At 70.9% G+C, this 43,794-nt stretch carries 42 protein-coding genes; 20 read left to right on the top strand and 22 right to left on the bottom strand.

The genetic code is table 11. The annotated features are described in order from the left end of the window. The first annotated feature begins 432 nt into the window (after positions 1-432). Both carB and VFE05_02325 read left to right on the top strand, forming a co-directional pair. Positions 433-3,684 carry a carbamoyl-phosphate synthase large subunit gene (gene carB / locus VFE05_02330; GenBank protein ID HET6228884.1) on the top strand — a complete coding sequence of 1,084 codons (3,252 nt, stop codon included), beginning with the start codon at positions 433-435 and terminating at the stop codon, positions 3,682-3,684. 64 nt (positions 3,685-3,748) lie between these two features. Next, a complete protein-coding gene (locus tag VFE05_02325) occupies positions 3,749-3,964 on the top strand; it encodes a type II toxin-antitoxin system HicB family antitoxin (protein ID HET6228883.1) in 216 nt (71 codons plus the stop codon). A gap of 455 nt (positions 3,965-4,419) precedes the next feature. On the opposite strand, the gene VFE05_02320 is transcribed toward VFE05_02325, so the two are convergent. From VFE05_02320 to VFE05_02310, 3 genes are all read right to left on the bottom strand, one after another. Next, positions 4,420-5,070 carry a hypothetical protein gene (locus VFE05_02320; protein HET6228882.1) on the bottom strand — a complete coding sequence of 217 codons (651 nt, stop codon included), beginning with the start codon at positions 5,068-5,070 and terminating at the stop codon, positions 4,420-4,422. 489 nt (positions 5,071-5,559) lie between these two features. Then, positions 5,560-7,191, bottom strand: a complete 1,632-nt coding sequence (gene pruA, locus VFE05_02315) for an L-glutamate gamma-semialdehyde dehydrogenase (protein ID HET6228881.1) — start codon at positions 7,189-7,191, stop codon at positions 5,560-5,562. A 138-nt stretch (positions 7,192-7,329) separates the two neighbouring features. Continuing rightward, positions 7,330-8,595, bottom strand: coding sequence for an AI-2E family transporter (locus VFE05_02310; GenBank protein ID HET6228880.1), 1,266 nt, complete (start codon positions 8,593-8,595; stop codon positions 7,330-7,332). Positions 8,596-8,999: 404 nt separating this feature from the next. On the opposite strand from VFE05_02310, the gene VFE05_02305 reads away from it, so the two are divergent. Next, on the top strand, positions 9,000-10,112 hold the full coding sequence (locus tag VFE05_02305) for an Mrp/NBP35 family ATP-binding protein (protein ID HET6228879.1): 1,113 nt from the start codon (positions 9,000-9,002) through the stop codon (positions 10,110-10,112). Between the two features lie 161 nt (positions 10,113-10,273). Here the strand turns inward: VFE05_02305 and VFE05_02300 are convergent, their stop codons facing one another. The 5 genes from VFE05_02300 to VFE05_02280 all read right to left on the bottom strand — a co-directional run bounded on the left by VFE05_02300 (position 10,274) and on the right by VFE05_02280 (position 13,931). Next, positions 10,274-10,549 carry a hypothetical protein gene (locus VFE05_02300; protein HET6228878.1) on the bottom strand — a complete coding sequence of 92 codons (276 nt, stop codon included), beginning with the start codon at positions 10,547-10,549 and terminating at the stop codon, positions 10,274-10,276. A gap of 38 nt (positions 10,550-10,587) precedes the next feature. Next, a complete protein-coding gene (locus VFE05_02295; GenBank protein HET6228877.1) occupies positions 10,588-11,445 on the bottom strand; it encodes a toast rack family protein in 858 nt (285 codons plus the stop codon). Next, entirely contained in the window at positions 11,438-12,574 is a 1,137-nt protein-coding gene (locus tag VFE05_02290) for a polymer-forming cytoskeletal protein (GenBank protein ID HET6228876.1), read from the bottom strand. Before VFE05_02290 ends, VFE05_02295 begins: the two co-directional genes overlap by 8 nt. Beyond that, entirely contained in the window at positions 12,564-13,190 is a 627-nt protein-coding gene (locus tag VFE05_02285) for a hypothetical protein (protein ID HET6228875.1), read from the bottom strand. The genes VFE05_02290 and VFE05_02285 overlap by 11 nt, the downstream gene beginning before the upstream one ends. Positions 13,191-13,337: 147 nt before the next feature. After that, positions 13,338-13,931, bottom strand: coding sequence for a sigma-70 family RNA polymerase sigma factor (locus VFE05_02280; protein HET6228874.1), 594 nt, complete (start codon positions 13,929-13,931; stop codon positions 13,338-13,340). A gap of 146 nt (positions 13,932-14,077) precedes the next feature. Between VFE05_02280 and VFE05_02275 the strand changes: the two genes are divergently transcribed. The 8 genes from VFE05_02275 (at position 14,078) to VFE05_02240 (ending at position 21,236) form a co-directional block, all read left to right on the top strand. Further along, positions 14,078-14,818, top strand: a complete 741-nt coding sequence (locus tag VFE05_02275) for a class I SAM-dependent methyltransferase (protein ID HET6228873.1) — start codon at positions 14,078-14,080, stop codon at positions 14,816-14,818. Further along, positions 14,818-15,093 carry a hypothetical protein gene (locus VFE05_02270; protein HET6228872.1) on the top strand — a complete coding sequence of 92 codons (276 nt, stop codon included), beginning with the start codon at positions 14,818-14,820 and terminating at the stop codon, positions 15,091-15,093. Before VFE05_02275 ends, VFE05_02270 begins: the two co-directional genes overlap by 1 nt. Before the next feature lie 32 nt (positions 15,094-15,125). Then, positions 15,126-16,613 (top strand): menaquinone biosynthesis decarboxylase, encoded by a 1,488-nt coding sequence (locus VFE05_02265; GenBank protein ID HET6228871.1) that lies wholly within the window; start codon positions 15,126-15,128, stop codon positions 16,611-16,613. Positions 16,614-16,798: 185 nt separating this feature from the next. Continuing rightward, complete coding sequence (locus VFE05_02260; GenBank protein HET6228870.1) at positions 16,799-17,230, top strand: hypothetical protein; 432 nt, start codon at positions 16,799-16,801, stop codon at positions 17,228-17,230. Then, positions 17,223-18,128: a UbiA-like polyprenyltransferase gene (locus VFE05_02255; GenBank protein ID HET6228869.1), complete on the top strand. Its 906-nt coding sequence runs from the start codon at positions 17,223-17,225 to the stop codon at positions 18,126-18,128. Before VFE05_02260 ends, VFE05_02255 begins: the two co-directional genes overlap by 8 nt. Beyond that, positions 18,125-18,736 carry a flavin prenyltransferase UbiX gene (locus VFE05_02250; GenBank protein HET6228868.1) on the top strand — a complete coding sequence of 204 codons (612 nt, stop codon included), beginning with the start codon at positions 18,125-18,127 and terminating at the stop codon, positions 18,734-18,736. Before VFE05_02255 ends, VFE05_02250 begins: the two co-directional genes overlap by 4 nt. Before the next feature lie 37 nt (positions 18,737-18,773). Continuing rightward, on the top strand, positions 18,774-19,253 hold the full coding sequence (locus VFE05_02245) for a metallophosphoesterase family protein (protein ID HET6228867.1): 480 nt from the start codon (positions 18,774-18,776) through the stop codon (positions 19,251-19,253). Positions 19,254-19,661: 408 nt separating this feature from the next. Beyond that, the gene (locus VFE05_02240) at positions 19,662-21,236 is read left to right on the top strand and encodes a M28 family peptidase (protein HET6228866.1); all 1,575 of its coding nucleotides are present in this window, start codon (positions 19,662-19,664) and stop codon (positions 21,234-21,236) included. 117 nt (positions 21,237-21,353) lie between these two features. On the opposite strand, the gene VFE05_02235 is transcribed toward VFE05_02240, so the two are convergent. Further along, positions 21,354-22,418 carry a metallophosphoesterase gene (locus tag VFE05_02235; protein ID HET6228865.1) on the bottom strand — a complete coding sequence of 355 codons (1,065 nt, stop codon included), beginning with the start codon at positions 22,416-22,418 and terminating at the stop codon, positions 21,354-21,356. A gap of 91 nt (positions 22,419-22,509) precedes the next feature. Further along, a complete protein-coding gene (locus tag VFE05_02230; protein HET6228864.1) occupies positions 22,510-23,721 on the bottom strand; it encodes a GIY-YIG nuclease family protein in 1,212 nt (403 codons plus the stop codon). A gap of 211 nt (positions 23,722-23,932) precedes the next feature. On the opposite strand from VFE05_02230, the gene VFE05_02225 reads away from it, so the two are divergent. Beyond that, the gene (locus VFE05_02225) at positions 23,933-24,058 is read left to right on the top strand and encodes a hypothetical protein (protein HET6228863.1); all 126 of its coding nucleotides are present in this window, start codon (positions 23,933-23,935) and stop codon (positions 24,056-24,058) included. A gap of 84 nt (positions 24,059-24,142) precedes the next feature. On the opposite strand, the gene VFE05_02220 is transcribed toward VFE05_02225, so the two are convergent. The 4 genes from VFE05_02220 to VFE05_02205 form a co-directional block, all read right to left on the bottom strand. Continuing rightward, a complete protein-coding gene (locus VFE05_02220) occupies positions 24,143-25,420 on the bottom strand; it encodes a hypothetical protein (protein ID HET6228862.1) in 1,278 nt (425 codons plus the stop codon). A 149-nt stretch (positions 25,421-25,569) separates the two neighbouring features. Beyond that, complete coding sequence (mutM, locus tag VFE05_02215) at positions 25,570-26,388, bottom strand: bifunctional DNA-formamidopyrimidine glycosylase/DNA-(apurinic or apyrimidinic site) lyase (protein ID HET6228861.1); 819 nt, start codon at positions 26,386-26,388, stop codon at positions 25,570-25,572. Beyond that, a complete protein-coding gene (gene purD, locus VFE05_02210) occupies positions 26,381-27,691 on the bottom strand; it encodes a phosphoribosylamine--glycine ligase (GenBank protein ID HET6228860.1) in 1,311 nt (436 codons plus the stop codon). Before purD ends, mutM begins: the two co-directional genes overlap by 8 nt. Before the next feature lie 11 nt (positions 27,692-27,702). Then, positions 27,703-28,476 (bottom strand): TIR domain-containing protein, encoded by a 774-nt coding sequence (locus VFE05_02205; protein ID HET6228859.1) that lies wholly within the window; start codon positions 28,474-28,476, stop codon positions 27,703-27,705. A gap of 175 nt (positions 28,477-28,651) precedes the next feature. Between VFE05_02205 and VFE05_02200 the strand changes: the two genes are divergently transcribed. Further along, positions 28,652-29,017 carry an MmcQ/YjbR family DNA-binding protein gene (locus VFE05_02200; protein HET6228858.1) on the top strand — a complete coding sequence of 122 codons (366 nt, stop codon included), beginning with the start codon at positions 28,652-28,654 and terminating at the stop codon, positions 29,015-29,017. Positions 29,018-29,269: 252 nt separating this feature from the next. Here VFE05_02200 and VFE05_02195 read toward each other — a convergent pair whose 3' ends face one another. From VFE05_02195 to VFE05_02180, 4 genes are all read right to left on the bottom strand, one after another. Further along, a complete protein-coding gene (locus VFE05_02195) occupies positions 29,270-29,896 on the bottom strand; it encodes a hypothetical protein (protein ID HET6228857.1) in 627 nt (208 codons plus the stop codon). Between the two features lie 186 nt (positions 29,897-30,082). Next, entirely contained in the window at positions 30,083-31,219 is a 1,137-nt protein-coding gene (locus VFE05_02190) for an HlyD family secretion protein (protein HET6228856.1), read from the bottom strand. Positions 31,220-31,237: 18 nt separating this feature from the next. Beyond that, positions 31,238-32,578, bottom strand: a complete 1,341-nt coding sequence (locus tag VFE05_02185; GenBank protein HET6228855.1) for a TolC family protein — start codon at positions 32,576-32,578, stop codon at positions 31,238-31,240. Beyond that, entirely contained in the window at positions 32,571-33,272 is a 702-nt protein-coding gene (locus VFE05_02180) for a TetR/AcrR family transcriptional regulator (GenBank protein ID HET6228854.1), read from the bottom strand. Before VFE05_02180 ends, VFE05_02185 begins: the two co-directional genes overlap by 8 nt. A gap of 378 nt (positions 33,273-33,650) precedes the next feature. Between VFE05_02180 and VFE05_02175 the strand changes: the two genes are divergently transcribed. Beyond that, positions 33,651-35,303 (top strand): DHA2 family efflux MFS transporter permease subunit, encoded by a 1,653-nt coding sequence (locus VFE05_02175; protein ID HET6228853.1) that lies wholly within the window; start codon positions 33,651-33,653, stop codon positions 35,301-35,303. A 111-nt stretch (positions 35,304-35,414) separates the two neighbouring features. Here VFE05_02175 and VFE05_02170 read toward each other — a convergent pair whose 3' ends face one another. The 4 genes from VFE05_02170 to VFE05_02155 form a co-directional block, all read right to left on the bottom strand. Beyond that, entirely contained in the window at positions 35,415-35,735 is a 321-nt protein-coding gene (locus tag VFE05_02170) for a hypothetical protein (protein ID HET6228852.1), read from the bottom strand. Between the two features lie 3 nt (positions 35,736-35,738). Continuing rightward, entirely contained in the window at positions 35,739-36,344 is a 606-nt protein-coding gene (locus VFE05_02165) for a GNAT family N-acetyltransferase (protein HET6228851.1), read from the bottom strand. Continuing rightward, positions 36,341-37,609: a metallophosphoesterase gene (locus VFE05_02160; GenBank protein HET6228850.1), complete on the bottom strand. Its 1,269-nt coding sequence runs from the start codon at positions 37,607-37,609 to the stop codon at positions 36,341-36,343. The genes VFE05_02165 and VFE05_02160 overlap by 4 nt, the downstream gene beginning before the upstream one ends. 101 nt (positions 37,610-37,710) lie before the next feature. After that, positions 37,711-38,256: a hypothetical protein gene (locus tag VFE05_02155; protein HET6228849.1), complete on the bottom strand. Its 546-nt coding sequence runs from the start codon at positions 38,254-38,256 to the stop codon at positions 37,711-37,713. A gap of 94 nt (positions 38,257-38,350) precedes the next feature. On the opposite strand from VFE05_02155, the gene VFE05_02150 reads away from it, so the two are divergent. From VFE05_02150 to VFE05_02125, 6 genes are all read left to right on the top strand, one after another. Next, a complete protein-coding gene (locus VFE05_02150; GenBank protein ID HET6228848.1) occupies positions 38,351-38,479 on the top strand; it encodes a hypothetical protein in 129 nt (42 codons plus the stop codon). Between the two features lie 50 nt (positions 38,480-38,529). Next, positions 38,530-39,324 carry an SDR family oxidoreductase gene (locus VFE05_02145; protein HET6228847.1) on the top strand — a complete coding sequence of 265 codons (795 nt, stop codon included), beginning with the start codon at positions 38,530-38,532 and terminating at the stop codon, positions 39,322-39,324. 396 nt (positions 39,325-39,720) lie between these two features. Next, entirely contained in the window at positions 39,721-41,421 is a 1,701-nt protein-coding gene (locus VFE05_02140; protein ID HET6228846.1) for an acyl-CoA dehydrogenase family protein, read from the top strand. A 281-nt stretch (positions 41,422-41,702) separates the two neighbouring features. Continuing rightward, the gene (lipA, locus tag VFE05_02135; GenBank protein ID HET6228845.1) at positions 41,703-42,824 is read left to right on the top strand and encodes a lipoyl synthase; all 1,122 of its coding nucleotides are present in this window, start codon (positions 41,703-41,705) and stop codon (positions 42,822-42,824) included. A gap of 36 nt (positions 42,825-42,860) precedes the next feature. Continuing rightward, positions 42,861-43,436 carry a Uma2 family endonuclease gene (locus tag VFE05_02130; protein HET6228844.1) on the top strand — a complete coding sequence of 192 codons (576 nt, stop codon included), beginning with the start codon at positions 42,861-42,863 and terminating at the stop codon, positions 43,434-43,436. Between the two features lie 59 nt (positions 43,437-43,495). Next, positions 43,496-43,794, top strand: a 299-nt coding sequence (locus VFE05_02125) for a hypothetical protein (GenBank protein HET6228843.1), incomplete at its 3' end; no start/stop codon positions are given.

The raw sequence follows: 43,794 nt of genomic DNA, 5'->3' as shown, positions 1-43,794 counted from the left end.
CCTCCATGCAACGGAATGTCGCGTTTTCCTGATCGAGACGCTCGAAGTGGAGCAAGTAAAAAGGGGCAAAACAGCCCGAAGATTGCGATGAGAAGAACGCCGAGAACTATGCCAGTCATCATTATCCTTTCGTATTGTTTGTCAGATTACGTTAGTCTAGTATTAGTAATGCCTCTTCGCCAGAGGTCGCGCCATCATTTCGGTCGATGCTCGGATCTATTCTTACGGGCGGGTCAAAGGTCGGGGCGGGTTTTCCTGCCACGCGGACCGGTGCATATCCCGGTACTTTCGATCCTGGTCCGTTTTAGGTAATTTCCCTAGCGTATTGTGTACTAGCTACGCACCCCCGCCCGTCCCTCCGCAGACGAGCGGGTGCTCGCGCACGCGCGCGCGGGACCAGAACGAAACAACTCAGAACAGGCAGGTAGATAGATGCCGAAGCGCACCGACCTCAAGAGCATCCTCATCCTCGGTAGCGGCCCGATCGTGATCGGGCAGGCGGCCGAGTTCGACTATTCGGGGACGCAGGCGGTGCGGGCGCTGCGCGAGGAGGGCTACCGGGTGATCCTGGTGAACTCCAACCCTGCCACCATCATGACCGACCCGGACCTGGCCGACGCCACCTACATCGAGCCCATCACCCCCGAGTGGGTGGAGCGGGTGATCGAGAAGGAGAAGCCGGACGCCATCCTGCCGACCATGGGTGGCCAGACGGCGCTAAACGTCGCGCTGGATCTGCACGACAGCGGGGTTCTGGCTCGCCACGGCGTGGAGCTGATCGGCGCCAACGCGCGCGCCATCCGCATGGCCGAGGACCGTAGCGAGTTCGCCAAGGCCATGCGCCGCATCGGCCTGCGGCTTCCGCACGGCGGCTTCGCGCGCTCGTTCGAGGATGCGCTGCGCATCGTGGAGGACACGGGCTATCCCGCCATCATCCGCCCGTCGTTCACGCTTGGCGGCACGGGCGGCGGCATCGCCTACAACCGCGCGGAGTTCGAGGAGATGATCCGACGCGGCCTGGACCTCTCGCCCGTGCACGAGGTGCTGATCGACCGCAGCGTCATCGGGTGGAAGGAGTTCGAGCTGGAGGTGATGCGCGACCATGCGGACAACGTGGTCATCATCTGCTCCATCGAGAACTTCGACGCGATGGGCGTCCACACCGGCGACTCGGTCACCGTCGCCCCGGCGCAGACGCTGACGGACGTGGAGTACCAGTCGATGCGCGACGCGGCCATCGCCATCATCCGCGAGATCGGGGTGGAGGCGGGCGGCTGCAACGTGCAGTTCGCGGTGAACCCCGCCAACGGCGAGCTGCTGGTGGTGGAGATGAACCCCCGCGTCTCCCGCTCCTCAGCGCTCGCGAGCAAGGCCACCGGCTACCCCATCGCCCGCATCGGCGCGAAGCTGGCCGTGGGCTATACGCTCGACGAGCTGCCCAACGCCATCACCAAGACCACGCCCGCATCGTTCGAGCCGGTGCTGGACTACGTGGTAGTGAAGTTCCCCCGCTTCGCCTTCGAGAAGTTCCCCGCGGCAGATGCCACGCTGGGCGTGCAGATGAAGGCGGTGGGCGAGTCGATGGCCATCGGCCGCACGTTCAAGCAGGCGTGGCAGAAGGCGATCCGCGCGTTGGAGATCGGCCGCATCGGCTGGGAGATCGGCACGCGCCTGGTGGACGACCGCCTGAAGGACGACGAGCCGGCGACGCTGCGCAACGCCCTCCGCCGCCCCACGCCGGAGCGCCCGTTCCAGATCAAGCGCGCCATCCAGGCCGGCTGGAGCGTCGAGGAGATCTCGGAGCTCACGCACGTGGACCCGTGGTTCGTCTCCCAGCTCGGCGAGCTGGTGACGGCCGAGAAGCGGTTCGCGGAGGCAAGCGGGATCGACTCGATGGACATCCTGCGCATGAAGCGCCTCGGCTTCAGTGACGTGCAGATGGCCGAGCTGCGCGGCGAGACGGAGGATGCGGCGCGCGAGCGGCGCTGGGGAATGGGCATCCACCCCGTCTTCAACATGGTGGACACCTGCGCGGGCGAGTTCCCGGCCGCCACGCCGTACCTCTACTCGACCTACGGCGAGGAGAACGAGTCCGTCCGCTCTGACCGGCGCAAGGTGGTGATCCTGGGCAGCGGCCCCATCCGCATCGGGCAGGGGGTGGAGTTCGACTACTGCTGCGTGCAGGCGGCGCTGGCCCTGCGCGAGGCGGGCTTCGAGACCATCATGGTCAACTCCAACCCGGAGACGAACTCCACCGACTTCGACGTCTCGGACAAGCTGTACTTCGAGCCGCTGACGCTGGAGGACGTGCTGGAGATCGTGCGCCTGGAGGACCCCATCGGCGTGGTCGTGCAGCTCGGCGGGCAGACGCCGCTCAAGTTGGCGTGGGAGCTGGACCGGCTGGGCATCCCCATCCTCGGCACGCCGGTGGACTCCATCGACCGCGCGGAGGACCGCGAGCGTTTCGAGGAGCTGGCGCGCCGCCTGGGCGTGAAGCAGCCGCCGAACGGGCTGGCGACCAGCGTGGACCAGGCGGCCGAGATCGCGGCGCGTGTGGGCTACCCGGCCCTCCTCCGTCCGTCGTACGTCCTCGGCGGGCGGGGGATGGAGATCGTGTACGACGAGGCGGGGCTGCGCGACTACTTCGAGCGCGCGGTTCGCGTCTCGCACGAGCGGCCGGTGCTGATCGACCGCTTCCTGGAAGATGCGTTCGAGGCCGACGTGGACGCGCTCTGCGACGGCGAGACGGTGGTGATCGGCGGGGTGATGCAGCACATCGAGGAGGCGGGGGTGCACTCCGGTGACTCGGCCTGCGTGCTGCCGCCGTACATGCTGGGCGACCGGCAGATACAGGAGATGCGCGAGCACACCCGCCGCTTCGCGCTTGAGCTGGGCGTCATCGGGCTCATCAACGTGCAGTACGCCATCCTGGACGGCACGGTCTACGTCCTGGAGGTGAACCCCCGCGCGTCGCGCACGGTGCCGTTCGTCTCCAAGGCGACCGGCGTGCAGCTCGCCCGCATCGCCGCCCGGCTGATGGTGGGCGAGAAGCTGGCGGACTTCCGGCTGCCGGACGAGATCCCCGTGGGCGGCGTGGCGGTGAAGGAGGCAGTCTTCCCGTTCAACAAGCTGCCCGAGGTGGACCCGATCCTCGGACCGGAGATGCGCTCCACCGGCGAGGCGATGGGTTTCGACGACTCGTTCGGGATGGCGTTCGCCAAGGCGCAGATCTCCGCCGGGATGGAGCTGCCGCTGGGCGGCAACGTCATCGTGACCGTGAACGACTCCGACAAGCCCACGGCCACGCCCATCGTGCGCCGCCTGCACGACATGGGCTTCCGCATCCTGGCCACCGAGGGCACCGCGAAGTACCTGCGCTCCCGCGGCGTGGCCTGCGAGCGCATCTTCAAGGTGGGCGAGGCGCGGCCTGACATGGCCGATGCGATCATCAGCGGCGAGGTCGCGCTGCTCATCAACACGCCGCTGGGCAAGAAGAGCCAGTTCGATGACTTCGCCACGCGCCGCGCGGCCATCACCCACGGCGTGCCGTACATCACCACCATGTCCGCCGCCTCCGCCGCCGCCGACGCGATCAGCGCCCTTCGCAGCCGCACCCGTGAGGTCAAATCCATCCAGGAACGCACCGGCCACCTGGTGGCGGAGACGCGGCTGACGGCGGTGTAGCGTGTTCGCAGGCACTTGGGACGGGTCGCCGGGTAATGGCGGGGAACCCTAGCTCGGAGGCGTGATGAAGAACGAGTTTACGGCTATCCTGGAGAGGGACGGCGAGTGGCATGTCGCCTACTGCCCTGAGATTCCGGGTGCGAACGGCCAGGGAACCACGAAGGAGGAGGCACTGGACAGCCTGTCCGCCGCCATCGAGCTGATCCTGGAGGACCGTCGGGATGATGTCCTCCGCGGGCTTCCGGCCGACGCGGTGCGGGAGACGGTGACCGTCGGGTGAAACGGGGCGCGTTGCTCCGGCATCTTCGCTTTCACGGCTGTTTTCTCAAGCGCGAGGGTGCCGCGCACTCCCTCTGGTGCAACCCTGCGACGGGTGCGGTAGAAGCGGTGCCCCGTCATGTGGAGATTTCCAACCTGCTCGCGCGGAAGATCTGCCGCACGCTCGGCGTTCCCGAGGCGAAAGGCTGATGGACCGCTGGAGTTCTGGACCGAAGGAAGGGGCTTCCGCCGATCGGGGCCTTCGTCGTTCGGTGACAACGTGCGCGTGAGGGCTTCACGACGCCGTCCGATAGCCGGCGGCTCTGTTTCGATGTGGCGCGGCCGGTACGTTCCTACGCAAGGGGTACTCGACGTGCCGGACGCCTGAGTGCGGGCCGAAGCAGAAAGGTACTGGAAAGACGAGCGGCCCGCGGGGAGACTCCCGCGGGCCGCTGCCGTGTCGTGCGCCGCCGAGCTTCAGGGCGTGTCGTGCGTGATCGTCTTGTCGAACGTCACGTTGCAGATGGTGCCCTTGGTGTGGTAAGTCTTCGCCGCCGGGTCGTAGGTGGAGGTCACGTCCACGGTGCAGTGGCCGCTCTTGCCGTTGCTGCGGCTCCAGTCGAACGCGCCCTTCTCGGTGTGCGTCCACGTGCCCGGCGTGCCGTTGGTGCGCGAGTGCGACGACGTGATGGCGACGTTCGGCGCGCCGTTCACCGTCACCGTCACGCCGGTCCGCACCGTGTGCGCGCAGGCTGCGTCGGTTCGCGTGGCCGTCTCCGTCCAGCTCCCGGTCTTCGTCGCCGCGTCGGCGGTGCCGCTGCGGGTGCCGGCCACGGTCACGGTGCCGCCGGCCGGGCACGAGCGTGTGCGCGAGAACGTCTCGGTGCGCGTGACCGTCGCGGCCGCGACCTCCACCGAGCCCGCGGCGGGGAGGCGGTCGAAGGTGCCCCAGCCGCCGAACGACTCGGCCAGCGCGTCGCCCGTGCTGGCGGCCATGCTGGAAGCCAGCGCCTGCGCCTCGTCGTTCGAGAGCGAGCTGTTCGCAGCGGCGGACGTCGCGTCGCCGTTGCAGGCGGCCAGGGCCAGGACCGCCGCCGCGGCGCCGGTGAGGAGGACGGAGCGTTTCATCGTTGAACCTCGCGTAGAGTGTTCGATGCTGGAGGAGCCTCGCGGCGGCCCGTGTGCCGTCCGCGTCGGCAAGAGGTACATGGATGCGGCGAGTTCCGTTGGGTGGATTTCGACGCGCGGTCATCCGCGGATCTGTCTGTAATCGCGCACTTCATTGCACTGCAACGGCTTACGGATTTCGGCGGATGCGTGCCTCTGCCGCCCATCCGCCGAGATGCCGCGGTGCGCAGCCCCGTCCCCAGCGTCGTATCTGCGGAAACGCTTGGGATAAATACCGTTTGGGCGACGGTCCTGCGTCGCATGTGGCAAGGAGCGGATGCGATAAATCGCACCCCTACAACGACATGTGCGACTCGGCGGGTTGAGTTCGCCGGGAGGTGGAGCGGGGTAGTGGATGCTCGTCTGATGGATCGCATCTCCCGAGAACGACGAAGCGCCCGCGGCTCACCGGCTGCGGGCGCTTCGTGCATCTTCCGAAGATGGAAGACCTTACTTCTCGTTCATGAACGGGTACTCGAACGCGCGGGGGGGAGAGAACGTCTCCTTGATGGTGCGCGGCGAGATCCAGCGGATGAGGTTGAGGATGGAGCCGGCCTTGTCGTTCGTGCCGCTCGCCCGCGCTCCGCCGAACGGCTGCTGGCCCACCACCGCGCCCGTGGGCTTGTCGTTGATGTAGAAGTTGCCGGCGGCATTGCGCAGCTCCCGGTCCGCCTCCGCGACCGCCGCGCGGTCGTTGGCGAAGACGGCGCCGGTCAGCGAGTACGGCGTGGTCTCGTCCACGATGCGCAGCGTCTCGGCCCACTTCGCCTCGGGGTACACGTGCAGCGACACGACGGGGCCGAACACCTCCTCGCACATGAGCTGGTATGCCGAGTCCTGCGCCTGCACCAGCGTGGGGTCGATGAAGTAGCCCTTGCTGTCGTCGTACTTGCCGCCGGCGATGATCTCCACGCCGTCCGCCTTCTCGGCGTGCTTGATGTAGCCCGTGATCTTGTCGTACGCCTTCCGGTCGATCACGGCGCCCATGAAGTTCCGGAAGTCTGCCGGGTCGCCCACCTTGATCTTCTCCATCATCCCCAGCGTCAGCTCCTTCACGCGCGGCCAGATGGAGTCCGGCACGTAGATGCGCGAGGCGGCGCTGCACTTCTGGCCCTGGTACTCGTAGCCGCCGCGCACGATGGCCGTCGCCAGCGCCTCCGCATCCGCGCTCGCGTGCGCGACGATGAAGTCCTTGCCGCCCGTCTCGCCCACCAGCCGCGGGTACGAGCGGTAGGTGTCGATGCGGTTGCCCACCGTCTTCCAGATCGACTGGAAGACCGCGGTGCTGCCGGTGAAGTGCACGCCCGCCAGGTCGCGGCTGTTCAGCAGCAGCTCGCTGATGCGGCCCGGGTCGCCCGGCACGAAGTTGATCACGCCCGGCGGCAGCCCCGCCTCCTCCAGCAGCTTCATGATGTGCCAGCCGCTGTACACCGCCGTGGCCGCCGGCTTCCAGATCGCCACGTTGCCCAGCAGCGCGGGCGCCGTGGGCAGGTTGCCGGCTATGGAGGTGAAGTTGAACGGCGTGACGGCGTAGACGAAGCCCTCCAGCGGCCGGTGGTCGCTGCGGTTCCACACGCCCGGCGACGAGATGGGCTGCTCGGAGTAGAGCTGCTGGGCGAAGTGCGCGTTGAAGCGGAAGAAGTCGATCATCTCGCACGCGGCGTCGATCTCGGCCTGGTGCGCGGTCTTGCTCTGGCCCAGCATGGTGGCCGCGTTCATGATCGGGCGCCAGCGGGTGGCCAGCAGCTCGGCCGCCCGCAGCAGCACGGCGGCGCGCTCCTCCCACGGCCAGCGCGCCCAGTCGCGCTGCGCGGCGAGCGAGCTGTCGATGGCGGCGCGGATCTCTGCGTCGCCCGCTTTGTGCCAGGTCGCCAGCACGTGGCCGTGGTCGTGCGGCATCACCACCGTCTCGGTGTTGCCGGTGCGGATCTCCTTGCCGCCCACGATCACGGGGATCTCGATCTGCTCGCCCGCCATGCGGGCCAGCGTAGCCTTCAGCTCGGCGCGCTCGGGGCTGCCCGGCGCGTACCCCAGCACCGGCTCGTTGTACGGCGCCGGAACCCGCGAAATGCTGCTGCTCATCGGTCCTCTCCAAGGTCCAGGTGGAAGCCGACAAGCTATCCGGCGCGGCCTCGATTCGCCACCCGCAAACGGGAGATGCGAACCGTCTCCGGTCCGCATCTCTCGAAGCGTCGTCATGTCTTCCATCCCCCTCGAAAGCTACTCGCCGAGCAGCTCGCCCAGGCCGTTGAGCGCGGGCACGTGGTCCGCCAGCACCTTCACCGCGGCTACGACGGGGACGGCGACCACGGCGCCCGCCACGCCCCACAGGAACCACCACACCATCACCGCCACGAGGATCACGGCGGGGCTCAGCTTCAGCCCGCGGCCGTAGGCGATGGGGCTCACCAGGTTGTTCTGCAGCGTGGTGATGGCGAGGTACGACGCGGGCGCGATCAGCGCGTGGCCCAGGTTGCCGAACGTGGCGAGGCCCACCAGCGTGAGCAGGGTGATGACGACCATCGCGCCGAGATAGGGGATGAATTCCACGATGAACGTCATCAGCCCCCACAGCGCCGGCGTGGGCATCCCCAGCGCCCACATCACGAGGCCGACGACCAGACCCTGCCCCAGGTTGATGAGCGCCGTCGCCACCACGTAACGCGACACCACCGCCTCGATCTCTTCCGCGACCTGCACGGCCGTCGCGCGGTCGCCCGCGCCGTGGATCGCCTTCTTCACCTTGTCGCGCAGCCGGTCGCCCGCCGCGAGCAGGAAGCAGAGCAGCAGCAGCACTTCTACCGCCGTGGAGATCAGGCTGGCCGTGGTGCCGAAGACCTTGGCGAGAATGCCCACCATCGGGCTCTTCCCCCCGTCCCCCGGTGCACCGCCCCCACCCCCGCCCCCGCCTCCGCCCGGAGCGCCCGCGCCTCCTCCTCCATTTACGCCCGCCCCACCCGCCGGCGCCTCCCCCGCGCGGTTCGTTCCGCCCGCCGCCGCCGATCCGGCGGTCCGTTGCGCCGCGGCGGGAAGTCCGCTGGACCGGGGATGCGGCTGCGCAGCGGCCGCACCGCCCGTCGACGGCTGTCCGGCCGCGCCGCCGCTCGAGCCCTGCGCGCCCGCCGACGAGCTTCCGCCGCCGAAGGTGGAGAACGGGAGCTTCCGCGCGACGCCTTCCAGCTTCGTGCGCGCCGCGGCGATGCTCTTGGGCGCCAGCTCCGTCCACTCCTGGAGCGGCTGCGCGAACGCCGCGCCGATGCCGAAGAGCAGGCCCACGAGCCCCAGCACCAGCACGATGGCGCTGAGCGTGGCGGGCACGTGCCAGCGCTGGAGGCGGCGCACCAGCGGGCGGAAGAGCGCGAACAGCAGCAGCGAGATGGCGATGGGCACCAGCACCTCGGCCGCGAGGCGGAGCGCCACGCCGGCCGCGACCACCGCCAGCACCCCCAGCGCGATCGACCGTTCGCGCCCCGTGTGTTCCTCCATGCACTCCTCCGCGTCGCCCGTTCGCACCGGAGCGCGGGCGCGTCCGGCAGACGGAAGCGGCGCGGTAGCAAGAAGAAGACCCCACGCCCGCTCGCCTCGTCCAACGAACGTCCAACCCTCGCGCCCGCCGCGCGGCAGACCCCCGGCGGCTGCTTGCCCCCCCTGCGGGCCAGCCGTAAATTGCGCCCGCGCAAGCACGCCGCGGTCCGCGGCGCCATCTCGCTCGACGCGACGGCGAACGGGGCTCGGTAGATGGGATGGCGCCCGGCGGCCGCGCGCCGCGACCCGCCACGACCGCACGCGGCCGGCGCCAGACGAGCGCCGGCCGTTTTCGCATCGCCCGCACACCGACACGACGCGGCGCCCAGCGCAGCCGCTGCCGATAGAGAAGAAGAGGAGCCCTTTTGACCAACACCGAGCGTGACCAGGTGCTGCGGCGCGTGGCCGCCGCGCTGACCCAGGTGGTGCACCCCGTGAGCGGCGACGACGTGGTCTCGTCCGGCCGCGTGCGCGAGCTGGACGTGACCGAAGACGGCACCGTGCGCTTCCGCTTCGCCCTCCAGGCCGACGACCCCGGCAACCTCGTGCGCCAGGCCCGCGGCGCGGTGGAGAAGGTGGCCGGCGTGCAGAAGGTGAAGATCGACATCGCTCTGCCCGCCGCGGGGAGCGTGCAGACGAAGGCGCAGCAGAATAAATCGCCGCTCCGGCCCGGCTCTGTGCCTGCGCCCACACCAAACGCGAACCTGCTGCCGGGCGTGGACCGCATCGTCGCCGTCAGCTCGGGCAAGGGCGGGGTGGGGAAGAGCACCGTGGCCGTGAACCTCGCCACCGCGCTCGCGGGCGCGGGCAAGCGCGTGGGCGTGCTGGACGCCGACATCTACGGCCCCAACATCCCCCTGATGTTCGGCGAGCGTCGCAAGCCCGCCGTGACGGGCGCGAAGGGCGCGGAGAAGATCGCGCCGCTCGTGGCGCACGGCGTCAAGCTGATGAGCCTGGGCTTCCTGCTGGAAGACGAGCAGCCCGCCATCATGCGCGGGCCCATGATCGCCGGCATCCTCAAGCAGTTCCTGGAGCAGGTGGAGTGGGGCGAGCTGGACGTGCTGGTGGTCGACATGCCGCCCGGCACGGGCGACGCGCAGCTCTCCCTCGTGCAGACCATCCGGGTGGACGGCGTGGTCATGGTCACCACCCCGCAGGACGCATCCACGGGCGACGTGCTTCGGGCGATCAAGATGTTCGAGCGAACCAACACGCGCGTGCTGGGGATCGTGGAGAACATGAGCGGCTTCGTCTGCCCGTGCTGCGGCGAGCGCTACGAGATCTTCGGGCGCGCGGGCGGCACGCGCCTGTCGCAGCAGACCGGCGTGGAGTTCCTGGGCGAGGTGCCGCTGGAGATGCACGTGCGCCAGGGCGGCGACGCCGGCCTCCCCGCCGTCCTCGGCGAGCCGGAGTCCCCCGCCGGCATCGCCCTCCGCGAGATCGCCGAGAAGGTCGCCGAACGCCTCGCATCCGCCTAGCTCCAGCGAAGTCTTCCGTGGATTCCAGACCACACGGCGATCGAACGAAGAAGGGCGGCGATCCACGCGAGATCGCCGCCCTTCCGTCATCCGATGTTCTTCTGTCCTCTGGAGATGCGGATCGTCCGACCCGCATCTCCCGCCTCGCACCCCCCGATCGCCTACACGCGCGAATCCAGCCAGGCCGCGTCCTCGACCGAGATGCCGCCGGTCGTCGTCGGCCGCGGGAAGTTGTGGGGCGGATGCCTGGCGTGAACAGTCGAGTAGGAGGAGCGCCCGCTGCTGCGAACGAGCCGCATCACGAGCCAGGCGACGAGGATGAACGGCAGCAGCTTCATCGCGATGGCGACCGCCGCGATGGCGAGGCCGATGGCGACCGCGGCGAAGACGAAGAGCAGCACGCCGATGACGAAGAGAGCGACCAGAGCGGCGATCATGCGAGCCTCCCGGCAGAAGTTGTTTTCAGGTCCGAAGTTCAGTCGATCCAGACGACGTCGATCGAGCCGAGCGCGGCATCGATGTCCACCGTCAGCTTGTACGGCGCCGTGGCCCAGTTGCGCGAGTACCACGCGTCGCCCCGCTTCACCATCCCCGCCCCGTCGAAGCTGCTCAGGAACGAGTCCTTGGTCACGCGCACGCCCAGCGCCCGCGGCAGCCGCAGCGTCACCGACCCCACACCCATCTCCACCGTGGCCGACGCGCTGTGCGTCCACCGCCCGCCGAAGTCGAGCGTGGTGTGCCCCATCCCGCCCTCGAACTCGAAGCGCGGCGCGCCGGTGTTGCCCAGGCCCGACACGTTCAGGCTCGCCGCGCCCGCCGCCATCTTCACCCGCCGCGCCGCGATCCGGTTGGGCGCGCCGAAGCTGATCCGCGTCTCGCTCGCGCCGGTGGAGATGTCCACGTCGCTGAGCGACAGGCCGCCCAGGTCCAGGTCCGCATCGCCCGCCCCGAACTCCAGCCGGAGCGCGGTGGGCACCTCCGGGCTGAGCGACACCGCCGCGCGGGATTCGCGCTTGATGCCGCGGATGCCCTCGCGGTCGCGCTGCTCCATCCCCAGCCGCAGCGTGCCCGAGGCGGCGCTGTACTCGGTGAGCGGGCGCACCTTGTCCTCGTCGTACCGCATCTCGAACCGGTAGAGCAGCCCGGCGGACGCGGGCGATACGGTAAGGTGCCCCGCGCCGTACTGCACGTGCACGGCCAGCGCCTTCTCAGCCCCGCGCTGGCGGGCGGACGTCACCGTGCGCCAGGTCTGCGCGTGCGCCGGCTGCGTGGCGCCCAGCAGCGCGCCCACCGCGAGGGCCGCCGCAGCACGGGAGCGGAAAGTGTCAAACATGGCCCGCCCTCGCGCCGGGCGTGGAGTCGAACACCGGGTCCGCGTCGAAGATGGGGTCGTAGCGGCGCCAGCGCAGACGGTCCGCCCAGCCGCCGGCGCGCGTCATCACCACCGCGCCGAACCCGACGATGGCCGCGGCCCACACCAGCATCACCGCGAAGAACTGCAGGATGTCGCCCAGCACGCCCAGGAAGCCCGTCATCTGGAGGAGGTGCGCCGCCGCCAGCGGGGCCAGCAGCACGCCCAGGCCGGTGAAGACGTAGGTGTACGCGTTGCGGTGCAGCGTCTCGAACGAGCCGCGCTGCTCCGCCGTCCGCTCGCCGATGGCGTGCGCCACCGCGACCAGCCCCATCGCCCCGGCACCCGCCAGCGCCAGCATGTACAGCGGAACGGCCAGGAAGATGAGGGGGATGCCCACGATGCTGAACGCGAGCGCCACCATCAGGGCGAGGCCCACGGGGATGGCGAGGAACGCCGCCGCCAGGCCCACGGCCCCGGCGCGCAGCGTGGAGGTCCGGACCACGTCGCCCACCTTCTCCACGCGGGGCAGGGCGTAGAACACCAGCGCCGCGCCGATGGCCGCCAGCACCATCGCGAAGGCGAGGGTGGAGACCAGGCCGGCCAGGCCGTCGCCCATGCGGCCCAGGAACGTGCGCCGCACGTGCAGCGCCGTGGTACCCGCCGCGTGGGGCTGGCCCATGGTGGCGCGGGGCGCGTCCTCCGCCCGCATCTCGCCCAGCACGCGGCCCCAGTTCACCAGCTTGCCGCTGGCCACGCGAGCGCTGCCGCGAATGGTGCCGTGGTTGGAGAGGTTGCCCGCGCTCACCGTGGCGTCGCCGTCGATGGAGGCGCCGGGCTCCACGAGCAGGTTGCCGCGGCCCACCGTCACGTCGCCGCGCACGTGGCCCTCCACCCGGACGTCGCCCACGGCCGAGACCACGTCGCCGTCCACCGTCTCGCCGCGCGAGACGACCGTGCCGCCGAAGCCCAGGCGGTCGCCGGACACGCGGGGCGACGCCACGGCAGATTGCGCAGGGGCCAGCGTGTCCTGGGCGCCCAGCGCCGCCGCGCCCAGCGCCAGCGTGAGGCCCGCGGTGAGGAGCGGGTACTTGAACCGATCAGCTCGCATGAGTGACTCCCCCCGTCGGGGCCCGAAGAAGACGAACCAGCGCCCAGCCCGAGAGCGGGATCGCCACTGCGTAGAGTAGAGCCGCCATCCCCAGCTCGCCGGAAGAAGCCGCCACCAGCCGCTCCGCCGCGTTGCTGGCCCACGCGAACGCCGAGCTGCCCACGATGGCGCCCAGCAGGTGCGTGAGGCCGGCCCACGCCGTGTCGCTCGCCCAGGTCTCGCTCATGCTCCACAGGCCGCCCAGCGTGACCATGCGGTGCGAGAGCAGCCAGGCCAGCAGCGTGGCGAGGGGCGCCAGCGGCGCCATCACCCCGGCGCCCGCCAGCATCCATCCGCGTGTCGTGCGCGGCAGCCAGCGGCGTGAGCGCGCCAGCTCCGGCGCCACGGCCGGCTTCAGCACCACCCGCGCCATCACCGCCTCGGCGAAGTCCGGGGCGGGGGAGAAGGTGGGCAGCGCGTTCAGCGAGGCGATCACCGCCCGCGCGGCGTCCAGCTCCGCCGCGCAGGGCGGGCACGAACGCAGGTGCGCCTCGGCCGCGGTGCGCTCCGCGTGCGGCAGCGCATCTTCGGCGAGGAGGTCCAGCGTCCAGTCGGGCAGGTGTGCGTGTTCAGGCACGGTGATCCCCATGTACTCGGTTTTCGCTCGTTGCAACGAGATTACGCGGCGTGGTGCGGCAAAGTTTCAGAGCTGCCGGCGCGGTACATCGGCCGATGCGGCAATCGTTTCGGAGCTTCGAGCCGGGCCGCGTCTTCCGTCCGCGCATCACGCGACCCTCAGGTGCTGGAGGTTGCCGCGGAGCTCATTCCGGGCGCGGTGGATGTACGTCTTCACCGTGCCCAGCGGCAGCGCCATGATCTCGGCGATCTCCTCGTACGGGCGCCCGTCCACGTGGCGCAGGAGGATGGCCGTGCGGTACTCGGGCCGCAGCTTGCCGATGGCCTGCTCGATCTCCTCGCCCAGCTCCTTGGCCTCCAGCAGCTCCTCGGGGTTCTCGTCGTCCGAGATCACCGTGATCGTGGTCGCCTCCACCTCGTCGTTCGACGTCGCGTACCGCGAGCCGTCTATCGAGACCGTCTTCGGCTCCTTCTTGCGCATGGAGTCGATGGTCAGGTTGGTGGCGATCTTGAAGATCCAGCTGCTGAACTTGAAGCGCGGGTCGTAGCGGTCGATGTTGTTGAACACGCGCACGAAGGTCTCCTGCGCGAGGTCTTCGGCCAGCTCCCTGTCCCGGACCATGCGGTAGATGAGCGAGAACACCGGGCGCTGGTAACGCCCGAGAAGCTCCCGGTAAGCCGTCTGGCTGCCCTTCTGGGCGCGGACGACGAGTTCGTGGTCGGTCGGTTCGGTCGGGTTCAATGCCGGTGGCACCGTGTCGGGAGCGTTCCTCGGGGAACGTACGCGGCGTGCTGGGGCGGAGTTTCAAGCGCCCGGCAGGCTTGCTCCGGGCGTGGGCGGGGGGTAGCTTTCGGCCTCTATTCTAAACCCGGAAGCGATTCTACGCGATGCCGCCACAAACCACCGAACGCGCCACCGCGCTGCCGGCCCACGACGAGAAGGCGGCGCAGGTGCGCCGGATGTTCTCGTCCATCGCGCCGCGCTACGACCTGCTGAACCACGTCCTCTCGCTGAACGTGGACAAGCTGTGGCGCCGCTGGGCCGTGAACCGGCTGGGCTGGGAGCGCCGCCCGGAGGGAACGTACCTGGACAACTGCGCAGGCACGCTCGACCTCTCCGTGGAGCTGGCGAAGCGCGCGGGGTTCCGCGGACGCGTGGTGGGCAGCGACTTCACGTACGCCATGCTCGCGCACGGGGCGGACAAGACGGCGGGTGTGCCCGTCGCCCCCGCCTGCGCCGACGCGCTCTCGCTCCCGTTCGCGGACGAGAGCTTCGACGGCTCCACCGTCGGCTTCGGCGTGCGCAACCTCGCCGATCTCGACGCCGGGCTGCGCGAGTCCGCGCGGGTGCTGCGGCGCGGGGCGAAGCTGGTCATCCTGGAGTTCACGACGCCCGCATGGCAGCCGTTTCGCGGGCTCTACATGTTCTACTTCCTGAAGATGCTGCCCCTCGTGGGCCGCCTCGTCTCCAAACACAACTCGGCGTACACCTATCTCCCGGAATCCGTGCTGCACTTCCCGGAGCCGAAGGAGCTCGCGGCGCGCATGGAGCGCGCGGGCTTCGGCGACGTGGGGTGGAAGACGCTCTCCGGCGGGATCGCGGCGCTGCACTGGGGGACGCGAGCCTGATGGCGGCGCTCGGCATCCTCCTCTCCTCGCTGCTGCTCACGTCCATGGGGTGCGCGATCGGGTCCGCGCTGCTGCAGATCCTGGCGTGGACGCGGCACTCGCGGCCGGGAGCGCAGGCCTCCGTCGCTTCGGTGTGGAAGCCCCGGCCGGAGCAGTTCGACGACACGGGCCTGCGGCAGATGCTGCTGGCCCGCCGGCTCATCATCGTGACGATGGCGGCATACCTCAGCTACGGCGTGGTGATGCTGCTCGTCCAGACCTTCGGCGGACACTGAGCCCCGCCTTCGGGACGGGCGATGGCGGATAGATGACCTTTCAGAACCTGCGCGAATTCCTCCGCTACCTGGACCGCACGGGCCAGCTCGTGCGTATCCGGCGCCCCGTCTCGGTGGACCTGGAGATGGCGGAGATCGCGGACCGCACGATGAAGCTGCCCGGCGGCGGCCCCGCGCTGCTCTTCGAGCGGCCGGTGCTGATGGACGGCACCGAGAGCGACATCCCCGTGGCCATCAACGTCTTCGGCTCGTGGAAGCGGATGACGGCGGCGCTGGGCGTGGACGACCTGGAGGAGCACGCCACGCGCATCCGCGAGCTGGTGAAGCCCGACATCCCCAAGGGGCTGTGGGCCAAGATGCAGATGCTGCCCAAGCTGGCGGAGCTCACGAAGGTCCCGCCGCGCCCCTTCAAGGGGAAGGCCCCGTGCCACGAGATCGTCCTCCGCGAGCGCGAGTTCGATCTGACCCGGCTGCCCGTGCTGAAGACGTGGCCGGACGACGGCGGGCCCTTCATCACCATGCCCATGGTCTTCACCCGCGACCCGGAGACGGGCGGGCAGAACATCGGCATGTACCGCATGCAGGTGTTCGGGCCCAACACCACGGGCATGCACTGGCAGCGGCACAAGGGCGGCGCCGCGCACTACCGTGCGTGGAAGCGCGGGCCGGGCGGGAGGATGCCCGTGGTGGTCGCCCTCGGCGGCGATCCGGCGACGATGTACACGCCGACCGCGCCGCTTCCGCCCGGCATCGACGAGTTCCTCTTCGGCGGCTTCCTGCGGCGCGAGCCGGTCTACACCACGCAGTCGCTGACCGGCGAGATGACCATCCCCGCGCAGGCGGAGATCGTGCTGGAGGGCTACGTGGACACCGACGAGGAGCTGGCGGTGGAGGGCCCGTTCGGCGATCACACCGGCTTCTACACGCTGGAGGACCTGTACCCGGTCTTTCACGTGACCACGGTGACGATGCGGTCGGACCCGGTGTACCCCGCGACGCTCGTGGGCCGGCCGCCTGTGGAGGACGTGTACCTGGGCGGCGCCACGGAGCGCATCTTCCTCCCGCTGGCGCAGCTCACCATGCCGGAGATCGTGGACTACCACATGCCGCCGGAGGGCGTGTTCCACAACCTCGTCTTCGTCTCCATCCGCAAGGAGTACCCGGGGCACGCCTACAAGGTGATGAACGGCCTGTGGGGGATGGGGCTGATGTCGCTCGCCAAGGTGATCGTGGTGGTGGACGAGGGGATCGACGTACGGAACGTGCAGGAGGCGTGGTGGTATGCGCTTGCGAACATCGACCCGGAGCGCGACGTGCGCTTCACGAAGGGCCCGGTCGACGACCTGGACCACGCCGCGCAGGTCGCCGCGTTCGGCAGCAAGATGGGAATCGACGGCACGCGGAAGTGGGCCGAGGAGGGCTTCACCCGCCCCTGGCCGGCGATGATCGACATGGATACCGACGTCAAAGCCCGCGTGGACGCGATGTGGAGCAAGCTGGGAATTCACCCGATCGACTGAGGTGAAGATGCCGGAACGGAAAGACAGATCGAACTACGTCGTGCGGAAGGTGTCGTCTCACGACGAGATGAACAGCGGCATACCGCAGCCGACGCCCGAAGAATGTCTCGGCATGATGTGGGAACTCACAAGGAACGCTTATGCCTTCAAGGGGTGCTCCGATGCTGAGTTCAGACTACAGAGACATGTTGGAGGAATTGTTCGCCGAGGGCGCTGAGTTCCTGGTGATCGGCGCGTTCGCCCTCGCGGCCCACGGGATGCCGAGAGCGACGGGTGACATGGATTTCTGGCTGCGGCCCGACCCGGAGAACGCGTCGCGCGTGTGGAGGGCATTGGCGCGCTACGGCGCTCCAATCAGCAATCTCACCGTGGATGAGCTGGCTCGCCCCGGGATGTTCTACCAGATCGGAGTCGTTCCCGCACGGATCGACATGCTGACGGAGATCGACGGGGTCACGTTCGAGGAAGCGTGGGCCGAGCGCGAGTACCATCCCGTGGATGGAGTGATGGTCCCGGTGTTGAGCCGGAAGCATCTGTTGGCCAACAAGCGAGCAACCGGCCGGCCGAAGGATGTGGCCGACGTCATCATGCTCGAGGAGCAGCAACGCGATGAGTGAGCGCACGATGGAGGGGCAGCACGTTCGCGGGAGCGGGCGGTTGGTGGACTATTCGAACCTGGTGAAGCTGCCGCACACGGTGTTCGCCATGCCGTTTGCGCTGGTGGGGGCGACGCTCGCGTCGTACCGCTACCCGGTGACGGCGCGCGAGGTGGTGCTGATCCTGGTGGCGTTCACGGCGGCGCGGTTCGCGGCGATGGGCTTCAACCGCATCGCCGACCGCGCGATCGACGCGAAGAACCCACGCACGCTGATGCGCGAGATCCCGTCAGGCAAGCTGTCGGTGCGGCAGGCGGCCGTGGCCGTGGTCGTCGCGAGCGCGATCTTCATCGCCGCGGCCGGCTTCCTCAACCCGCTCTGCTTGAAGCTGTCGCCGCTGGCGCTGGGCTGCGTCTTCTTCTACTCGTACACGAAGCGGTTCACGCGTTTCGCTCACGTCTTCCTCGGCTTCGCGATGGGCATCGCGCCGGTCGGGGCGTACCTGGCGGTCGCAGGGCGCTGGAGCCAGCCGTGGACGGCGCTGCTCGCGCTGGCGGGAGCGGTGCTGTGCTGGGGCGCCGGGTTCGACATCCTCTACTCGCTGCAGGACATCGAATTCGACCGTGCGGAGGGGCTGCACTCGATTCCCGCCGCGCTGGGGGCGAAGGGCGCGCTGCTGGCGTCGCGCTTCCTGCACGTGTGCGCGGCGCTCTGCCTGCTGTCCGTCGGGCTGCTGCTGCCGGATCTGGGGAGGACGTACTTCGCCGCGGTGGGAGTGATCGCCGCGATGCTGGTGTACGAGCAGAGCCTGGTGAAGCACGACGACTTCTCGAAGATCGACGCGGCGTTCTTCACGATCAACGGCGTCATCTCCGTCGTCTTCTTCCTGGTTGTGCTGGGGGGAAGGCTGCTCGCTTGAGCGCCACGCCCGGCGCGCCCATCACCTTCGGGGTCACGGGCGCCTCGGGCGCGCCGTACGCGGTGCGGCTGCTGCGCGCGCTGAACGAGGCGGCCACGCCGGTGCGGCTGATCGTGTCGTCGTACGGCTGGCGGCTGATGGCGGAGGAGTCCGGCATCGACGGGGTGGATGCGCTCCGTGCGGCAACGGGAGACTGGTCGCGCGTGGAGCTGTACGATTCGCTCGACAGGGGCGCCACGCCGGCCTCCGGCTCCGCTCCGTCCGCGGGGATGGTGGTCTGCCCGTGCTCAATGGGCACGCTGGCGTCCATCGCCGCGGGCACGTCCCGCAACCTGGTGGAGCGCGCGGCCGACGTCGCGCTGAAGGAGCGGCGCCCGCTCGTGCTCGTGCCGCGCGAGACGCCGCTGTCGCTCATCCACCTTGAGAACATGACGCGGCTCACGCGCGCCGGCGCGACGGTCATGCCGGCGGCGCCGGGCTTCTACAACCGGCCGCAGAGCATCGACGACCTTGTGGATTTCGTCGTGGCGCGCATCCTCGACCACCTGGGCGTGCAGCACGGCATCGGGCGGCGGTGGCGCAGCGGCGAGCAGGAGGCGGCGACGTGAGCCGATTCGCATCTGGCGGTGCAGGGGAGATGCGCGGATGAAGGTGGGCGTCATCTCGGACACGCACGGGCTGCTGCGGCGCGAGGTGTTCGAGCGGTTCGCGGACGTGGAGCACATCCTCCACGCGGGCGACGTCGGCCCGGCGGAATTGCTGACGGAGCTGGAGGCCATCGCGCCGGTGACGGCGGTGTGGGGCAACACGGACGGGTTCGACATCCGCGCGCGCGTGCCCGAGGTGGCGGAGGTGACGCTGGGCGGCGTGCGCATCGTGGTCGTCCACGGCATGCAGGTGGGCTCGCCGACGGTGGAGAAGATGGCGGCGGCGTATCCCGACGCGGGGATGGTCGTCTTCGGGCACTCGCACGTGCCGGTGATCCGCACGGTCGGCTCGGTGCTCGCGGTGAATCCGGGAAGCGCGGGGCCGATCCGGTTTCGCGGGAAGCCGACGCTCGCCATCGCGACGCTGGAGGATGGGCGGGCGCGGGTGGAGCTGGTGGAGTTGCGGAACGAGAGGTAAGGGGGCATCGCGCTCCGGGCTATGGCGCGTCGGAAGGGGGCCCTCACCTGGCTCGTGCCTCGCCTGTCCTCTCCCGCAAGCGGGAGAAGAAACAGGGTCCACGGCTGCCCCAGCCGTGACTGGTCGAGCGGGCGGGTGTCGGGGCGGGGAGGGTGGCGGCTCGGCGCTGCGCGCCTGCGGTGGGGCTGCTGGAGCGGGTTCGCGTTGCTGCGGGTTCTCTCGGCGGCGCGGGTGTTGGGCGGATAGAGGCTACGGAGACTGAACTTCTAGCCGTGGTAGTCGTGGTTTGCTCGCCTCCCGTTGAGCGAGTGCGTGTTACGTGATCGGACGTTCGATCCGCATCCATCGTATATCTGCTTGTAGTCGTTTCGTCGTATCTCCACATCCACACGTGAACAGGAACGGTAGATGAACCGCAACGTTTCGTACGTCATCGCGGCTGGGCTGGCCTTTGCGGCGGCGCCGGCGGGGGCGCAGTCGTTCGCGACGGAGAACCCCGTGCTGCGCCGCATCTGGGAGGAGGGGACGCGCAACTCGCAGCTGGAGCGGCTGGGGCAGGCGCTGTCGGACTCCATCGGGCCGCGGCTCACGGCGTCGCCGGGGATCCGTGCGGGGAACCAGTGGCTGATCGACACGTACCGCTCGTGGGGCATCACCGCGCGGAACGAGCAGTACGGCACCTTCCGCGGATGGCGGCGCGGCTACTCGCACGCGGACCTGGTGCAGCCGCGTGTGCGGTCGCTGGAGGGGACGATGCTGGCGTGGAGCCCGGGCACGAACGGGCCGGTGACGGCTCCCGTGGTGGCGCTGCCGGACTTCGCGGACCAGGCCGCGTTCGAGGCGTGGCTGCCCAGCATCCGCGGCAAGCTCGTGGCGATCTCCATGCCGCAGCCCACCTGCCGGCCCGACGACAACTGGAAGCAGTTCGCCACCGACTCCAGCTTCGCGCGCATGAAGGACGCGCGCACGGCGGCGACCGCCGCGTGGACGGCGCGCATCCAGCGCACGGGCGTGGCGGCGCGCGACCTGGCTCCGCGGCTTGAGCAGGCGGGGGCGGCGGGCGTGCTCACGTCGCTGTGGTCGGGCGGGTGGGGCGTGGACCGCATCTTCAACGCCCGCACGCACCAGGTGCCCACGTTCGACCTGAGCTGCGAGGACTACGGGCTGGTCTACCGCCTCGCCGAGCATCACCAGGGGCCGGTGGTGCGCCTCGACGCACAGTCCGAGGAGTTGGGCGAGCTGCCGGTCTTCAACACCATCGCGGAGATCCGCGGCAGCCAGAAGCCCAACGAGTACATCGTGCTGTCGGCGCACTTCGACTCGTGGGACGGCAGCTCGGGCAGCACGGACAACGGCACGGGCACGATCACCATGATGGAGGCGCTGCGCATCCTCCGCACCGTGTATCCCAACCCCAAGCGCACCATCGTCGTGGGCCACTGGAGCGGCGAGGAGCAGGGGCTGAACGGGTCACGCGCCTACGTGAAGGACCACCCCGCGGTGGTGAACGGCCTGCAGGCGCTGTTCAACCAAGACAACGGAACCGGTCGCGTGACAAGCATCTCCATGCAGGGGCTGACGGGCGCGGCCGGGTTCATGGGCAAGTGGCTGGCGCTGGTGCCGTCCGAGATCGGCAAGCAGATCACGCTGGACAATCCGGGGGTGCCCAGCACGGGCGGCAGCGACTACGCGTCGTTCATCTGCGCTGGGGCGCCGGCGTTCGGCCTGTCTTCGCTGAGCTGGGACTACGGCGCGTACACCTGGCACACCACGCGCGACACGTACGACAAGATCGTTTGGGACGACGTGCGCAACAACGCGGTGCTCACGGCCATGCTCGTCTACCTGGCGAGCGAGGAGCCGCAGCGCGTGCCGCGTGACCGGCGCACGGTGTTCCCGGTGAACACGCAGACCGGCCAGCCGTTCTCCTGGCCCGCGTGCACCGACGCCGCCCGCACCACGTCGCAGAGCACGCGGATGTAGCTCGCCGGCAGTACGACGCCGGCCGGGATGGACGAAAGCAGAAGGGCGAAGAGACGCTGTGGTCTCCTCGCCCTTCGTCCGTATTTCGACCGTCGCCAGCATGATGAGGTATCGCCGCTAATCCACCGGCGCCTCGGGCGGCGCTTCCTGCTTCCTGGCAGTGTCGCGGCGCGCCTGGTAGGTCTGCACGAGCGAGTCGATGTTGGGCTGCTGCGGGGTCTTGGCGCTGTCCGCCTTCACGTCGAGGGCGGGGCGCAACGTGATGAGCGCCACCTCCGGCGGGGCGCCGTAGCGCACGGGCACGAAGCTATAGCCGATGCCGCACGTCACGAACAGCGTGTTGCCGTTCATGCGGTAGATGCGCTGCGTGGGCGAGCCGTTCGCCACCGGGAAGACCTCGGTGTTGATCCAGCTCAGGCGCGGCGTCCCCGGCACTTCGACGCGGCCGCAGAAGGCGTGGCCGGCGATGATCGCGGGCCACTTTCCCTCGGGGATGCGCGGGCCGACCGCAGCGAGGTGGCTCAGGACGACCGGCGTGGAGGGCGCGCCGACCATGCCGTTGAAGATCTCCGCCTGGCGCCAGTCCGGCCGGCGCGCCACGTACGGGTCCAGCCCGGCGATGTACGCGGTGCTGCCGTTGCGCGTGAGGGGCGCGCGCGTGTTCCGCAGCACCTGCACGCCGTTCCGCGTGAGGGCCGCCACGGTGCGGATCGCAACGCTGTCCGGCTCGCCGTTCGTGTCGTCCGCCGCGTCGGCCGTGCCGAGGATTGCGAAGACGGGGCGGCCTTTGAGCGGAGCCAGGATGCGGTCGAGCGGCGTGTAGTCCTCGCCACGCGCCACGTAGTCGCCCAGCAGGACGACGACGTCGGGGTTGGCCGCGATGGCCTTCGCCACGGCGGCGGAGGCGACGCGCTCGTTGTCGGCCCACAGACCCAGCTGGAAGTCGGAGATCGCGGCGATGCGGATGCCGTCCCAGCCCGCGGGCAGGTGGGGGACCTCGATCTCCACGGGCACCACTCGCACGTTGTCCGAGCCGGTGGCGCCGTACATCCCCTGGATGTCGGGCTCGGCTGGGACGGTAGCTACGGGCGTGCGGCTGAACGGGTTCTGCCCGTCGCGCCCGCACGCGGCGGCGGCGAGGCATACGGCGAGCGGCAGTGCAAGGGAGCGGGTGCTCCGCATCGGTTTCGGCTCCGCAGGGGCGATGGGACGGCGAGCGCGCGAAAGGTCGCGCCGGCCGCCCACGGGCGCAACGCCCGTGCCATGCGCCCCCTTACGCGCTGCGGGGCAGGTTGCGCACGCCGTCGGGCGCGACGGTGCGCTCCAACTCTTCGGGGTGGGAGCGGAACCAGCGGGCGAGCAGCAGGATCTCGTCCACCTGGTGCCGGGGGACGAGGGCGCCCGCGGGCTCGGGGCGGGTGAAGTGGTCCAGCGCCATCTGCGCGAGGCGGCGGCGCTCGGGAGCGGAGCGGGGGGCTGGCACCACGGCGCGCACGGTGCCGCGGCGCACCAGGTAGACGCGGTCGTCGCCCTCCGTGCCCGGCACGTGGTAGAGGAACGAGAGGTTGTCCAGCGCCTCGCGAAGGCGCCCGAACTCGTCGCGCAGCATCTCCAGGCGGCGAATGCGGTCGCGTACGTTGGCCGCGTACTCGAACTCCCACCGGTCCGCCGCGGCGGTCATGCGCTCGTCCAGCCACCGCAGCGGCTCGTCCGCGTCTCCGTCCAGGAAGGCGCGGGCCAGGTCCACGCGGCGCCGGTAGTCCGCCTGCGTGACGGCGGACGCGCAGGGGCCGCAGCACAGCTTCAGCTCGAAGCGGTGGCAGCGCGGCGCGGCCTGGAAGGCGAAGAGGTCGGGCTGGTCGGAGAAGCGGATGGGGGTGCTTACGGGACAGTCGCGCAGGCCCAGCAGGTCGTTCAGCTCGCGCACCGCTTCCTGGATGCGCTTGCCACCGCGGAACGGGCCGAAGTACGCCGCCGCGTCGTCGGTGACGGCGTTGACCACGAACAGCTTGGGCGCGGCGCCGGGCGTAAGCTTGAGGAAGGAGTAGCGCCCGTCACGCTTGTGCTGGTGGTTGAAGCGCGGCCGGTAGCGCTTGATCAGCTCCAGCTCGCGCAGCAGGGCGGCGAACTCGCTCGGCTCGTAGTCCCATGCCAGCGCGTGCGCCTCGCCGATGATGCGGTGCGCCTTCTCGCCCTTGTCCGCGCGCAGGTACGACATCAACCGGGTGCGCACCTGCTTGCTCTTGCCCACGTACACGATCTCGCCGTCCGCGGCGAGCATCCGGTACGTGCCGGGCAGGTTGCGCGCTTCGCGGACGCGGTCGCGCAGCGGGTGGGTGGCGGAGACTCTCAAAGCGACTGCGGGGCACAGCGTGAGGCGGGAGAAGAAAACCCGAACAGGGCGAAGATAGCGCGCGGCCGGGAGATGCGAAAGGACGGCCGTGGAGAGGGCGTTCGGCTCGTGGTACGGCCGTCCGCCGTGCATCTCCCGTCCTGAACCGAAGCTCGGGAGCCAATCTCGTATGTGGTTGATGTAGATGGATTTAGGAAATGCGTGGCATTCGTATGTCAACGCTGTCCATCATGCGGCGTCTTGAAACGAGCGATGCGGCGGCACCGGCGTATTGGGGTCACACCTCACGGGGGGTGAACGTTCAATCACACTCATGAACCGTTCCCGACACCCGGAGCCTACGATGAACCCCGTCAGCATCCTCATCGGCACGACCGTGATCGTCTACCTCACCGGCGGCAGCTGCCTCGGCAACGGACCGTTCGGTCCCACCTCGACCGCACCGGGCATCGGCGCCGGCGTCGGCTGAGCCTCGGTCGGCATCGCATCTTCGATTCCGCGGGCGAGCCTGGCGGGCGAGGATGCGTCGACCGGCTCCGTCGCGAGTCGATCGTCAGGCGGCGGAGAGGGCGCTGACCAGCTCGGCGGCGAGGGCGGCGGCGGCCCGGTCGGACGCGGCGGCGCGGGCCGCCCGGGTGCGGGCTTCCACGCCGCGGTGGTGCACGGCGCAGTCCAGCAGCGCCTCGGCGGTGAGGCGCACGCGGGCCTCGCCGCGGGCGGTGGCGAGCGCCAGGGCCTGCGATGCCGCGATCTCGGCGCGAACCCAGTCCTTGAGGCTCACTGCGCCGTGGGCGAGGTCGAGCAGCACCGCGGCGGTCTTCTCGCCCGCGGCGTCGTTCCCGATCTCGCTCCACACCGCGTCCCACGCGCTGTCGAACCGGTCGCGGCGCCCCGCCCCGCCGGCCGCGCGGGCGAGCACGGAGAGCACGCACAGGCGCTCGCCGGGCAGGCGGGGGAGCACGCCCTCCAAGACCGGCAGCGCGTGTGCGAAGCCGCCCTGTGTGGTCCAGTAGTACGCCACGTCGTGCGCCAGCACGGGGATGCGGGCGTGGGTCGACGAGTATGCGGCGTAGGCGGCGGCCGCGTACTCGTCCGCCCGCGCGCAGTCGCCCATCTCCACGGCCAGCAGGAAGAGGTCGTGCAGCACCAGCGCTGCGTAGTCCGGCGTCGCGCCGGTGCGGGCGGCGCGAAGGGCACGCAGGCGGGCGCGGCGCGCGGCGGGGAGCGCGCCGCGCTGCACGTGCAGCACGCCCAGGCCCATGTACGCGCGCACGCAGGTGCCCCAGTCGCCCGCCTGCCGCGCGAGCACGACGGAGCGGTTGAACCACGCCTCGGCGCGGGCATTCTCCGCACGGCGGCGGGCCAGGCGGCCCACGGCGAAGGCGGCGCCCGCATCTCCCACCGCCACCGACGCGGCGGCGTGCGCGAACGCCAGCGCGGAGGCGAGCAGGCCGCGCTCGTCCAGCCATTGCGAGATCTCGCGGCAGGCGAGGGCGACGGGCTCCTCCAGCAGTCCGCGGGCGCCCAGGCGGGCCAGCGTCATCAGCGCGGGCTCCAGCTCGCGGGGCACGGGCGCGGCGAGCATGGCGGCCACGCGCGCAGTCTCGGCCGCGGCGGGGAAGAGGCCGCTGCGGGCCTCGGGCGAGGCGCCGGCCCACAGCAGCACGTCGCGCAACGCCTGCCACAGCACCAGCCCCGGCTCGCCGGGAAGCTCGTCCAGCACGTTCAGCCCCTCCATCACCTCGTCGCCGGGAGCGGAGGGTATGGCGGGGGGAACGCGCCACCGGCGATTCGCGTCGCCCTGCGGCAGCCCGTAGCGAAATTGAGGCATGAGGTGGCTTAAACCGAGCGTGCAGGGTGCCGTGCCGAACCGCGGAGACGCAGGGGTGAAGATAGAATGCCCGGCGATTTTGCGCCAGCTTTTCTGCCCGCCGCGCGTCACGCCGCTCCGGCACGCGGGCCCCGAAGGGACGCATGCGTTCAGTGCTGGCACGCGGGGCAGAAGAAGGTGGAGCGCCCGCCCTGCACGATCTTCTCGATCTTCCCCCCGCAGCCAGGGCAGGCCTCGCCGGCGCGGTCGTACATGCGCAGGCGGCCGGCGAACTCGCCCTTCTCGCCCGCGGCGTCGCGATAGTCCAGGAACGTGGTGCCGCGGAACTCGATCGCTTCCGTGAGCACGTCGCGGATGCCGTTCCGCAGCCGTTCCGCTTCCGCGAGCGTGACGGTGTTCGCCGGGCGGCGCGGGTCCAGGCCGGCGCGGAACATGGCCTCGCTCGCGTAGATGTTGCCCACGCCCACGATGCGCTTCTGGTCCATCAGCCACGTCTTCACCGCGACGCGCGACCGCTGGGCGAGGCCGTGGATGAACTCCGCCGTGAAGGCGTCGTCCAGCGGCTCCATGCCCAGCGTCGCCTCCCACTCGGCCCACTCCTCGCGCGTCATCCGCCAGAGCCGGCCGAAGCGGCGGCTGTCGTTGTACAGCAGCTCGCGGCCGTCGGCCAGGCCCATGCGGACGCCCAGGTGCGTCTGCGGCGGGTCGTCCTTCTTGGGAACGAGCAGGCGGCCCGTCATCCCCAGGTTCACCAGCAGGAGGGGCTTGGTGCCGAGATCGAAGACGATGTTCTTGGCGCGTCGCGTGACGCCGCGGATCTCGGCGCCCTTTAGGCCCTTCGCGAACTCGTCCGCCGTCTGGCCCTCGATCAGGTCCGGGCGCAGCACCTCGACGTCGCGGATCTTCGCGCCGGGGAGCAGGCGCGCGAGGTCGCGGACGATGGTCTCCACCTCGGGCAGCTCAGGCACGCGCCACCTCCGTGCGGGCGACCTCGCGATGGGCGATGTCGCGGCGGAAGTAGCGCCCGTCGAACCCGACCATATCCGCCGCCGCCCGGCTGCGCTCCGCCGCCTCCCCGACGGTGGGGGCGAGCGCGGTCACAGCCATCACCCGGCCGCCGGAAGTCACGAGAGTGCCATCTGCCGAGGTCTTCGTGCCGGCGTGGAAGACGAGGACGTCGTCCATGCTCTCGATCGCGGGATCGACGTGGATGGGGATGCCGGAGTGGTAGTCGCCCGGGTAGCCGCCGGAGGCGAGCACGGTGGTGACCGCCGCGTCCGAACGCCACTCGAGGGATGCTCCCGCGATGGATTCGCCGCGGGCGATGGCGAGCAGCGGGTCCAGCAGGGAAGATGCGAGCAGGGGAAGCACCACCTGCGTCTCCGGGTCGCCGAAACGGCAGTTGAACTCCACCACGCGCGGTCCCGTTTCGGTGAGCATGAGCCCGGCGTAGAGCAGGCCGCGGAAGGGGTGCCCTTCGGCGGCCAGGGCGGCGACGGTGGGGCGCAGGATCTCTTCCGTGACCTGCCGCATCAGCTCCGGCGTGGCGAGCGCGACCGGGGCGTAGGCGCCCATCCCGCCGGTGTTCGGCCCCGTCTCGCCCTCGCCGATGCGCTTGTGGTCCTGCGCGGGCAGCATGGGCACGACGTTCGTGCCGTCCGTCAGCGCGAAGACGGAAAGCTCCTCGCCGTGCATGAACTCCTCGATCACCACCTCGCGCCCGGCGGCACCGAAGCTGTCGCCCGCCAGCATCTCGCGCGCGGCGTCGATCGCCTCGTCCACCGTCTCGCAGACGAGCACGCCCTTGCCCGCGGCGAGGCCGGACGCCTTGACGACGCGCAACTCGCCCATCCCCCGCAGCTTCGCCTCATCGGCGTCGAACGTGGCGATGTCGGTAGAGGAGTAGCGCCGGAAGGCGGCGGTGGGGATGCCGTAGTCGCGCATGAGCCGCTTGGAGAACGCCTTGGAGCTCTCGATGCGCGCGGCGGCCTGCGTGGGGCCGAAGATGGGAAGGCCGCGCGCCACGAACGCGTCCACGATCCCCTCGTCAAGCGGGATCTCCGGGCCCACGACGGTGAGGCCCGCGCCGTTCCACGCCGCCCAGTCCGCCAGGCCGCCAATGTCGCCCGGGGCGATGTCGAGCGAGGTGGCCAGGCCGCCCATGCCGCCGTTGGCGCGCGTCACGAAGAGGTCGGCGCCGGGCGCGTCGCGCCGCAGCTTCCACAGTAGCGCGTGCTCGCGCCCGCCGTTGCCTACGATCAGGATCTTCACGTCTCGCCCGGTCAGGTTACGTGCGGCGTGGGTCTGTACCCGCCAGATCGCCAGTACCACTCTTCGAGCCGAAGCACCGTCCGTGCATGCATGTCGGCACCGGTCAGCAGCTTGCGCAACGTCTCGCCACCCACTCCAATCTCGCCCGCCACGCTCCCCAGCGGCTTCGCGCGCACGGAGAGCTCGACCGTGCCGAGGAGGTCGGAGAGCGGGACGCAGGCCCGCTTCCGTCTCGTCACCGGATACGTCCTGCTCTCGGCACCGGAAGATGGGAGCGCGGGAGATGTCTCGACGTGCGTCTCGGCTGGATGGCCAGGAATCCGCGCCCACTCGCTGAGGAACACGGGCCAGAGGACGTCCACCAGATGCGCGAGACGCTGTGGGTCGAGCCGCCTCTCGCCCGCACGGTCGTTGATCGACCGGACCACGGTGTGCATCGAGGCTTTGTCGAGCCGCTTCGCCTGGAACTGGCTCAGCGGTCCGGAAAGCTCTTCGAACGCAAGGTCGATCAGCAGCGGGCAGACGGCGTCGGCCCCGGCCGAGCTGGAGATCGCGCCTGCCTCGAAATGCAGCCAGGGCGCATTGACGTTGGCCTTGCTCACGCAGACGATGCCGAACTCCGCCGTCGCGAGCGCCGCGCCGATCTCGGTGCTCCAGCGGCTCCCGGCCGGGATGTCGTCTGACATCCACGGCTCGGCGTACTGCAACACGAGGGGCAGCCACGATTTCAGCACCGCCGCCAGGCCGCGGCTTCGCTCGCCGGACCAGCTGAGGAAGATCTTCATCGTTTTCCCTGGCGATCCGTGGCGAAGGCCCGCGCTCGGCGGATGGAAGCCGGCGCGATGACAACGTATCGCATCGCCCGGCACGTATCAAACCCGCCGCCGGTCTTTTTCGCGCCGGTGCGGGCGGCTACTCTTCCATCGTCCCCCGGCCCCGCATCCCTCAACATCGCGGAAGATGAACGACGAGCAGATCGAGCGCGTCCGGCGCGTGTGCCTGGCGCTGCCGGAGGCGGCGGAGGTGGAGGCGTGGGGCGAGCCGACGTTCCGCGTGCGCAAGAAGATGTTCGCCATGTTCGCGAACAACCACCATCGCGATGGCCGCATCGCGCTGTGGTGCCCCGCGCCCGTGGGCGTTCAGCAGATGCTCGTGCGCTCGGACGAGCAGAAGTTCTTCGTGCCGCCGTACGTGGGCCCCAAGGGCTGGATCGGCATCTCCCTGCCGCACGTGGACGACGCGGAGCTGGAATCGCTCGTCGTGCAGGCGTACGGGATGGTCGCGCCGAAGAAGCTCCTCGCGCTCCTCGACGCTCAGGGACGATAGATTCGCGAGCGCTCGAGCCGCGGCCAATGCAACGACGTCCGTAGGGCGATGATCTCTCCGCGGCAGGCCGCGTAGCGGTCCTCGCCCGTCGCAGCCCGCGCGTTCACGCGCCAGGCGGGCCGTCCGCCGGTCCGAATGTCACCGAACCGCGAGGTGACGGTAGATGCACAGCAGGGCACGGCCACGCGTGGTGGCCGTGCCCTGCTGTCTGTCTCGGTACGCGGCGGACGACCGCTCATCCGCCCATCGTGCTCACACCGGCGGCGGAGTCGTTGCCGGAGGCGTACCCGAGCTCGTCGGCGAGCTGGTGGCCGGGCTGCTCGTCGCGGGCGACGATGCCGACGGTGTCGTCGCCGCGACCGCGGGCCCCGCAATGGTCGGCTGGCGCACGGCCGGGGGAACCGGCGGTCCCGCATAGCCCGGCCCTGCGGACCCGACGCTCGCCCCCGACACGCTGCCGCCGGTAGACGTGCCGGTGGACGATCCACCCGACAGCGCTCCCGCCGACCCTCCGGCCGCGGATCCGCCCGCAGCGCCGCTCATCCCCGCCGCCCCGCCGGCCGACAGCGTCGTGCCCGCGCCAGCGGTGCCCGGCATCGCCCCGCCCGCGGCTCCGCCGACGCCCGACGCCGAAGCGCCGCCGGTCATCGACCCACCGGCGACCGCATCACCGCCCATCGCCGGACCGCCGCCTCCGCCGCCGAAGCGTGCGGTGCGCACCTCGCCCGTGCCGCGCGGAATCGCGCCCGCGGCGGAGTCGATCGCCTGCTCGCTCATGCTTCCCGGCGGCGTGGAGGCCGTTCTCTCGCCGCCGCATGCAGCCGCCGCAGCCAGCATCGCCGCCGCCGCCAGCTTCCCCATCAGCCGTTGCCTCGCCATTCGCGTCCGCCCTCTCTCTTCAGGATGCCGGGCGGCGGCACTTCGCCACGCTCGCCCGCCTCGCGGTCTTCCATCGCCCGCCGCCTCGGGAAACAGGTGGCGGCAGGCACTTCAAAGCGTCTTCGCCGCACGCAATCGTCTGCGCGCGGCGAAGCTCGATCCATCTGCCCGGCGTCCCGCGCAAGCTCAGGGCCGCGCGTGGATGCGGACCACCGCGCTCATGCCCGGACGCAGCGGGTGCGTCGCGTCCGCCCGGTCCACGCGCACCCGCACGGGAATGCGCTGCACGACCTTGGTGTAGTTGCCCGTGGCGTTGTCCGGCGGCAGCAGCGAGAACTTGGCGCCCGTCGCCGGGCTGATGCTCTCCACGTGGCCTTCGAACTTGAGGCCGGGGTACGCGTCGACCTCCAGCTCCACCTTCTCGCCGGGGCGCACGTCGCGCACCTGCGTCTCCTTCAGGTTCGCCGTGACCCACACGTCGCTCAGCGGCACGATGGTCATCAGCGGCTGGCCCACGGCCACCAGCTGGCCCACCTCCACGCCCTTCTTCGTCACGATGCCGTCCACCGGGGCGCGGATGTGCGTGTACGAGAGCTGGAGCGCGGCCTGCTCGCGCATGGCCTGCGCGCCCGCGGCGCGCGCCTGGGTGGAGCGCAGGCCCGCCGTCGCGGCGCTGGCCTGCGACCCCGCGGCGGCGGCGGTCTGCCGGGCCGCGGCGACCTGCGCGTCCGCTGCTGCCGCGGCGGCGACGGCCGCGTCGAGCTGCTGGCGGCTGATGATGTTGCGCTCGGCCAGCGGGCGGAAGCGGTCCAGGTCGCGGTGCGCCTTCACGGCGTTGGCCTGGGCCTGCGCGATGCTGCTCTGCGCGGCGCCGGCCTCGGCGCGCGCGGCGGCGGCCTGCGCCTGGATCTGGCCACCCTGGCCGTCCGAGCCGACCTGCGCCGCGAGGGCGGCCAGATCCGCGTCGGCCTGCTTCAGCTTCTCGTGGTAGTCGGTGGTGTCGAGCTGCACCAGCAGGTCGCCGGCGTGCACGATCTGGTTCTCCGACACCGCGATGGTGGAGACGAAGCCCGCCGCCTTGGGGCTCACCGGGGTGATGTGGCCCTCCACCTGGGCGTCGTCGGTGCTCTCCCAGCCGCGCCCCTGCCACCACTGGTAGCCGAAGTACAGCACGGCCAGCAGGGCGATCACGCCGGCGATGGGGAGGATGGGCGGCTTGCGCTTCTTGGGCTCCACGGCGATGGGCGCGCCGCCCACCGGGTGGTCGGCGCGGGCCTGGGCCTCAGCCGCGGGAGCCTCTTCGATGGTCGAGTTGCTGGGCATCTTCTGTACGGTCCTCGTTTAACGGATGGTCTGCGTCATGCCGACGGCACGGGCCAGGTTCACCCGTGCCTCCGCCGTGGCGAAGCGGGCGTCGATCACCGCGTCGCGCGCGCGGATCAGGTTGGACTGCGCGTTGATCACTTCCACGTTGCCGGCGATGCCGTTGCTGAAGCGCTCGCGCGCCTGCGACAGCTCCGACTCGGCCAGCCGCAGCCGGTCGGCGGCGATGGCCTGCTGCTCCGCGCCGCTGGAGATGTCGAGCAAGGCCGATTCCACCTCTGCGGCAACCTGCTCGCGGATGTCGCCGCTGCGCTCGCGGATCTCGCGGATCACCGCGCCCTGCTCGCTCTCGCGCGCCGTGCGGCGGCCGCCGTCGAAGACGGGGACGGACACCTGGAGCGCCACCTGGTGCGTGTCGATGATGTGCCCCTGCGGGCCGTCGATGCCGTAGTTGGCCGACACGTCCACCCGCGGAAGCCGCTCCGCGTGGATCGCGCGCTGCCCCAGCTCCGCGGCGGTGAGCTGCGCTTCGGCGCTGCGCAGCTCCGCGCGGTGCGCGAGGGCCTGCTGCACCGCCGCGGCGCGTGTCGCCTCGGCGCCGGAAGCCGCCGCGTCGGCCGAGAGGCCATCGGCGAGCTCGAAGCGCGTGGCCGGGTCCACGCCCAAGGCGCGCGCCAGGTCCACGTTGGCCTGCGCCAGCTGGTTCCGCGCCAGCGCCGCGGCGGACTGCGCCGTGGCGAGCTGCGTCTGCGCCCGCGTCACATCGATGCCCGTGCCGATGCCGCCGCGGAGCTGCGCCTGCGCCAGCGTCAGCAGCTCCTGCGCGATGCGGATGTCCTCCTGCCGCGCGGCGATGGTCGCCGCCGCGCGCTCCGCCCGCAGGTACGTCGTGCCGGCGCGCTGTCCCGCCGTCTGCACCGCCACGTCGCGCTCGGCGCCCGCCGCGGGCACCTGCGCCCGCGCCGCCCGCAGCCGCACCACGGCCGCCGGGTCGTACAGCGTCTGCGAGGCGCGGGGGCGGGCGTTGTAGACCGTGACCGGGCCCGCGCGGTCCGGCAGCGGCTCCGCGCCGGGGGCCGACGGGAAGCTGAACCCGAAGTCCTTCAGATTGCTGTCCTGGTTGACCACGTTGGCGGTGGCCGTCACGTCCGGCAGCAGCACCGAGCGGGCCTGCGCCACACGCGCCTGTGCCTCCTCCACCCGCAGCCCGCCGATCACCACCGACGCCGAGGTGTCGGACGCCAGGCGGATCGCGTCCGCCAGCGAGAGGCGCACGCGCGGCGGGGCCGCCTCCTGCGCGTTCAAAACGTGCGGCGCCGCCAGCAGGGCCGCGCCGGCGAAGAGCCTGGCCTTACGCATCCGAACCGTCCTTTTGCCCGTTCACCGCGATGCCGCGGAGGATGATGTCTATGGCGACGTCGAAGAAGACGTCGATGTCCAGCGCTTCCTGGTCGAAGCGCTGGAGCGACTGCATGTGGATGGCCGCGTTCAGCAGCGGCGACTGGATCACCCGCACCGCGGTGCGCACGTCCAGGTCCGGCCGGAACTCACCGCCCTCGATCCCGCGCCGAAGCACGCTCTCGAACACGCGGCGGCCGCGGTACACCACCTCTTCCATGTAGTAGGTGGCCAGCTCGGGGAAGTTGGCCGCCTCGCTGGTCATCAGCTTGGGCACGCAGCCCAGGCGCGACCGCCCCACCACCGCCCACCAGCGCCGCACCATCTCGCCCAGCAGGTCGGCGCTGCTGCCCGTCCACTCGGCCACGTGGCGCTCGCTCTCCTCCAGGCTGGGCAGGATGTTGTCCTGCACCACGGCGCGGAAGAGCGCCTCCTTGCTCTGGTAGTAGAGGTACACCGTGCCCTTGGTCACCCCCGCGCGCTGGGCGATCTCTTCCATGCGCGTGGCGGCGAAGCCCTTCTCCACGAACATCTCCATCGCCGCGTCCAGGATCTCGCCCGGCCGCGCCTCGGCGCGCCTGCGCCAGCGGCGGCAGTCCTGGTCGTTCTCCTCGGCCGCCTCGGCATCGGGGGCGCCGGGCTTGACATCGCTCATGATATTCTCCAAATAACTGGCCGGTCAGTAAACTAGCGCGGCTCCAGCCCCGTGTCAACCGGCCCAACCGCGTTTACGGCAGATGGGGAACGGTCTTGCGGTGGCTCGGCAAGTGCGGGGGAACCCAGCATCCACGCCGTTATCCGCGGGTGCGCCGCTCTGCCTTGACAGCGGCGGCGAGTTCCGCGAATATGTTACCAACTAGTCAGTCATTTGCGCAAGAGGCTTCTCGTCCTCCGCAAACCCCGGTCCCTCGACGCGATATCGGCGGCCGATCGAGGCCGGGATACGGAGGGGAGCGGAGAGGCGGGGCGAGGACGACGCTGGACGGGCGGGCTCGCGCCCGCGGCCGGCACACAAAGGAAGACGACCCGACAGATGCAGAAATCCATTCCCGCGCCCGCGGGCATCCGGCCGCAGGCGCCGGCGAGGGCCAAGGCTCCCGCCGCGCCCGTTCAGGACAACCGGAGCGTGATCGAGAAGTACCGCTGGCTGATCCTGCTGGGCCTGATCACCGCCGCGATCATGGAGGTGCTGGACACCACCATCATCAACGTCGCCCTGCCGCAGATGGCGGGGAACCTGGGCGCCACGCAGCAGGAGATCAGTTGGGTCAGCACCGGCTACATCCTCTCCAACGTCGTCGTCCTCCCCATGACGGCGTTCTTCACGGCCACGTTCGGGCGGCGCAACTATCTCACCGCGTCCATCGTCATCTTCGTGGTCGCGTCGTTCCTGTGCGGGACGTCGCACAGCCTGTGGACGCTGGTGTTCTGGCGCATCGTGCAGGGCGCGGGCGGCGCGGCGCTGCTCTCCACCGCGCAGGCGACGCTGCGGCAGATCTTCCCGCGCGAGCAGCAGGGCCTTGTGCAGGCCGTCTTCCTCCTCGGCGTCATCGTCGCGCCCACGCTGGGGCCCACGCTGGGTGGGTGGATCACGGACAACTACACGTGGAACTGGTGCTTCTTCATCAACATCCCCATCGGCATCGTCTCCGCCTTCCTGGTCTACACCTTCCTGCACGACCCGGTCACGCACGTTCGCCGCTCCGGGCCGGTCGACTTCCTGGGGATGGGGCTGCTCGTCACCGGCGTCGGCTCGCTGCAGTACGTGCTGGAGGAGGGCAACCGCGACGACTGGTTCAACAGCCCCACCATCCTGCGCCTCTCCATCCTCTCCGGCGTATCGCTGGCGGCCATGCTGTGGTGGGAGCTGTCGCCGCGCAACGAGCACCCGGTGGTGGACTTCCGCGTGCTGAAGAACCGGCAGCTCGCCGCGTCCATCTTCCTGTTCGTCGCCCTGGGCTTCGGCCTGTACGGCGGCACGTTCCTCTTCCCGCTCTTCACGCAGACGCTGCTGGGCTTCACGCCCACCGAGACGGGGCTCACCATGATGCCGGGCGGCCTGTTCACCGCCGCCACCGCGCTGGTGTGCGGCGCCATGCTGAACGGCAAGAAGCCGCTGGTGGACGCGCGCATCCTCATCGCGCTGGGGGTGAGCTTCTTCGTGCTCGCCATGTGGGACCTGGGGCACCTGACCACCGCCGCCGGCGAGGCCGACGCGCGGCTGCCGCTGATGGTGCGCGGCGTGGCACTGGGGCTGCTCTTCACGCCCATCAACAACGCCGCCTACGGCGCGCTCAAGCCCAGCGAGGCGCAGCAGGCGTCGGGGCTCATCAACCTGTCGCGGCAGCTCGGCGGCTCGTTCGGCATCGCCATCCTGGGCACGTACCTCACCACCCACGTGCAGCAGCACCGGGTGGACCTGCTGGCGTACATCAACCCGTACAACCCCGCGTTCGTCCAGCGCCTCCAGCTCGTGACCGCGGGCATCTCGGCGCGCGGTGTGCCCGAGGCGCTCGCGAACCAGACGGCGATGAAGATGATCGAGGGAATGGTGATGCGGCAGGCGACCATGCTGGCCTACAACGACGCGTGGATGCTGATCCTCCTCTCCTTCCTCGCCACCGCGCCCGCCATCCTCTTCCTGCGCAAGCCCAGCGCACCCGCGGCCGGTGTGGACATGCACTGAGCGGGAGATGCGCGTCTGCCGATGCGGCGTGAACGACGAAGGGCCTCGCGCGGTGCGGGGCCCTTCGTCGTACTGCGCATTTTCGGCGGAGATGTCGCTCGCTGGAGGCGATCAGCCGGGGTGATGGAAGCGGGCGTGGAGCCAGCCGGCGAGCTCGGCGGGGGTGGTGACCCAGAGGCAGAGGCAGCCTTCGTCCGCCGGGTGGAAGTCGCGGTGGCACTGGTCGCAGGCGTACACGTCGCGGCGCTCCACCAGCTCGGCGGCGCCGAACCAGCGGATGCGGTCCGGCTGCACCACCTGGCGCTTGCGGCCCACTCGCTCCATGAAGTCCGCCAGGCAGCCCAGGTGCACGTAGTAGCTGGCCCCCAGCGTCGCCCCGGCCGCGCGCAGCCCGCGCGCCATCTCCCCGTCTTCCGCGTCTCCGCGCCGCATCGCTCAGCCGTCCCGTTCGGGTGTGCCGTGGTGCCCCGCCGGCGCCGGGCCGATGGGGCGGCTCATCACGTGGTCGATCTGGAGATCCCTGCCGAGCTGGAAGGTGTCCTCGCCCACGATCTCCAGGCCGTGCTTGCGGTAGAAGGCGATCGCGCGCGGGTTTCGCGTCCACACCGCCAGCCACAGCGTGCGCCCGCCGCGGTCCGCCGCCTCCCGCATGGACGCGTGCAGCAGCGCCGGACCCACCCCCGCGCCGATCCACTCGCGCGCCACGTACAGCCGCGCGAGGTAGACCGGGCTCGGTCCGGGCACGCAGTCCAGCGGCGGGCTCCAGCGCAGCAGCGCGTATCCCGCGGGCCGGCCGCCCATCTCCGCCAGCACGAACAGCGACGCGGGGTCCGCCAGCTCGGCGGCCTGCTGCTCCGCACCGAACACGGCGGACATGAACGCCGCCATGTCCTCCGGCCGGTTGTCCGCCGCGTACGTCTCCACGAACGTGCGGGCGCCCAGCTCCGCCAGCGCCGCCGCGTCGGCCGCAGTGCCCGTGCGGAGCGTGAGGCCGGGGCGGGTGGAGGTCGCATCCGCCGTTTGCATCGTGGGGCCGCTCATGGCGTGGTGCAGGTGGAGCGCATCGCCACGATGCGGCAGGTGAGCGGGGTGCCGCCTTCTACCGGGTGCATGGTGACGGTCCAGCCGCCGGGAACCCGCCGCGCCGTGCTGTACCCGAACGCATCCGACCACGAGTAGGCTTCGAGCGGCACGCCGTCCATCGGCCGTCCCCTCGCGGGAGGCGCCGCGGGGACGTCCAGCGCGGTACCGCCGTTGCCCGCGACGATCTGCGGCGGCCGAGCGCCCGCGAAGCCGAGCGACTGGAAGAGGTGCACGTGGCCGCTCAGCACCATCCGCACGGACGCGGGGAGGCCGACGGTGCGGACTGCGGCCTGGAGCGACGCGGTGCCGGTGGAGTCGCCGCCGGGGTTGGAGACGGCCCACAACGGCGTGTGCGTCACCAGCCAGGCGGGCGTGCTGCCGGCGAGGCGCTTCAGCGATTCCACCTCGCGCGTGTAGCCGGCGAGGCGCACGGAGTCGTTCGGCAGGCACCAGGCGCCGGCGGGCGCGCAGCCGCTGTCCAGCATCAGCAGGTCCAGGCCGGCCAGGTGGATGGCGTACGCGGGCGTGAAGGTGGAGCACGCCGCCCCGGCGTACGACGGGCGCTCCGCCGGGTCGAGCAGGCGGAACCACCCCTCGCCGCCGCGGTCGCAGTTCTCGTGGTTGCCGCGCGCGAAGGCCCACGGTGCCACGCGCAGCAGGCTTGCCGCGGGTCGGAAGAAGTCCGCCTCCCAGCTCGCCCACGTGTCGCCCGTGGGCCCGCCGCCCGCGCAGCCCGGTGCGTCTTCCGGGCACGCCTCGCGGTAGTAGTAGTCGCCCACGTGGACGACGAGGCCAGGCCCGGTCACCGCGATCCGGTCCGCCACGCGCGCGAACGGCCACGCGGCGGCCTCGTCGCACTCCTGCACCTGCGTCTGCTTCACGCGGCAGCCCGTGTCGCCCACGATGGCGATGGTGCCGGGGTCGCGCCGCGGGCGTGCGAAGCGGCGGCCGGCCACGGTGACCGCCGCGGTCGTGCGTGGCAGGCGCGCCTCGCAGACCAGGACGGGGAACGCGGCGTCGGGCATGGCGCGGACGCGCGTCGGCGCCGGGCAGACCGGCGTGGTGGCGGGGTAGACGGCGCGCACCAGCCAGTGGTCGTCCGCGGCGAGCTGGACCCAGGCGTACAGCGGCGCCCGCGCGCGCGGAAACGTCTGCTGCCCGCCGGCCGCGGGTGCGGTGGCGAGCAGCGAGAGGAGGGCGGACGCGAGGAGCTTGGGCTTCAACGGAACGCGTTGTCGGGAGATGCGGATCGGGGTCGTCGCGAGGGCGGGATTCTACCGGATCGGCCCCGCATCCACCAGAAGCCGTTCGGCGTTTCCGCGGGCTACATGCCGATGCGGATGCCTACCGTCACTCCCTTGCCGGCCGGCGGAGCGCCGACCGTGAGCTGGGCGGGGCGCCGCACGCGCCTCCACCGCTCGCGCGGGAAGATGGCGCCCAGCGCGGCACCGTACGCCGCCCCGTAGGCCGCGCCCTTCCAAGCGGCCTCGCCCGTGTTCCGGAAGTAGCGCCGGTCGTAGTCGATGATGGGTGCGTAGAAGGCGCCCACCACCGCGCCGCCCAAGCCGGCGCGCGCCGCGCTCTCCACGCGCGAAGGCACGCCGTGGCTCACGTCGATGCGCCACACGCCCCGCCGCGCCAGCGTGACCGGAGCGGACTGCGGGTGGATGCGGACGGTGATCGAGTCCGCCGTGAGCGACACCAGCGAGCCGCGCAGCTGCTGCGGCACCGCCGATCCCTCCACCTTCCGCGGCAGCGGCGTGAGCCACACGCGGATGCGCGCGCCCGGCGCGACGGCTCCCGGCATCTGCGCGCGGACGGGCGCGGCGGCCAGGAGAGCGAGGGCGAGCAGTGCGGCGGCGGAGCGCATGGATCGTGGAGGTGGCGGGTGGCGCGCTGGTATGGTCCGTGCGCGCGGCGGCGCGGCGGACGGACAAAACTAGCGACCGGACGGGGAGAGCGACATGAGCAAGCTGCTTCGGGGCATGGCCGCGGGGTACGGCGCGAAGAAGCTGGGCGGCGGGTGCTTCAGCACCATCATCATCTTCATCATCCTCTGGTGGCTGCTGGGCCACTTCGGCATCTTCCGCTGAGCCGCGCCCGTCCGGAGCGCGGGCCTTCCGCTCGGCCGCAACGGGGACGCATGGAGAGATGGGAGTACGCCGGCCGCTGGGCGCTGGTCACCGGCGCGTCCGCCGGCATCGGCGAGGCGTTCGCGCGCGAGCTGGCGCGGCGGGGGATGCACGTGGCCGTGAGCGCGCGGCGCGAGGACCGGCTGCGCGCGCTGGAGGACGAGCTTGCCCGTGCGTACCACGTGCAAACGGTGGTGGTTCCCGCGGATCTCGCGCAGCCCGGAGCGCCATCCGCCTTGTGGGCCTCCGCTTCGGATGATGGACGTCGGATCGATCTGCTGATCAACAACGCCGGGTTCGGCCTCCGCGGGCGTTTCGACGAACTGTCCGCCGATAGGCAGGCGGAGATGGTGCGGCTCAACTGCATGGCGCCCATGGAGCTGATGCACGCGGCGCTGCGGGAGATGCGGAGCCGGCGGTCCGGCGCCGTCGTCAACGTCGCCTCCATCGCGGGCTACCAGCCGATCCCGTACATGGCCGCGTACGCCGCGAGCAAGGCGTTCGTCCTCGCCCTCTCCGAAGCCGTGGCGGAGGAGAGCCGCGACGACGGCGTCCGCATCGTCGCCGTGTCCCCCGGCCCCGTCGCGACGGAGTTCCAGCAGGTCGCCGGCACGTCGGTCAGCGAGAAGACGCTGGGCATCCGCACGCCGCAGCAGGTGGTGGATGCCGCGCTGCTCGCCCTCGAACGCGGCACGGCGAGCGTCGTTCCCGGCCTCATCAACGGCATCGCCGCCGCCGCGGTCCGCGTCGCCCCCCGCTCCCTCGTCCTCCGCGCCGCCAAGAAGGTGATGAAGTCGTTCAGGTGAGCGGATGATGCGTGCGGTGCGACTGGCAGATCGGCGAGTTCGGAAGATGTCGGGCGGAGCGCCGGAGCGTCTCGGGAGATGCAAGGCGGAAGGGAACGGCGCCAGCGTTGCGGGAGATGCGAGAAGCCTGGCGGGTGAACCGCGGCTACGACGGCATGAAGCTCACCACTGTGGGCTGCCGCCGAGGATCCGACCTCGGATAGGAGCGCGTCGCATCCGTGATGATGTCCCGGTGCGTATCGGGAGATGCGCATCCGTGATGTGCTTCGGCGTGGCTGCATCCCAGGTTCTCATCTACGGCTGAGCACCCTATCTGTCGATCCGCATCTCCGGTCCGATCCGACCGCAGGCTGCGCATCTCCCGTCACATCAAACAATCCCACCTCCCGACCCGCCATGTCGTTCACGCAAGCGCCGCCCGAGCTGGGCAACCAGTACGACGAGGACCGCACGCTGCGGTCGTACCTCGCGCGCGTGCTGGGGGCGGACGTGCTGCGCGAGGTGGAGCCGTCGCTTCGGGAGATGGGGCGGCTGTCCGGCGGGCCGCTGTACCGCATGCAGCTCGCGGACAGGCTGAACGAGCCCACGCTCACGCAGTGGAGCGCGTGGGGCGAGCGGATCGACCACATCGAGCTGACGCCGCTGTGGCGCGAGGCCGAACGCATCGCGGCGGAGCACGGCGTGGTCGCCACCGCGTACGAGCGCGCGCACGGCAGCCTGTCGCGCGTGAACCAGTTCGCGCTGGCGTACCTCTTCACGCCATCGACCGACATCTACTCGTGCCCGCTGGCGATGACCGACGGCGCCGCGCGCACGCTGCTCGACTCCGGCAACCGCGAGCTGGCCGGCCGCGCCGTGCCGCACCTGACCAGCCGCGACCCGGCGACGTTCTGGACCAGCGGCCAGTGGATGACGGAGACGGCGGGCGGCTCCGACGTGAGCGGCACGGAAACCGTGGCGCGCCGCACGGCCGACGGAGGATGGACGCTGCACGGGCGCAAGTGGTTCACCTCCGCCGCCACGTCGCAGATGGCGCTCACCCTCGCGCGGCCAGAGGGCAACCCCGCGGGTGGCAAGGGCCTGGCGCTTTTCTACCTGGAGACGCGGGGCGATGATGGGCGGCTGCGCGGCATCACCATAGACCGGCTGAAGGACAAGCTGGGGACGCGGAAGCTTCCCACGGCGGAGCTGACGCTGGATGGGGTGCCCGCGCATCTGGTCGGCGCCGCGTCGGACGGCGTGCGCTCCATCGCCCCGATGCTGAACGTGACGCGGACGTGGAACGCCGTGAGCGCCGTCGCGCTCATGCGCCGCGGGATCGCCCTGGCCCGCGACTACGCGGCGCGGCGGCGAGCGTTCGGTCAGCGGCTGGACGCGCTGCCGCTGCACCTGGAGACGCTGGCCGGCCTCGAGGCCGAGCTCGCGGGTGCCTTTCACCTCACCTTCCGCCTCGCCGAGCTGATCGGGCAGCGCGAGGGCGGCGAGCTGGACGACGCGGGCGAGCGCCTGCTGCGCGCGCTCACGCCCATCGCCAAGCTCACCACCGCGCGCCAGGCCGTCGCCGTCGCATCGGAGGTGGTCGAATCGTTCGGCGGGGCGGGGTACGTGGAGGACACGGGCATCCCCGCGCTGCTGCGCGACAGCCAGGTGCTCACCATCTGGGAAGGCACCACCAACGTCCTCTCCCTCGACGCCCTGCGCGTCCTTGGCGACGCTGCCACGGCCGACGCCCTCCGCACCGAAGCCGCCCGCTGCGCCGCCGAGGTGCGCGACGAGATCCTGCTGCGTAACGTCCATCTCGCCCTCCGCGCGATCGACCGGGCGCTCGGCTGGCGCGAGCAGGCGGAGCGCGACGCGGACGCGGACCACCGCGCGGCGCTGCTGGCCGCAGGCGCGCGCCGCTTCGCGCTGACGCTGGGGCGTGCGCTGGAGCTGGCGCTGCTCTGCCGCCACGCGCAGTGGTCTCTGGACGCGGAGGGCGACCGCATGGCCGCCTCCGCCGCGTGGCGCCTGGCCGTCAACGGCATCGACCAGATCGTCGACCCCGGCCACGAGCACCTCTCCCACGCCCTCGCGACGGACATGATCCCGCGGTGAGGGTGCGGCGGGGTACGTTCGCCTTTACCCGACAGCCCGGTCGGCAGCTCCTCCGCTTGGGACGGCTGCTGCCGTGCGTGTGCTGGCGGCGCGGCCCTGAACGTGCGCGGGCGGAACGGTCGGCCCGCCCGGCGTTGCGGGGCCTTGACTCGCCGGGTAAGTTTGGGCTTTCACGACACGGCAGGCCGGGGCTTCACGGCCCCGCGGGTGAGCCGCGCTCACCCGGAGCATGCGAACGATCCCACGAGCGGCCACGGCCGCGCCGACGGGGAGACCGATAGATGAGCGGTTCCATCACACCCCCCGCCGCGCCGTACGGCTACGCGCCGGCCGGCAAGGACAACGGGGTGGTCAAGAGCAAGGGCAAGCCCACCCTGCACCTCGCCGAGGGGCAGGCGGGCATTCCCGCGCGCGCGCGCAAGCCCGAGTGGCTGAAGGTGCGCGCGCCCGGCGGGGCGAACTACCTGCGCCTCCAGAAGATGATGCGCGAGCAGGGGCTGCACACCGTGTGCGAGGAGGCCCACTGCCCCAACATCGGCGAGTGCTGGGAGAGCGGCACCGCCACCTTCATGATCCTGGGCGACGTGTGCACCCGCGCGTGCAAGTACTGCGCGGTGGCCCACGGCATGCCCAGCGAGCTGGACTGGGACGAGCCTCGCCGCGTGGCCGACAGCGTGGTGGCCATGGGCCTGGAGCACGCGGTGATCACCTCGGTGAACCGCGACGAGCTGGCCGATGGCGGCGCCGGCATCTACGCAGCGGTCATCCGCCAGATCCACGAGCGCGTGCCCGGCTGCTCGGTCGAGGTGCTGATCCCCGACTTCCGCGGCCGCGAGCACGCCCTCGCCGCCGTCGTCGAGGCCAAGCCCGAGATCCTTGCGCACAACATCGACACCGTGGAGCGGCTGGTGCGCGCCGTGCGTCCGGGCGCGCGCTACTGGCGCTCCATCTCGCTGCTGGGCGCGGTGAAGAAGCTCGACCCGTCCATGCTCACCAAGAGCGCCATCATCCTGGGGATGGGCGAGACGGAGGACGAGATATTCCAGTCGATGCGCGACCTGCGCGAGGCGGCGGTCGACATCCTCACGCTGGGGCAGTACCTGCGCCCTTCCGAGCACCACATCCCCCTGGACCGCTGGGTCATCCCCGACGAGTTCCGGCAGTGGAAGGAGATCGGCGAGCGGGAGCTGGGCTTCCGGCACGTGGAGGCGGGCCCGCTGGTGCGCTCGTCTTACCACGCCCGCGAGCAGGCGCGCGAGGTGGAGGCCGGCGGCCCCGGCCGGATCACCGAGATCGTGGAGGCCGACCTGGACGACGCCGTGCGCATCGACGCCGCCGAGGCGGCGGCACGGCTCGCGCCCTCGCCGGCCGCACCGCAGCTGATCCAGATCGGAAGCTTCTGAGGGAGGCAGGCTCAACCTTCTAGACCGCGAGGCGCCGTGACGCCCACCACCACCGAGTATCCGCCGCTCACGCCCCACGAGTACCTGGTCCGCGAGCGGCGGGCGGAGTACCGCAGCGAGTACGTGGGCGGCGAGGCGCGCGCCATGAGCGGCGCCAGCCGCGCGCACGGGCGTATCGTCTTCAAGCTCGCGACCGCGCTGGGAAACCAGCTGGGCGGGCGGCCGTGCGAGGCGTACGTGGCCGACATGCGCGTGCGGGTGCCGTCCACCGGCGCGTACCTCTACCCGGACCTGGTGGTCGCGTGTGGCGAGCCCGCCTTCGAAGACGGCGAGCTCGACACGCTGGTGAACCCCTCGGTGATCGTGGAGGTGCTCTCTCCCTCCACCGAGCGGTTCGACCGGGGCGCCAAGTGGGACCTGTACCGGCGGAATCCGTCGCTGCAGCAGTACGTGCTGCTGCGGCAGGACGCGCGGCGGGCGGAGTGGTACGTGCGCCAGCCCGGCGGGCTGTGGCTGTTCGAGATGGCGGAGGGACCCGGCGCCGCGCTGCCCCTGGAGAGCATCGGGTGCGCGCTGGCGCTGGACGAGGTTTACGAGGGCGTGCTCCCCTGAGCGCGCCCGGGCGGACGCCGCGGGCCGGCGCCCGCACGCAATTCCGACGGATGGACGAAATGGCTGACAAAAACGACCAGACGGCGCTGGCGGTGGACGACGAGCCCGCGGCCGATCCCACACCCAACGGCGAGGCCCCGGACAACCACGAGGGCCACCCCGTGAACCCCGCGCCCGACTCGGCGTGGCAGCAGGCCGACAAGCCGAAGCTGAGCGACGAGGAGCGGATCCAGGGGCTGGACCGCGACCGGCTCCGCCGCATCGCGTACGACATGCTGCTGGCGCGCCGCTTCGAGGAGAAGACGGCCGAGGCGTACGCGCTGGGCAAGATCGGCGGCTTCTGCCACCTGTACATCGG

This window comes from Longimicrobiaceae bacterium (assembly GCA_035696245.1).
In the GTDB taxonomy this organism is placed as follows: Bacteria; Gemmatimonadota; Gemmatimonadetes; order Longimicrobiales; family Longimicrobiaceae; genus DASRQW01.
This window is presented reverse-complemented; position numbering and strand designations above follow the sequence as displayed.

Coding starts and splice junctions, on each gene's coding strand:
- VFE05_02290 (HET6228876.1), bottom strand. CDS start 12,574: ATGCGAGCTGATCGGTTCAAGTACCCGCTCCTCACCGCGGGCCTCACG.
- VFE05_02230 (HET6228864.1), bottom strand. CDS start 23,721: ATGCACGGCGGACGGCCGTACCACGAGCCGAACGCCCTCTCCACGGCC.
- VFE05_02310 (HET6228880.1), bottom strand. CDS start 8,595: ATGGAGGAACACACGGGGCGCGAACGGTCGATCGCGCTGGGGGTGCTG.
- carB (HET6228884.1), top strand. CDS start 433: ATGCCGAAGCGCACCGACCTCAAGAGCATCCTCATCCTCGGTAGCGGC.
- VFE05_02265 (HET6228871.1), top strand. CDS start 15,126: ATGACCTTTCAGAACCTGCGCGAATTCCTCCGCTACCTGGACCGCACG.
- VFE05_02185 (HET6228855.1), bottom strand. CDS start 32,578: ATGCGTAAGGCCAGGCTCTTCGCCGGCGCGGCCCTGCTGGCGGCGCCG.
- VFE05_02190 (HET6228856.1), bottom strand. CDS start 31,219: ATGCCCAGCAACTCGACCATCGAAGAGGCTCCCGCGGCTGAGGCCCAG.
- VFE05_02300 (HET6228878.1), bottom strand. CDS start 10,549: ATGATCGCCGCTCTGGTCGCTCTCTTCGTCATCGGCGTGCTGCTCTTC.
- VFE05_02275 (HET6228873.1), top strand. CDS start 14,078: ATGCCGCCACAAACCACCGAACGCGCCACCGCGCTGCCGGCCCACGAC.
- VFE05_02220 (HET6228862.1), bottom strand. CDS start 25,420: ATGCCTCAATTTCGCTACGGGCTGCCGCAGGGCGACGCGAATCGCCGG.
- VFE05_02270 (HET6228872.1), top strand. CDS start 14,818: ATGGCGGCGCTCGGCATCCTCCTCTCCTCGCTGCTGCTCACGTCCATG.
- VFE05_02180 (HET6228854.1), bottom strand. CDS start 33,272: ATGAGCGATGTCAAGCCCGGCGCCCCCGATGCCGAGGCGGCCGAGGAG.
- VFE05_02205 (HET6228859.1), bottom strand. CDS start 28,476: ATGAAGATCTTCCTCAGCTGGTCCGGCGAGCGAAGCCGCGGCCTGGCG.
- VFE05_02165 (HET6228851.1), bottom strand. CDS start 36,344: ATGAGCGGCCCCACGATGCAAACGGCGGATGCGACCTCCACCCGCCCC.
- VFE05_02175 (HET6228853.1), top strand. CDS start 33,651: ATGCAGAAATCCATTCCCGCGCCCGCGGGCATCCGGCCGCAGGCGCCG.
- VFE05_02255 (HET6228869.1), top strand. CDS start 17,223: ATGAGTGAGCGCACGATGGAGGGGCAGCACGTTCGCGGGAGCGGGCGG.
- VFE05_02145 (HET6228847.1), top strand. CDS start 38,530: ATGGAGAGATGGGAGTACGCCGGCCGCTGGGCGCTGGTCACCGGCGCG.
- VFE05_02170 (HET6228852.1), bottom strand. CDS start 35,735: ATGCGGCGCGGAGACGCGGAAGACGGGGAGATGGCGCGCGGGCTGCGC.
- pruA (HET6228881.1), bottom strand. CDS start 7,191: ATGAGCAGCAGCATTTCGCGGGTTCCGGCGCCGTACAACGAGCCGGTG.
- VFE05_02140 (HET6228846.1), top strand. CDS start 39,721: ATGTCGTTCACGCAAGCGCCGCCCGAGCTGGGCAACCAGTACGACGAG.
- VFE05_02150 (HET6228848.1), top strand. CDS start 38,351: ATGAGCAAGCTGCTTCGGGGCATGGCCGCGGGGTACGGCGCGAAGAAG.
- VFE05_02325 (HET6228883.1), top strand. CDS start 3,749: ATGAAGAACGAGTTTACGGCTATCCTGGAGAGGGACGGCGAGTGGCAT.
- VFE05_02225 (HET6228863.1), top strand. CDS start 23,933: ATGAACCCCGTCAGCATCCTCATCGGCACGACCGTGATCGTCTACCTC.
- VFE05_02295 (HET6228877.1), bottom strand. CDS start 11,445: ATGTTTGACACTTTCCGCTCCCGTGCTGCGGCGGCCCTCGCGGTGGGC.
- VFE05_02200 (HET6228858.1), top strand. CDS start 28,652: ATGAACGACGAGCAGATCGAGCGCGTCCGGCGCGTGTGCCTGGCGCTG.
- VFE05_02260 (HET6228870.1), top strand. CDS start 16,799: ATGTTGGAGGAATTGTTCGCCGAGGGCGCTGAGTTCCTGGTGATCGGC.
- lipA (HET6228845.1), top strand. CDS start 41,703: ATGAGCGGTTCCATCACACCCCCCGCCGCGCCGTACGGCTACGCGCCG.
- VFE05_02235 (HET6228865.1), bottom strand. CDS start 22,418: ATGCGGAGCACCCGCTCCCTTGCACTGCCGCTCGCCGTATGCCTCGCC.
- VFE05_02155 (HET6228849.1), bottom strand. CDS start 38,256: ATGCGCTCCGCCGCCGCACTGCTCGCCCTCGCTCTCCTGGCCGCCGCG.
- VFE05_02195 (HET6228857.1), bottom strand. CDS start 29,896: ATGGCGAGGCAACGGCTGATGGGGAAGCTGGCGGCGGCGGCGATGCTG.
- VFE05_02320 (HET6228882.1), bottom strand. CDS start 5,070: ATGAAACGCTCCGTCCTCCTCACCGGCGCCGCGGCGGCGGTCCTGGCC.
- VFE05_02245 (HET6228867.1), top strand. CDS start 18,774: ATGAAGGTGGGCGTCATCTCGGACACGCACGGGCTGCTGCGGCGCGAG.
- VFE05_02240 (HET6228866.1), top strand. CDS start 19,662: ATGAACCGCAACGTTTCGTACGTCATCGCGGCTGGGCTGGCCTTTGCG.